This window comes from Spirosoma knui, from assembly GCF_054780635.1.
The window spans coordinates 1,153,430-1,197,966 of sequence record NZ_BAAGVY010000001.1; the positions used below are offsets into that span (position 1 = coordinate 1,153,430).

Genomic DNA, 44,537 nt, shown 5'->3' on the forward strand with positions numbered 1-44,537 from the left:
TCGATTCCGGGATGACAGTACGTTGTTCTTTACCTCGGTCGTGGCAACGGTATATGCCGGGTCGAACATCTTTTTGCTGGGCTTATTTTCGACGGCCTATAGCGTCGGCATTTTCGCGGCCGGGACCCGAATTGCTGGTATTGTGCAGGCGTTTGTTTCGCTGGCCATTAACCAGGCTTTTTTTCCAATTGTCGCCAATGCGTTCGGTCAGAGTCGGGAGCAGGGCCTGAAGATCGTGCGGACCATCTTTTTTCCGGTCGTTTTTGGCATGACCATCGTCTCAGTCGGTCTGTGGATTATCGCCCCCTACTTCATTGCGCTTTTCTACGGAGATAAGTTTCAGGAAGCGGTTCTGGTGCTACGCATTGTATCGCTTTTGCCCATCACGCTGGGGCTCAATAATCTGCTGGGTGTGCACACCATGCTAAGCCTGCGCATGGACAAAGCGTTTTTCCGGATTTCGGCGGTGGCTTCGGTGCTAAGTCTGCTGCTCAATATGCTGCTGATTCACAAGCTCGGCCATGTGGGCGTTGCCTGCTCCTGGATTATTACCGAAGTCTACGTCATCATCGCCTTTTACGTATACCTGCGTTCGAAAGGCATAGACGTAATAAAACGAGACAGTTTACGGGAGGCCGTAGCCTTCAGCAAGGAGTGGTTCTCGATGCTGATCAATCGATAGAATACACAGGGACTACGTAACGAAACCGCATCACGGACGTAACACCTGACAACTAATACGAGACTAAGACCATGAAAATTCTGATTGCAACCTTTCTGGTACCTACATCGCCCTCCGGGGTCGTCACTGCCTACAAAGCGCTGGCGAATGACCTGGTGAGCGAGGGGCAGGATGTGCATGTCGTCGACTCCTCCGATACGCCTGCACTCTGGCGGAAAGTACTGGGTGTGCTGAAACGGATCATGCGTCCACTAGGCGGAGCCGCTTCGGTCGCTTACGACGAGTTCGCTTACTTCACGGGCTTATATCTGGCTATACGGAAGCGCCAATCCATTGGGTTTGATTTGATTCACGCGCAGGACGTTCGGTCTGGGGTGGCTGCTTACCTGGCTCTGGGTCGGAACGTACCCGTGGTGCTGACCTGCCATTACAATGGCGATCCGGTTACCGAGTTAGTCACCCATTTTAACCTGAAACCGTGGTTTACGCGGCAACTGACGGCCTGGTATACGTATCTGTTTGCGCACATCAAGCATTACGTGTTTCCATCGAATTATTCCTACGTAAAGTCGAAGCACCTGCTGCCGGACTCTATCCATAAGCTGGTTCTGTACAATACGATCAACCAGAAAATGCTAAGCGGCCTGAAAAGTCGCCAGGCTTCTGATCGACTGCTGATCACCAACGTAGGGTACATTGATGAGCGGAAAAATCAAAAGCTGTTGATTCAGATTGGTCACGAACTGCGCAAACGGGGCATTGTCAACTTTGCCATCTGGCTGATTGGGGACGGACCTAAACGGGCCGAATACGAGCGGCTGGTTGAGGAGTATGAGTTAACAGAACAAGTCAAATTCTATGGTCGTCAGGCGGCTCCCTGGCAGTTAGTTGCGCAGTCGGATCTGTACGTCCATACGGCGCTGAACGACAACTGCCCGTATTCAATCGTCGAGGCTATGGCGGTTAAAACGCCCGTGCTGGCCCTGCCGGTGGGCGGAATCCCCGAAATGCTGCCCGAGCGGTATGGTCCGCTGCAGGGAACGGATGTAAGTGATATTACCAGTGAGGTTATTGGCTATTTCGATCCGGAAAAACGCACGAGCCTGGTGAGGGCACAATCCGTCCATGCCGATCGGCTATTTAATCACCGCAAAGCACTTGATCAGCTGATGTCTTTTTATCAACACGCCTTACAATGTACTACCGAACCGGCGGCAGCCTACCAGAGCCAGCCAACCGGCGAGGTACTCAACCCGTTATGATAGCCTGGATCTACCGCATACTCCTGTTTGTTCTGCTGTTTGGCATCAGCCCGATCGCCTTTGGGGGAAACCAGACCCACGCTCTGCTCGACAAAGTCGTCAATCTGGCGGCCCTGGTCGGCATGCCCGCGCTGGTGCTGTGTTACTTCCGGTTCCCCGGCTTATACAAAGTGGTGAGCTGGCTGCTGCTGCTGGGCGTCATTCTGCTGGTGCTGGAGTCGAAATACGAATACAATCAATACGTCTATTCGTATTTCGTGATCAAGCGCTTCGTGTATTGCGGACTGGCCATGAGCGCGTTTTTCGTAGCCGCCCGCGCCGAGCCGTTCAAACTGAAGTACATCGTATACCTCATTTTCGCGTTCTACTTCATCAATCAGATTGTTCTAGGCAATATTTTCAGCTACAACCTGACGTCGGAGAGTCGCACAACCAGCGCGTTCGAAGCCCTGTACCTGGTTATTCCGTTTCTGTATTACCTAGTTAATTACCTCAAAGCGCACAAGATCGTCGACCTGTTGATTGGGTTGGCCACCTTTGGGTTCATCGTGCTTCTGCTGCACCGGTCGGTCATTACGGCGGCTGTTGGAGCGGCTGGTATTGTGGTCGGTCTGTCGATGGTCGGTAAGCTTTCGTCGACGAGCCTGCCGATTGGCCGCACCCTCCTTACGTTGACGGTACTCGCTCTAATCATTGCGCCGACGTTTAGTCTGTTGCCCCAACGGAAAATGGAGGCTTTTCTGGAAAATATTGGCGGTATTGTGTCGCCGAAAGAAGACGAAACGGGCAGTTGGCGCTATGAGCAATCCCAGTTTTACCTCAGCCTGATTCCCGACCGGCCCGTACTGGGCTGGCGCTACGCGGGCTACGATCGGGGCGAAATCATGGAGAACGAAGATTTTCCGGAGAAAGGCACCATCATCCATTCGCAATACATCGACATGCTCTATAACTACGGAGCCGTTGGTCTGGGCATCAATCTCCTGATCATTCTGGGTACGCTCATCACGATCTATCGCCGAAACCAGACCTTAACAACTGAACAAGTGGTGCTGTTCGGCTTCATCACCAGCGGCCTTGTGTTCGCCATTTCCTACCAACTGCCTCCGTTTTTCTGGGGCTTCGTTGGGCTGGGTATGTATTACGGGCTTAATCCACAGGCCAATCAGGTGGAGCCGGTCGAGACTGAGGACGCCGACGAACTTATCTATTCACTAGAGCCCGATGGGCTGTATAAACACCAAGCTGAGGTATGATTACTATTGTTATTCCGGTTCACAATCGGTTAGCGTTTACCCGTCAGTGTCTGGCGTGTCTGTCAGCGCAGACGTACCGTAATTTTCAGATTATTATAGTCGACGACGGCTCTACCGACGGTACTGACGCCATGATTCGGGCCGAGTTTCCCGAGGTTATTGTCCTGAAAGGCGACGGGAATTTGTGGTGGACAGAAGCCACCAACTGGGGTGTTCGGTACGCGCTCGAACGGCAGGACTATCAGCAGGAGAACTTCGTGCTGACCTTAAATGACGACACGCGGGTTGAGCCCGATTATCTGCAAACTATGCTGGATGCCTATCAGCAGCACCAGCCTTGTCTGGTTGGATCGGTGAGCGTGAACAGCGACGAACCCACCAAGCTGGAGTATGCCGGTACCTCGCACGAACTCTATACCGCCAGCGGGAAGCACTTAGCCGCAGCCTACAACTTCAGCTATCCGGAACTTCTTCGGCAAGCGGATTACGTCGAGTCTGATTCGCTGCCCGGCCGCGGAACGCTGATTCCATTACGTGTATTTGAGGAGGTGGGTCTGTTCGATTCCAAGAATTATATCCACTACATGGCTGACATTGAGTTTTCGGTGCGAGCCTATAAAGCTGGGTATCGTCTGATCGTCAATGCGCGGAGTCTGGTGTACGAATACATCACCGCCACCGGAATTCAGGTAGAGCGGAAAATCACGCTAAAAGAGTTTATTAGGGGCTTTACGTCGGTAAAATCGCCGACGAACCTGCGGGTTCGCTACAACTTCGCCATTGCGCACTCGAAAACGAAAATCGTTTATTTCTTCTTTGATGTCGCTCGCATTTGCGCTGGCTTTATGCTGCGTAAGGCCCGGCTGATGAAACCCCTTTAGGCTATGAAAAAAGTCTTGCTGTCGGCTTACGCCTGCATACCCAACCACGGTTCTGAGCAACGTACCGGATGGACGTTCGCGACTACGCTGAGCCAGAACGGGCTTGACGTGCATTGCCTGACCCTCATCGACGGCAAAGAAGCCATTGAGTCGATGCTGGAAACCGGATACTTCCCGAACCTGACTGTTCATTACGTAACCGTGCCCAACTGGGTCGACCGCTTCTGCCTCAAAGGGCTGATCGGTATGTATTTTCACTACCTCTACTGGCAGTGGAAAGCGTATCAGGCAGCCCGTCAGCTCGACCAGACCCATCGCTTCGATCTGGTTCACCATGTTACGTACGGCAGTATTCAGCTCGGCAGTTTCATGTACAAGCTGGGCAAACCCTTCATCTTCGGACCCGTTGGGGGCGGGCAGAAGGCACCAAAAGTGCTGAAACGCTATTTCGGAACGCACTGGACGCGGGAGTGGATGCGCGACTGGGTGAGTATTCTGTTACAATACACAAATCCGGGATTCTATAAGGCCGTCAGCACGGCCGATCGAGTGGTCGTAACGAATAACGATACGTATAAGCTGGCGCGTCGTCTTCGCCCTACGCTGCCCATTGACCGGATTTGGGATGCTGGGCTGGGAGCCTCTTTTCTGCCGCCACACCCCATTGATCACCCCGCTGGCGAGACGCTAAAACTCTTATGGGTAGGGCGTTTGCTGCCGCGTAAGGCATTGGAACTAACCATTCAGGCGCTGGGTAAGGTTGATCGTCGCATTCCGGTAACGTTGACGGTTGTCGGCGGACAAGGCGAAATGGCCGAACACGTGCCGCACTACATCGAACGCTACCAGGTTGCTGATCGCGTGAATTGGGTAGGTCACGTCACCTTCCAGGAAATCAAAGCTTTCTACGAACAGTCCGACGTCTTTTTCTTTACCAGCCTCCGCGATTCCTGCCCGCACCAGTTACTCGAAGCCATGGCGTATTCGCTGCCGGTCGTGACGCTGGACTTGCACGGACAGGCGGAACTGGTATCCGAACAAACCGGCATCAAAGTGCCCGTAGCGGAAGAAGAGCGGGTTGTCGCCGATCTGGCTAAAGCGATCGAGTGGATGTACGCGCATCCCGAGGAACGGCAAACCATGGGGAAAGCGGGCTACACCTTCGCTAAAACTCTGGTGTGGGACACAAAAATCAAAACATTCGTCGATGAGCTATACCCGGCGGTAGTACCTGAACTGCACAACGAAGTCACCGTTACCGAGTCCGTCAACACCTAACCTAGACACAATGTATATTGGTGTATTAGCTTCAATTGCCACCGACGATCTGCTGCCGGGCCTGACCCAGCAACTGGACGGACGCTGCCCTAAAGGCCGGGGCGGAGCACCCCTGATCAGTAACCTGATCAAGGAATACGTTGCCCGTGGGCATCGGGTGCTGGCCATCACTATGGATGACGAGTTAGCCGATGACGAGCCGCCATTTGTGCACCAGGAGGAGCTATTGACGTACGTTGTAGTGCCCTGTCGCAAACACACCTTTCGGTTTAATGGCAAACGGCCCGGTCGCACCGCTGATTTTTACCAGTTCGAGCGGAAGCGGATTCTGGCCCTTCTGCAACATTATAAGCCCGATGTAGTACACGCCCACTGGACCTACGAGTTTGCCGTAGCCGCTCTGGCCTATAGTCCGAACGCCCTGATCACAGTGCACGATAACGCACTGACGATCCTGAAATATGTGCGGACCCTGAACCGGCTGTTCCTGACGATTATGGCGCATTACGTATTCAGGAAAGGGCGTCGGTTTACGGCCGTTTCGCCCTACATGGCGGAGTCAATCGGCGACTGGGCTTCCCAGCGGGCGTTGGTCGTACCCAATCCAGTGGAGATACCCGAGCAGTCGAGTGTGCGGTCGTTATCGGCCCGGCCCATCATTACGACCGTCGTTAATGGCTGGGACGACCGCAAGAACTGCATCAATGCGCTGCTGGCGTTCAAGCGGATTCAGCAAGTACATCCCGAGGCCGTTCTGTGGGGCATCGGAACCGCTTTTGTCCCCGACGGAGAAGCGGTCGCGTTTTGCGAGAAGCACCAGATCGAAAACGTTATTTTTTACGGCACCATGCCGCACGCGGACGTACTGCAAAAAATTGCCCAGAGTACCGTATTGCTCCACACGTCGCTGGAAGAGTCGTTCGGTATGGTTCTGGTTGAGGCCATGAGTTACGGCGTGCCCGTGGTGGCGGGCAAATACAGTGGTGCCGTGCCCTGGGTGGTGCAGGATGCTGGTTTGCTAGTGGACGTAACAAAGGTGGATGACATCGTGGAGGCTACCCACCGGCTGCTGGCCAGTCCGGAGCTTTACGAACAGCTCTCTGAAAAGTCGATTCAATTCGTTGCTGAACGGTTCCCGATCCAGGTCGTAGCTGATCAGTACCTTGAACTTTACCAGGCGCAGAACGCAGCCTGATTGATGATAACCGGTATCGCTGGGCAACCTAATTCAGAAGCCAGCGCGGTACGGCCAACCACCATCGACTGCCTTTGGGGGAGGTGCCCAACCGCATCTGAACCGACCCGAAGGGGGTAATGCCTGCGAAGGCACCGGCGAAATACAACTACTCAAACAACCTGATATCAACGTTAACGAATGAACACGAAAGAAACCGTAGCCGCTGTAGTCGTTACGTATAACCGGCTTGCCGATTTAAAACTGTGCCTCGACAGTCTACAGCGACAGACGCACAAGCTGGATGGCATTGTCGTTGTCAACAATGGCAGCACCGACGGAACGGACGCGTGGCTGGCTCAACAGCCCAATTTAACGGTGGTAACGCAGGCGAATCTGGGTGGGGCGGGAGGCTTCGCAACGGGTATCGACACGGCCGCGCAAGCTGGTTATGACTGGTTATGGTGCATGGACGACGACTGTCTGGCTACGCCCACTGCTCTTGAGGAATTAATGAACTCGCCGAATATAGGCCCCTGCATCAAAAACTCGGTATCCGTCAGCAACAAGGACAGCGACGAACTGGCGTTTTACGTCGATCGGCCGAACCGTCAGTACCGGAAGGTGGCCGACATGACTTCGGTCGATCTGGTGTATGGCGTAGCTTCCTTCTTCAACGGTACGCTCATCAGCTCGGAAGTGGTCAAACACATTGGCATACCTGACAAGAAGCTGTTTATCTGGGGCGATGAGGTTGAATATATGACGCGGGCTCAGAAAATGCATTATCCCGTCGTGACAGTACCCCGGTCGGTGTTTTATCATCCGCCTTCCTTCGATCGAAATGGTATTCCGTGGCCGGGAGCGTGGAAACAATACTACGCTGTACGCAACCAGCGCCGGGTTTTTCAAAACATACATGGGAGCAAATACGGGGTATTCGTATTTCTGCGCTGGTCCGTACGCGCTACGTTGGAACAGATCATTGCCCGGCGAAAAAATCGGTTCTACAACTTTCTGATATACAGCGAGGCTTCGCTCGATAGTCTGTTCAACAACTTCCGGAAACGGCCGGAGAGCATTTACACGGTGCGGCTGTATAAGCTGCTGAATAAGTAAGCACGGCAGTCCCGTGCTGGGAATAAGTTCGTCTGTTCCTGACAAGTACCGAGGCCGAAAGACGGGTAAGGTAACTCCACCTTCATTATTACGCTACAGGTATGGAAGCCGTTATCGAAACACCACAAACCCAGAAATCGAACCGGCGCCATGATCTGGATTGGCTTCGGGTGATCGCGTTCGGGTTACTGATTCTGTTTCACGCGGGCCTTTTCTTTAGCCATTGGGACTGGTTCATCAAGAACAACGTAGTCAGTTACTCGATCAATTACCCGCTGATGTTCCTGATACAGTGGCGTATGCCGCTGCTGTTCATGATCTCCGGAGCGGGCGTGTACTGGTCGCTGGGCAAACGCTCGGCCGAAACCTTCGTGGGTGACCGAACCAGTCGGCTTCTGCTTCCGCTGGTGTTTGGCGTCTTGGTCCTGGTGCCCCCGCAGATCTACGTCGAGCGGCTGACGGAGGGCAATACGTATTCGTACGCTCAGTTCTACCAACAGATGCTGACGTTTGACCTCTATCCGGAAGGAAATTTTGGCTGGCATCACCTGTGGTACCTGGGCTACATTTTTGCCTATTCGCTGATCGGCTTACCAATCTGGCTCCAGCTCCGAAAGCCGTCGGGCAGACGGTTAACCGCTCAGTGGGCGCATTTTTTCAATAATCCGTTCTGGCTGATCGGCATACCGGTCGGCTGGTTTCTGCTGGGAGAGATGTTGAACCTGCCGGAAAACGAGCGGGGGTTTGTAAACGACTGGAAGACCCACTTTCGGTATTTTAGCTTCTTCGTGTTTGGTTATATTCTGTGCAGCCAGCCCCTGTATTGGGGCACACTGAGCCGATACCGGCGGTTGTTGCTGGGGGGTGCGGCTGTGTCGCTGGCGGTGTTGCTGGTCTTCTATTGGGCGAACTGGCATGAACTGACAGGTGCCGAAGTGGTTGTTTACGCGGCTATTCGGGTTACGAACTACTGGTGCTGGCTATTGACTTTCTTCGGATACGCCTACCAGTATTTGAATTTCACTAACCGGTTCCTGCGCTATGCCAATCAGGCGGTTTATCCATTCTACATCCTTCACCAGACCATTTTGCTGGTTGTCGGCTACTACCTGGCTCCGCTTGCCTGGCCGTGGCAGGTGAAATTTATGGTCATGGTTACCCTGACGTTCGGCGGCTGCTGGGCGATTTACCATTTTCTGATTCGCCCATTTCGATTCGTTCGCCCGTTTTTCGGCGTGAAGTAAAGCTGTTCTGTCCCGAGTAAAGGTGATTAACCGGTTGCCCATTACCATACAAGGCCACCAACTCTGCAATGCCCCTTTTGGGGCCAGCGTGTAATGAACTCTTTCAATCTCCATGTATAACTCGCTTATCAACTATGAAACGCTTCAAACATTGGTTGTACGTATTACTGTTGCCGCTTGGTCTGTCGGCCGGATTTGTCGCCTGTAAGAAGGATACGGTCCAGGATGATCCGCAGCCGCAGGCAGTGACCATTACCAGTATTGACCCGGCTACTGCTCCGGTGGGCAGTACCATTGCCGTCAACGGGACAAACTTCAGTGCAACCCCCGGTAGTAACGCCGTCACGATTGGGGGCGTAACGGCTACCGTTGTTTCGGCTTCATCTACACGCTTAGTCGTCGTTGTCCCTGACGGAGCCGCCAATGGCCCGGTAGGTGTCGTGGTTGGTGAGCAGACCGTGCAGAGTACGGGTGTGTTTACGGTAACGCCTAAATCCGACAAACCCGTTGTCGAGGTACAAGGCACTACGTTTGCCAATCTGAACTGGACAAAGGGTAATATTTATCTGCTCAGGGGTATGGTATACATCCCGGCCGATTACACACTGACGATTGAACCGGGAACCGTAATTAAAGGAGCAGGGCCGGAACTGGACCCGACCGGAAAAGGCTATGCTGGTACGTTGATTGTTGAACGGCGCGGAAAAATTATGGCGATGGGCACTGCTGCTCAACCCATTGTGTTTACCTCGGCAAAACCCGCTGGTCAGCGGAATTACGGCGATTGGGGCGGAGTAGTTCTGATTGGTAAGTCGCCGATCAACCAAAATGCAGCCACGCCGAACCCCGGTGGTGTGCGCGGTACCATCGAACGCTACGGTGAGCCGTTAGACAACTCTGGTACGTTGCAATACGTACGTATCGAATACGCCGGGGCCGCACAGCCCAGCGGATCAGCTGCCCGGTTGAGTGGATTGTCGATGTATGGCGTCGGTAGTGGTACCACGATTAATCACGTTCAGGTATCCCACAGCGGCAGCGACGCATTTGCCTGGTTTGGCGGTACGGCAAATGTGAAAAACGCAGTATCCTATTACAGCTTCGACGATGATTGGAGTGCCGATTGGGGGTACGTAGGCAACATGCAGTTTGGGCTTGCCGTTCGGAATCCGGAAGTAGCCGATCAGTCGGGGTCAAACGGACTCGAGTTAGAAAGTTTTGACCCAACCGCTACCGTTGACGTAACGCCGGTTACATTGGTGAACGGACTGACGCGGGCCTTCCCGGTGTTCGCCAACCTCAGTAGCTTTGCCTTTAGCGATACGCCCGTTACCACGAACAGCGTGAACGGCACCGGCGCGTACCGGGCGGGGCTGTCACTGCGTCGAAATGCGTCTGCTTCGATCTATAATTCGCTGTATTATGGGTATCCCGAAGGGATCAGGCTGGAAGCCGCCAGTACGGCCGATGGCCTGACAAACGGTCTGATCGATTTGAAAGGGGTGGTACTAGCCAACGTCTTAACCCCGGTGGTAGGCGCAGGAGCCATAACGAACGAAGAAGCAAACGCGTATTTTTCGGCGGCTGGCCGGGCAAACCAGATCGTTCCAACTTCCGCGCTGGCGACATTGCTAGTTCCCAGTTTCACTAGTACCACGGCGCCCAGTTTTGTGCTACAGGCCGGATCTCCCCTGCTAATAGGAGCCGTAGTCGACACCAAGTTGAACAACTCATTTTTTGTAGCGGCACCCTACCGGGGAGCGTTCGGCACCGAAGACTGGACGAAGGGCTGGACAAATTTCAACCCACAGACAACCGATTATGACCGGTAGTTTCTTCTTTATCAACTACCATACGTAGTACTAAACAGAAAGGAGCAAACTGGCTAGTTTGCTCCTTTCTGTTTAGTACCGACTGAGTGAGCGAAGTTAATTAGAAGTTATACACCTAGTTTCTGTCGAACTAGATTGAGCCAGATGGACCGGCCTTCGCAAGTCCAGTGGGTGTCGCTCTTCAGATACGGCGACGGCGAAGCTTGCTTAAAGGCTCCATACGTATCAATCGTTGGAATTTGCAGATCCGGATGCTGCTGAACGCGCTCGATCAAATGGTTATAGGGCTCCCGATTGGGTTCGACAATGCTCGCTTTGTTGGGGATGATCGACAGATAAACTTCATCGAAACCGAGCTGGCGGTAACGGGCCGCTACTGAATTGACACTGTCAATCAGGATGCCGACCTCGTCGTTCGGGAGCCGCGAATAAGACGACAGAGCGCTGGACGTATCCGTGTCCGAGTTAATAAAAATGTGCTGCTGATCACGCGATAGGCTGACACCTGTACTCCACCGGTTGAACCAGTTCAACGTGAGCTGAGCCTTCAATTCCTTAAACCAAAACGCCCAATCCTGACTGAACAGGGCCGATTGCAGCCGCTCTTCCATATCGGTTCGGTGCAGGTCGTTGTATAGCCGACGGTACCAAGGCTGGCGGGGAAGTGGGTGCCCGGCCGTGTCGGCCACGACGGTCAGTTCACGAACCGGACGCGCAAAAATGCCGCGAAAATGGCGTTCGACCGTTTCCAAAATCAATACGTTCCGTTTGGTGGTGTCGAGTTGGGCGCGTTGCGTGAAGTCCCATTTTACCCGCTGGAAATGACTCACCCGAAAGTCGTTCTTGCTGATTCGCTGCTCTTCCGAGAAACTGTCGCCAATAATATATAGATGAGTAGATGCGGTATCACTGGCCCGGTTCGACGTTGGGCAGACAGGCTGGGGCAACTTGAACTGGGGCAGTGCAGAAATTCGGTACAAATCACCGTACCGATAGTCATCGACGATGACTTTAATCTCGTAAAGCCAGTGAGCGACGGTCGATGACAGACCACCTCCCCACAAAACGAGTGCGAATAGGAGGACGCTATAGCGAAGAATACGCATACGTAATAGAAAACTAATGGACTGCGGTTAGTCAACTTACCGCAATCGGATACTAAATACTTGCACAGCCTGTTTAGCACCACTCAGAATGTATAATTCGTTCGTGCGCTCGTCGAACTGTAGGGCAAGGGGAAAGTCACTCGGAATGGGCCGATCGCCAACGATACGTCCATTGAGGTCATATAACGTAGTGAACCCACCAGATTTTACGCTGATCAGTTCTACTCCCGCGCCGAGTCGGTGATAACGAACGTTGTTACGACCCGATTGCAGGGCGCGTACATCAAATCGGCGCTGCCCCTGCTGATCCAGAACGGCAACTTCGGTGTCGGTGGTACGTAGTAACAGCCAGTTGGTTTGTTCTTCATCCGGAAACAGGCGGAACGATCCGCTACGTACCGGCCGGTACAACTGCGTACGTTTGGCAATCAGACCGTTCAGATTTAAGGTCAATAATTGGCCTTCTTCACTGATGGTGTGAATGGTTTGAAGGCCCACCGGCAGCAGAGCCGGGCCAACAAAACGAATCTCGGGTTCTTCGATACTGTTTCGTTCAATTTGGGCCGGAAAATGAGGAAGCTGAGTGCCATTTTCGCGCCAATAATTCAGTCGGCCATCGGCCTGAATGGCCAGCACCTCCATACCCGTTGGTTTGTTGATGACCTGAAACGGCAACTGCAATGGCCCTTTGTGGGGTGGGCTAAGCAGCCGGACAAAGGTTCGCCGTTGGCGGTCAAGGGCGTAAATATGACCTTCTTCGTGCGCGGCCAGCGCCACCAGATTCCGTTGCTGACTGCCTCGCGGCCGAGCCAGATACGTAACGTCAAGACCCTGGGGGAGCTGGATACTTTGCAGACGCACCACGTTTCGCCCGTCTGGGGTAAGACCAGGGTCTGCTATGTACAACCTCCGATCGGTCATGAATAAGTACTGGAGCCGCCCGTTGTTCAGAAAGTCAACCGCCAGGGCGTTGCTGCGGATTGGCCCGGCAATCGTATCCTGCACAATTTTTTCGCCTTCGGGAGTCACGAGTACGAACTGCCCGGCATTGGTTTGCGCGTAGAACTGCGGAGTGGCATCACTCAGGCTACCCGCCACTACGGGCGCTGAAATCAGGGCGTTGTTAAACTCTATCTTTTTTTGCAGCAGCAGCTTGTTAAGCACGGCTTTGCTGGCCCGGCGGGTGGTACGTCCCAGAATTACCGTCGACTGAATGTTCTCATTGCCGTAGCTGGCCTGATACGCCATGTTCTCCAGATTAGCCAGGGCAGCCTGTGGGCCGGCCTGACCCAGTAAGTTCTGCCAGGCGACAGGCCAGGTTTTCGGTACAGTGGTCTGGGTGCGATTCAGGCGGGCAAAAGCGGTGAAGTTGGCCGGACGCAGGGTTGACTTTACCAGTTCCGCCTGCCGTTCGTTTGAAGTCCAGACGGCTCCGCGTTGCAACTGTTGAAGATAGTCCTGCATGGCATCTTCGCTGTTTGCCACGATCAACGATGAACCATGCTGGGTGATCCAGCTTTGCGAAAAACCAGCGAACAGACTGCTCAATAACGAGGCCGGTAACTCGGGCACATTCAACAACAAAATCTTATGGCCGAGAAATTCTTTTAGCGGAGCAGGCGTTGCCGCCCCAATCCGATACGCCACTTTCTGATAAGCACTCGTCAAGGCTTTGCCATCTTTGGCCGTCAGAATGAGCACCTGCCGAAGCGCGTTCGTGGGGGATTCCATCCGGCACAACATAATGTCGTTTCCTAGTGCCTTATACAAGTCACCCGTAGCGGGTTGAATCTGATCGAAGCGGCCACGCAGAAAATCGCTGGATGCAGAGCTGAGCAGCCGACTCAACGACCGGCCAAAGCGAGGTGCATCACTAACGGCAATGTGGTAAAGCGTAGCCGTCGTTTGCGGAATCAATTCGGCATGTTGGATACGCTGTGGTGCCTGCCCCGCGAACAAAGCGGCTACGTCCCGGCGGGCACCGATTTTGTCAACGGCGTAACCAATCAGGTGGGAGCGAGAAGCCGAGGGGCGGAACTGCAAATTCAGTTCCTCCGGTAAGAATAGACGTACCAGCGAGCCTACATTGCTAAACAACGACTGAAGAACCTGCGGACGAACCGACAAACCGGCCAGGTGATCGGCGTCTACGCGAAAATCGGGTTCGTCCTGCGCAAGCTTTAGCGACTGGTGCATGCGCTTTGCTACGTTCTCGGTCAGAATGCCCGAAGCGCTGCCAATCAGAAAATCGTCCGTCAGAATAAATGATCCGATGGGCTCGTTGCCCCGGGCAACCAGATCGAGAATTTTTTCGCCGGAAAAGGTATGATTGAGCACCCGATACTGACGAGGGTCCGGATTGGTGAGCTGGTCAATGAAGGGCTGATCCTGGTCCGAAATCGGAATATAGAAGATGAAATCGAGCCGCGACTTCGAAACGGGGTGGAGCGAGTAGCGTATATTCCGTCGCTTCACAAAGCGGAGTACGCTAGCCGAGTCGGCAGTTGCGTACAGAAAGCGATCGAGCCGTTGCCGGGCTTCATCGAAGATGGGCATCTGCCGCAACGAAATCTCGGTTCGTAGGGCTTGCGCCGAAACCGTATCCTGCAAGCGGTCGCTGGCCAGCACGAGCAGCGCGCCGGGCGGCACTAATGACCCAACCGAAGGGGCTGTCGCAAAAAGATGCCGGTAGCCCAGCCAGCCGCCAATCAGTAGCGCTACTAAGCCAATACCTATTCCAATGCGTTTCTTAGCCAAGGCAAAAGGGTCTGTAGTTTTAGCCGGATCGACGGTGCTGTTCATCGGTAACGTTCGTGGTTTATGTCCATACAAACTACGAATCGCACCGGCGATCCGGCCCAAATTACAAACTAACTCTTATTTTCCCCACATCGCATTCGCCGTTTCGGGGAATGGCAGGGTCAGTTCGGGTACGTTGGCGGCAACGCGGTTCGCCCATTCAACCCCCTGCATAAGCGAGTGATCCTGGTTGCTGACCTCGTATTTCCAGGCGCCAAAGCGGCCCCGTGAATAGATGCCGAACGGCTCTAGTTTTGGCAGAACGGCCTTCAGGATCGCGTCGCGTTCGACGGAAGGCGTCGGATAGCCGTAGTCAAACGCCATGTGCCAGGTCGAAACGATTTCGTCGTCGTCCTGAATCAATTTGTCTTCTTTCAGGGCGCGGATGGTATCCTCGATCAGCGTTTCGCGGTTCACCGGTTTGGCCGACGATTCGCTGGTTTCGGTCATCAATGACCAGTTCTGGTTAATGTCCGGAACGTTGTTGGGGCTGTAGTTTGAGAAGACGGTTACGCGATAGTAAGGGCTGTTCGATTCCGGGAAATACATCCAGCACATGGTTTTCAGGCTCTCTTTGGGTTGCCCTTTCAGCCCAACACCCACTACGTTGGTCGACGAGTGTTTCAGCCCCTGCGCTGTTTCAATAGTCTGCGAGTCCAGCCCTTCCACCTTGCGGGTGAAAATATCAAGCGGCACGGTGCTCATCAGGTATTCGTAATTGATCTCTTCGCCACTGGCCAGGACGATCTTTTTCTCGGGTCCGATAACTTTTTCTACCGTCGCGTTGAGCTTTACGTATTCGCGGCCGACCAGGTTACCCACGGCTTCCCAGATGCCACCAGTACCGTTGTGCTTTGGAAACTTGAACGTACTGTTCGGGCCCCACGAGAAATCGTCCTGATTGAAAATAATATTTTTGGTGACCCGCTGAAGGTCTGTTATGGCAACCCGTTCGCCAACCCAGACCGCGTTCATTTCTTCCGGTGGAAACGCCCATACTTTAAAGTTGTACGGGAACATAAACGTTTCCGCCAGTCCCGGACCGAACGTAGCCAGAATCCACTCGCGGAAGTTAGCAGGCTTCTGATTCGTCGGAAATTTATAGTTGTGGATAATACCCTCCAGGCATTTCCACATCGTTTCGGGCTTGAGGTATTTGATGTTGTTCTGGAACGGATAGGGCACAAACCGATCTTCGATCCAAACCCAGGATTCGCGCTGGTGACTGAGCCAGCCATCTTCACCCAGTGCCTTGAGCATCAGGTCGTCAAAGTACTTATAGTGCGAAAATTGTACGTGTCCGCCTACATCCCAGGTAAACCCTTTATCATCAACGAAGCTTTTGGACAAGCCGCCGATGCGATCTTCTTTTTCGAGAACGATGAAATCTGTAATGCCTAATTCTTTCAGGCGGTAAGCCGCTCCAAGGCCCGTCGGCCCAGAGCCGATGATAACGTATTTATAATTCATGATTGTGAGCCCTAACCCCATTGGGGCTTTTTAACGAAGAGTCATACCACTGTTGGGGACAGCAGGTTTATGTTAAGCCGCTACCGGCTCGGGCGCTTTTAACGCTTTTACCTTATCGCTGAGATCAAAGCGGAACTGCGCCAGTTCCTTAAAGCTTTGAATGCACACCTTCAGCAGCTTCCATTTAAGAATCGACACCGTACCGGTCAGCCGTTCTTTGTGCGTGATTGGAATGTCGAACAGGTTGCAGCCTGCTTTTTTGGCCATAACGGCCAGAAAAATATTCGGCGCAAAGGGAGTTGGCGTTGGAAGCTGAGCCAGCAGCTTGCGCAGGAACGTACCCCGAATGAGCCGGAATGGAATGTTGCTATCCATGATGTACGTACCATAGATGAATGCAATACTGAGTCGCAGAATGCGCGTGATCACCAGCCGGGCCGGGGCATCATACCGTTCTTCGCGGTAGCCGAGGATAAACGGCGATTCGCGTCGTTTGGCCCAGAGCTTCTCGAAATCCTCAGTAACGAACTGGTCGTCGCTGTCGGTCTGAAAAACGTATTCGGAATCTAACGCAACGGCCTGACGATAGCCATTGACAACGGCGTTTCCGTGTCCACCATTCGGCTGGTGTACCACGATTAGTTTGGGATAACGCGATTTGATCTGATCGAGAATAGCACCGGTATTGTCGCGTGAGCCGTCATTGACGACAATCAAACGCGTATTTTCGGTAGGAAACTGACGGGTTAGTAAATCGGTCCACTGCTTGACAACAACTTCAATAACTTCTTCTTCGTTGTAAGCCGGCATTACGATTGACAGCAGGAGGCTCATGCAGTGTACTTTAGGTGGTTGGCGATACGTCGGTTGATGACCAATAGTAAGCAAAAAGCTGAACAATTCCTTACATCCGACGTAGATTGTTCTTGCCTAATAAACACGACAAATATACGTAATTGTTATGGGTAGCCGCTGTATCGGAATAGGACTTTATTAACCGGGAACGCATACGGATGCCCCAGCCGCTTTATTTAATTGCAAATAAGCACTATCGAATGATGCCGATAAAGAATGACTAATTAGGGAATGGGGCGAATAGCTGTTCTGTTTTCCAATACGTCACTCCTAAATATGACAACGGTTCAAACCATACGTAGCAAGTATCAGATCAATACGAGTAGCGATCTTTAAGACTGTTAATCGGTTTTTCGATCAGGAACCAGGAGACAGTGGCAATGGCGACCGTCAGGGCTAGATAAAAGGCGAATTGGAATACGTAAGAACTGTGCAGAAACGGCAGAACGTCCGTGATCCGTCGCCAGGCACGTACCGTGAAATGCGTGGGCTGGGTATGATAGACGTTGAACACGAAGTTGTGGAATAGATACAGCCCGTAGCTAATGCGGCCCATGTACTGGCTGACCGGATTTTCGAGCAGCCATTTCATCGGGCCGGTGTAGCCCAGCACCGCCCGTCCAATCAGGAAGAAGCCAATCAGCGACGCGGCCAGCCGCTCCCAAACGTCGGACATGATGTTATGATGACCCGGTAAACCGGTAACGTCTGGGATAGCCGGTAGTTGCTTGTTCATCCAGGCGACAAACGCCAAGGCAAAAATGCTGAGCCAAAGCCAGATCGCTGGCCTGAACACCTGCTCGAACCGGTTCCGTTGGTACAGCCACCAAAAGGCCATAATTGCCCCTAAGCCAAACGAGTCGAGACAGGCGGGCATGGTTACGTAGCCAATAAACCAGGGCATCCGGGCGCGGTAAAGGACGTATCGCAACGTAATAGCACTGATAATAAGCAATGCAGCCGTGAGCGGAACCCAGCGCCGGGGTACAAAGAACAGAACCAGTGGGAAAAATAAATACACCTGTTCCTCGACCGCCAGTGACCAGAGGTGATCGACGGTTCCCATCCACGAGGTGTAGTAAGCCATATACAGGTTGGTGGCGTACAAGGCCAGCCAGGCAAACGTTCGCCGGACGGGCGGTTCGTTGATGGCGTACAGGACAAACAGCGTCAGGTAATAAATGGGAAAAATGCGGATGGTACGACGTATGTAAAACGTTTTCAGGTACGTACCTAAGCCGCCGTTTGGCTGGTTGCTCAGCTTGTCTTTGCTCGAAAGCAGGATCCGGGTAATCAGAAAGCCGCTCAACACAAAGAAAATAGTAACGCCTAGTGCGCCGAGGGGTAATTCCACGCGCCCCGCCATCCAATGGTCGAACAGGACCAGCCCAACGGCAATGAACCGGATCCCATCTAACTGTTTGAGGTGGTTCAGCGTTGGTCGGACAGATGTTGTTACGGGCGCGTTCGGTTGCATATTGAATCTCGTGAATAAAGCAGTTCGTTGGTCTGAACACATCGAGCCGGGTAATTTTGAAAGCCACCCGACTCGATGTGCATTACCAGTTCTTTTTAGTTGTGTCTACAGGTTGCCCTTCCGATACAATCGTTTGATTCGTTGGGTGTAAGTTTACCTGCGTAGTGCCGTTGAGGGTTAGTACAAACAATTGATAGGTACCTGCTTCCAGATCCGCTTTGGGAATCGTCGCGTCGAATCCGGTCGTGAACGAGCGTGACGGCATCAGGCGGGCCTGAACGGGTGAAGTTTGATGTTGCCAGACCGGAAACAGATACGTTCGTTTGGCCGATCTGGCCATTATGTAGTTGCCTCCGGTACGTAGTGGCTGAGCTGGAGTAACGGCATCTGTTACGTTAAAACTGGCTGTGGTCGCCGTTATCGTAACGGGCACTGGCTGCTGCTGACTAGCTCTGAACAGTACGGATGCTGTAGTATCGTAAAAAGCGGGTTCGGGTTGAGTATAACGTTCGGTAACGGGATCAAGTTGGGCCACCGGACGATTGGTCGTATACGTCCAATTGTATTGACTGGTAAGCAGCCAGTCGCGCCACCAGCTCGTTTCGTTCAGAAACGAATAGTACGACAACCAGGCTAGAAGCAGTCCGCCGACGTAGCCGCCAACGCCCGTCCAGCCTCGGTACCGAGGCTGAAACTGTACAATCGCATACGTATACAACAATGCCAGTAATGTTAACGAATAGATTTTGTACCGGCTCGTGATCAAGAGATCGGCCCCGAAGCCGGTTCGGGCCAATGCTACTATAGCTGCCGTTCCCAATATGAAGGTGGCACTACACCAGAAGAACAGGACAACCGGCGCCAGAGCAGGAGCATTTGGTGAACTGAATGCGTGGCGCGTGAACCGCTGACGAAACTGGCGGCTCAGCAGGAGCCAATTCGACAGCACCTCCCAACCCATACTGACCAACGTAACAACGACCAGTAGCCCACCGAGCAGCACGCTATTTTGAAGCGCTCGCCCAATAGGAAAGGCTTCAGCCGATGCCCCCACCACCGCAAACCAGCCTTTTAGCAAAGCGAACACACCGGGCCGAACGTAGGCTATGCCGCCGGGTTTTTCAAACCGAAAAAAGTAGAGCCCGATGATGAAAATAGCGCTCAGCGTCCAGATCATTACCGGCTGGCGGAGTTGGCGAAACGGCATTCGTTTAACGGGGGCGGGTTGCAGCAGCAACAGCACAAAACCAAGTGGCCACACCAGTAACCCATTGCCACTAGTGAGCGTAGCTAGTACGGCTGACGCAATGGCTAAACCCAGCCGGTTGGTGTAACTCAGGAGGTAAAACGCGCCCAACACCCATAACACGACCGAAAAGTTTTGCAGAGCCGCCATGCCCCAGAACATATTTTCCCACTGCGACAGGTTGAGTAAACACAAGGCAACGGGAACAGCGTAATACATCGACCGGTCGGCCCGTCGCAATATGGCGATGAACAGAAACAGCAACCCAACCAGACTAAGGTTGCCGATCAGCATCAGGTGGGTACAATTCAGTTTGCCAAACAGCCAATAATCAAGCGCGGTAATAACCCGGTCATACACGATCCGGTGCTCATTATGCTGGCGGAAGAGTTGATGAACCTTACCGAGCAGGGTAGTCTCCTGATCTGAATAGTACAGGAAAGCCCGCAGCGCATGATCGTCCCATTTAGGCACGTTGACCGCATATTGCTGCCAGATTAGCCCGAACGCGATGACAGGAATGGCCACCAGAATCCACGCTCCCGCCGTCTGCCACCCCGTAGCGCGTGAGCGTTGACCCAGGGCAGTAGGACGAGTATAAACGGAATGGGTACGAGGCATCATCGGGTACGAATGGGCTTAATAACGGTATTTGGTGCCTTCAAAGTCGAAGATGACGACCCGCGAACCGGTTTTCCCCTTTACCAGAACAATACGGTCGGTCTGCGTCGTATCCAGGCGTTGGTAATATGTAGCGTCCTTCGGCAGATACAGGTTCGTGTACTGCGCATCCATAATAGAGTGGGTGCTGTACGTTTTTTCGATCTCGTCGCGGGGGGTTGTGCGCGCCGATGGATACAGGATCGTGTCGCCAGGCGCGTACGACTTAATGATCCGTTCGGCCGCCGTCATGTACGGATTCGCAATCCGGTAACGGCCATAATACGTGTATTTAGGCGATTGGTCTTCGTAGATTCGGTGCAGCAGATCGCCGACAAAATACGTCTGAATGGCCAGCACAACGCCTAAGGTCAGGCGGAGGTAAGCCGGTTGTCGGAAAACCTGCTGCACGGCGATACCCGCCAGAATGATGGCGTACGGAAACGAAAAGCTGGTATACCGCTGGGTAATGCCATAGGTGTGGCCGTTCCGGAAAGCCATGACTAGAATAAATAAGGTTGGCAGAATACTCAGCAGGCCGATAAACACTAGAAAATGGCGTTTGGAACCAACTGTGGTCCGGCTGGCCGCCTGGTAAAACAGATACACAAATAAGGGGAACGCAGCCGCTACAATCAGTCGGGCCGACATAACGGTGTACAACGGAAAAGCAGCTACCAACAATAGCGGCACGGCCACTTTAACCCATAGTGGGGTCGCTTTGATCCGTTCCGACCAGTGAACCAGGCCAACGGCCAGCGTGCCGAATCCGAGGGCGAGTACTAAATTCCGAAACGCCAGCGTCTCGTTCGATAACCCATTGGTCAGTAGGAATAAGTCGCTGGTAATGGGAATCATTTTTTTGACAACGTTCGCGACTGTAGCGGGCAGAATGATGCCAAACCCATTATCGTAGGGATTCGTGTACGCCAAGCCCCGGTAAAGCTGGGCCTGGTAGGCCATCGTCATAAAGATGTATTTTCCCCCGCCGAAAACGAACCAGGGCATAACCAGGATCAGGGCCGATACAAACCAGGTTATCGCCAGGCCTAAGTATGTCTGCCAGTTTCTGACGTACAGGAGTAGGTACAGACCGTGACAAACATAAACCAGCGCCCCGAGGTAGTGGCCCAAGATGGTCAGCGCAAAGCACAGGCCGTAGCCTATATAAAAACCGATTGGGTGCTTTCCTTCGGCCCGCTTATCCAGGATTCTGAGAAAAAGATACGTAGCGAGTAACGAAACGAATATGGTTGTGCAGTAGCTGCGGGCCATGTGGCTGTAGGAAATGAAAAACGGCTCCACAGCCGCCAGTAAGGCGCATACTAAGGCGAGTGGCTTCGATCGCAGGTAGCGGCTAACCAGTAAATAGATGATACCGACGATGAACGTACTGAACAAAACAGACGGAAATCGGATCGAAAAATCGCTAATGCCAAACACCTCGATCCAGCCCGACAGCATGGCCGTGTACGCAGGGCTGTTGCTGATGTCGCTGCGGATGATGGCTTCGTTGTAGTCGCTGAGCGTTTTGGGTTTCCAGAATTCTTTGGGGGTAAAATACACTTTGCCGGGTGTAAAGTAAACATCCCGCTGATTGGAGCCTTCCAGCACGACGCCCTGTGTGCACACCAACGTCAGCTTTTCGTCGAGGTAAATACCATGAACGCCCGACTTATACAGCCGCAGCCCAAAGGCAAATAGCAGAATGACAAAAATGGTGATGCGTGAACGACTAATGGCCGTAAAAAAACCAGAACGATGGTCGTTCATTGGGCGGTCAGTAACGAGTGAATTCGGCATACAGGCGCAAAGTAAGCCAGTGCCTGCTGGTTTTACAATTTCAGGATGGTGAATTCTACCCGCCGGTTCAGTTTGCGTTTCTCTTCGGTCTCGTTACTGGCAATGGGTTTACTAGGTCCCCAGGCTTTCGTTTGGATGCGGTTTTCGGCGATTCCTTTGCTCGTCAGGTATTCCTTTACAACCCGGACCCGGTCAGCGGCCAATTTCATATTCGGCTCCCAGTCGCCCTGATTATCAGTATGTCCTTCAACCAGAAGCTCCATTGCCGCGTATTTTTCCATCATCGCTACCACCCGATCCAGCTCAACGTTAGCGCCGGGCATCAGCTCGAACTGACTTTGCTGAAACAGCACTTCACGCATCACTATTTTCTGCCCCGGCTCAATTTTGACCAGGTACAGGTTGCGTTTGATATCGCGGAACCGTTTGTCTTTACTCAAGTCGAGCGTTTCGGTAGCTGGGAAATAGCCTTCTTTTCGGGCCGTCAGGTTATATGTTTTCTGAGTCGGTAAAATGATCTTGTATTCGCCGGTCTCGGGACTGTATTCGGCTTTGGCTACGTCTTTTTGTTCGCCTGACACGCCCGAAACTACCTCCGAGGCAACTGGTTTTTTCGTCTGTGCATCCAGCACTTGTCCCGAAATAATGGCCACCGGATCGGGCTTGATCGCTGGGTAAAGCTTCAGGCGGAAGATATCATCCTCACCCATTGACCCATCCCGTGAACTGAGGTAAGCGTAATCGCCCGAAGCCGGAATGGTAAAATAACCGTCCCACTCTGGCGTGTTGATGGCTGAGCCCAGATTTTCGGGTTCGCTCCAGTTTCCCCACGAGTCATCGAGTCGGCGGCTGACAAAGATGTCGCCGTTTCCATAGCCCGGATGACCCATCGACGTAAAATACAGCGTGCGGCCATCCGCAGCCAGAAACGGTGAGCTTTCGGCATCAGCGGTATTGATCACCCGACCCAGTGAAACGGGTTCCGACCAGGTCCGGTCCGACTGTTGCAGAGAAACGTATAAGTCACGATTTCCCCGGCTGTCTCTTCGCTGAACCGCCAGAATAATGGCCTGCCCGTCAGGCGACACACAAAACTCCAGTTGGTTTTGCTCGTGCAGATTGTAGTTGTTGGCGATCTTGCACTCCGCGGGCTGCGACCAGCCTGCCTTAGTCCGGATCGACTTTGAGATGCCAAACGTTAAATCGCCGTTTGGATGATACACGTTGATCAGGTAGGCGGTTCGGCCATCGGGAGCCATGCCACTGATAGCGTTGTCGCCCGTAGTGTTGATTGGCGCGCCGATGTTCACCGCTTCGCTCCAACTGGGGGGAGTGCCCGATGCACCCGATTGAAGGGTCGAGAACCAAACATCCTGATGATCAGGAGAGCCCAGGTTGGCTTTGTTGTAGTTGCGGGTAAAATAGAGAGTGCGGCCATCGGGGGAGATCACCGGGGCCACTTCCTGGCCAACCGAGTTAACGGTTTTGCCCAGGTTTTCTTTCTGAATGTCTTTGGGAATATCTTTCGATACGTTGATAGCAACCGAAACAGGTTTGGTATCCTCAGAAATGCCAATCGCATCAATCTGGTTCATGCCTTTGAGGGCCGCTCCGTTGATGAACACTTTCACCTGCTGACAGACATAGCCCGAATCTTTCGGGAAAATATGCAGTAGTGGATCGGGCCGTGACTGCGTACCAGTTGCCTGGTAGACTGGGTGTTCGTTTCCTTTTTCATCGATTACTACCACCTTAATTACGGCTCCGGGATTAACGTTTTCGGCAACTACGATCTGGCGGGCACGTACTGGTTTTTCAAAACCAACCTGAATCCATTCGTCCGCTGTTCCGTCCGGATAAAAGGGCGCCCAGGCGCAGGGCGTTTCGCCTAATTGCGGAACTTTACTCGGCCGACCCAGCGCCTGCGAAGCTTTATATTGTTCGCCGGTTACCTCTCCTTTTTTCTCCGACGATACTCCTATAACCTGGCTCGCCCACTGAACGGTTTGGGCAGAGCCTCCAGTGGCAACAATCAATAAGCTGATGCAGAGTAATAAACGTAGTAGGCGCATAAACTTCACTCGACAAACAACTCTAATTTAAGCAGCATGCAGAACTATTGCAACGAATAATGATGAATGGTAAGTGGTGTCAACAGTCCGGCTAGTTGGTCAGCACCCGATATTCCCAGGGTTTCAACGTAACAGCCATATCAGCTTTCAACTCCACCGACCGATGACTGAATACGTCTGTATAGATGCCCACGAACCCATCGCCCGTCAACTGAAAGTTCTGCGCCTGATTGCTCAGGTTCAGCAACACCACAACCCGGTCGGAATCACGTTGCCGCTGAAAGGCGTAGATCTTGTCATCGTGGTCGGTAACAATTTTCTCCACTTTGCCACCAGCCAGCCCGTTCCAGAGCGCACGATTGCGGTGTTTCAGCGTCAATAAAGCTTTGAAAAAATTACTCTTTTCATACGTACCCCAGGCAATCGTGTCTTTCTCAAAAAAAGCCAGGCGCTTGTTCAGATTGGACTCCATGCCATTATAAACGAGCGGCATGCCCTCCAGCGTACTGCTCAGGACAATAAAGGCGTCAGCGGCCGGACCGAAGGATTCAGTCAACGTACCATTCCAGGAATTTTCGTCGTGATTCTGGGTGAACAGCATCTGGTAATACCAGGCGGGAAAACGCTTCTGATTCGCGTCCCGCAGGGAGTCGATTTTGTCGGCGGTGCGCGCACCCTTCGCAACGGCTCTCATCATTGTATGCATGCCCCATCCGTAATTCATATTGAAGCAGCTTTTAAACTGATCAGGTTCGTCTTCCCACTCCGATAGCATGAATACGGTTTTAATTTTATCCAGCTCGGGACGAAGCTGCGCCCAAAAGTCATTGGGAACAAAGCCCGCTACGTCGCACCGAAACCCGTCGATGTCGCATTCTTTTAGCCAGTATTGCATGGCCTCGATCATGCCTTTGCGCATGTCTGGGTTGTCGTAGTTCAGGTCCACGACGTCGGTCCAGTCCGTAGGATTTCCGGTTTTGGGGTCGATTGGCGCGGTCATCTTACTGTTCACTTGCGTGTACCAGTCTGGATGTTCCGTTACCCACACGTGATCCCAACCCGTATGGTTTGGCACCCAGTCGAGAAGTACCCGCAGGCCAAGGGCGTGGGCGCGCCTGACCAAGGCCTTGAAATCGGCCAGCGTTCCATATTCCGGATTAACGGCTTTATAATCGGCAACGGCGTAAGGGCTGCCGAGTGTCCCTTTTTTGTTTTTCTGACTGATGGGATAAATCGGCATCATCCAGATGATGTCAACCCCCATTTCTTTCAAACGGGGAAGTTGGGCTTCAACGGCTTTGAAATTTCCTTCGGCCGAAAACTGGCGGGTGTTTACTTCGTAGATAGTGGCGTTCTTAGCCCATTCGGGCGAGGGTGGGGCGGTCGAAGCCGTCGTGTCGGATAGAGGTGTTGTGGGTGGAGATTGATTCGATTTATTGTCGCGACAGGCCGTTGTTAGTACAAGCGCACTGAGCACAACGACCAGCATGGATTTCTTCATAGGTAAGTTCTTGTTAATGAACCTGGATTAAGCGTTACGGTTTGGGTTAGGCAATCATTGGCGAACGGCTATTTTTCAACTGCCGGATGGCTTCCAATGGATCGTCGGCTTTGAACACCGAATTGCCTGCTACTAATATATCGGCTCCGGCCGCGAGTAAGGCCTGTGCATTACTCTGACCAACTCCTCCATCAATTTCGATCAGGGCCGATGCCTGATTGGCCATTAGGAGCTGTTTTAATTTAGCTACTTTCTGAAGCGTATGCGGAATGAACGACTGCCCGCCGAAGCCTGGATTGACCGACATGATAAGCACTACGTCAATCTGCTCCAGGACGTCTTCCAGGCCTGATACCGGCGTATGCGGGTTGAGCGCAACACCGGCCCGGCACCCCAGCTCGCGAATGCGGGTGAGCGTACGGTGCAGATGCGTACAGGCTTCGTAATGTACATGAATGACGGACGCTCCTCCTTCGGCGAAGGCGTCGATGTACCGATCGGGTTCAGTGATCATCAGATGCACATCTAGGGGCTTCTGACAATGCTGACGCACGGCTTCCAGCAACGGAAAGCCAAAGGATATATTCGGGACAAACACGCCGTCCATTACGTCGAAGTGCAGGTAATCGGCTTCGCTCCGGTTAATTAGGTCAAGATCACGTTGCAGGTTTGCAAAGTCGGCGGCTAATAAAGAAGGAGCGATCAGGGGCTGGCTCATAGATAACAGCGGCAGTTTAACGAATGAATCTTAGCAGGTAAGGGCTGTAAACGGCGCTTATTTATCCTGTAAAAGTACATTTTTTTAGAGAACGAAGAAACAAAACCAAGAATGGCTGCTTAGTACACCGAATGGGCTTGACCCGCACCGGCGAATTGGTCATTTTGCCTTCCGCTCGTTTTCTTTGCAGTAGTTTGCCGCTTTATAATTATGACACCACAGGAACGTATCGTTGAGTTAACCGACCAACTGAATTATTATAACTATCAATATTATCAGAACAGTGTCTCGGAAGTCGATGACTTTACGTTCGACCGGCTGCTGACCGAACTTACTGAATTGGAAAAGCAATATCCGGAATCTCGGCGGTCCGATTCACCGACATTACGGGTGGGAGGCACGGTTAGCAAAGAATTTGCGACGGTATACCACCGATTTCCGATGCTATCGCTAGGCAATACGTACTCGGAAGAAGATCTGGTGGAGTTCGACAATCGCGTTCGCAAGGGACTGAACGGGCAGGCATACGAGTATATCTGCGAGCTTAAATTCGATGGCGTAGCGCTGAGTATGACGTATGAAAACGGCCTGCTGGTGCAGGGGGCTACGCGGGGCGACGGCGTTCGGGGAGACGATATAACGCATAACATCCGCACCATTCGAACGGTACCGCTGCGCGTCAATGCGGCTGAGGTTCCGGCCCTGTTCGAAGTGCGCGGGGAAGGGTTTTTGCCGTTGGCCGAGTTTGAGCGAATCAACAAGGAGCGCGAAGATATCGGCGAGCCGTTACTGGCTAATCCCCGGAATGCTGCGTCGGGTACGTTCAAGCAACAGGATTCGGCCATGGTCGCAAAAAGGCGGCTCGATTGCTACCTGTATTCGTTTCTGTCAGAACCTGAAGTGTTTCAAACCCACGAAGAAAGTCTTGTCGCTCTGAAAAAATGGGGCTTCAACGTATCGCCTACCTGGCGGAAATGCGTCGACATCCGGGACGTAATGCTGTACATCAACGAATGGGAAACCAAACGTTTTGACTTGCCCCTGGGTACCGACGGCATTGTGATTAAAGTGAATCGGTACGACCAGCAGCGCGAACTGGGCTACACAGCGAAGAGTCCCCGCTGGGCCATTGCGTTCAAATACAAAGCGTTAGCGGCCAGTACAACCCTGAATGGCATCAGCTACCAGGTCGGCCGGACAGGAGCCGTAACGCCGGTTGCCTTACTGACCCCCGTGCTACTGGCCGGAACGATTGTCAAGCGAGCCTCGCTGCACAATGCCAATGAAATTGAGCGCCTGGGCGTCATGCTGCACGATACGGTATACGTCGAAAAAGGGGGCGAGATTATTCCGAAGATTACGGGCGTTGATCTGAGCAAACGGACGGGGCAAACCGAGCCAATCATCTACCCAACTACCTGTCCGGCCTGTGGCACTCCGTTAATCCGGAAAGAAGACGAGCGCGGTGCGGCCCAGGCGCATTTCTATTGCCCGAACGAAAAAGGATGCCCACCGCAGCGGCAGGCCCGGTTCGAGCACTTCATTCAGCGCCGGGCGATGAACATCGAGAGCCTGGGCGAAGGCAAGATTGAGCTGCTTATCGAACGTGGGCTGGCGCAGACCCCGGCTGATCTGTATGATCTGACCAACGAAAAACTGCTGGGTCTGCAAAAAACCTACCCGGCCAGCCCAATCATCAACGAAGACGGTTCGGAGGAGCCAGGCAAAGCGCGCACGGTGAAGTTCGGCCAGAAAACCGTTGACAATATCCTGACGGCTATCGATCGTTCGAAAGCGCAGCCATTTTCCAACGTGCTGTTTGCCCTCGGTATTCGGTACGTAGGAAACACCACCGCTGAGCGGATAACTGACTATTTCGGATCGATGGATGCGCTGATGAACGCGTCGCTGGAGACCCTGGCCAACGTACCGGATGTAGGCCCACGCATTGCGCAGAGCCTGGCCGACTGGTTTGCTGATGCGGAGAATCGGGAGCTGGTCGAGCGACTCCAGGCGGCTGGGCTGCAGATGGTAGGCCAGCGTAAGGTAGTTGAGGCCGAGAGTGATTCCTTACTGGGCAAAACGTTTCTGTATACCGGTACCTTTCAACACTTTAGCCGCGAAGAACTGGAAGAACGTATCGCGGCTAACGGCGGTAAAGTTCTCAGCGGCATTTCGAAAAAACTCAACTACCTGATTGTCGGCGAGAACGCAGGGCCGTCGAAAGTAGAGAAAGCACAAAAGCTCAACGTAACGATGATCGGAGAAGATGAGTTTATGGCGATGCTGGACGTGTAAGTTCATTCGGGTCGGATTGTCTGTAAAATGCCCAGTACTTCGCTGTGCAAAGCGGAATCATACGATACGCTTAGCGATTGCCGTAAGACACCGGTACCAGCCTCTTTTAAATACAAGACGCCCTGCGTTTGTGGTTTCTTCGAGAAATAGAAGACAGCCTGTAGCTGATTATCGCGAAAGATAGCAACAGATTGATCCAGCACCAGAGAACCCACCGTTACCGTCGACGGATACGGAACTGACGGATATGGTGTTGGTAAAGCCGGACCGTAGCTACTACAACTTAATGAGCCACAAAAGGCATAGGCAAACTGGGCTTGTTTGTCGATACGGTTCTTACTGAAAATAGGTCCTTCAAAGCCAACCATGCCGTTTCCTTCATAACCGGGTGGAAATTGTATCGCGTAGTAGCCATTGAGCGGTTCGACTTTCCAGTGGGGCTGGTTCGCCACAACAAGCGTAAAACTGGCCGGATCTGGTAAATCTGTGTTTTTTTGGCAGCCGGTCAGACTCAGCAACACCAGTAAGAATAGCAACTTTTGCATATCTGTCTATTTCTTTTCAAGACCCGCCAGTATTGATGAAAGTTGTATCAGAGAACCAAAATTTGAGAAAGTTTTCGAAATTAAATTCACGTAACTTTGTAAGCATAAATTCTTGTTTCCGCTGATGGACACCAATTTTCATGGCGTGGGGGTTGCAATTGTAACGCCGTTCAACGCTGATCATACGATTGACTTCGATGGCTTCGGCCGCATTATCCGGCACGTTTCCGAAGGGGGCGTCCGATACATTGTCCTACAGGGCACCACGGGTGAATCACCGACGGTGACTAAGCAGGAAAAGAACCAATTGTTGCAGTATCTGAAAGAAAACAACCCGAAAAACCTGCCTATCGTCTTCGGCGTGGGGGGGAACGTTACCGCCGACGTAGTGTCAGGCATGAAAGATATTGATTTTGAAGGCGTAGACGCGATTCTGTCGGTTTGCCCATATTACAACAAGCCAGGAAAGCGGGGCGTAATCGAGCACTTCACCCGCGTTGCCGACGCGAGCCCGGTGCCGGTTATCCTGTACAATATCCCCTTCCGGACGGGAATCAACATGAGTGCCGAAACGATCTGCGAACTGGCTCAGCACCCGAATATTATCGGCGTTAAAGAGGCTTCATGCGTAATTGAACAGTGCATGGAGATCGCGCGCGACAAGCCCGATGATTTCCTGCTGATTTCGGGCGATGACGTACAGGCCGTGCCCATCATCAGCATTGGTGGAGTAGGGGTGATGTCAGTGATTGCCAATGCCTTCCCGGCTAAGTTCTCGGCTATGATCGACGCGGCCCTGCAAGGCGATTTTGCATTTGCCCACAAGGAACTAGGTCATTTCTTACGTATCGATCCGTTGCTGTATGAGGAAGGAAATCCGGTTGGCGTAAAGAACATTCTGGACATCATGGGCCTGATCTCCAGCGAAGTTCGGCTGCCACTGATGAAAGCCTCCGACGACTTAAGCGAACGCCAGCGGACTGTGCTCCAGCGCGATGGGTTGCTCGAACTCGTTGTTTAAGCAAACTCCTTAGCAACCAGAAAAGCCGCTCAGTTAGGGCGGCTTTTCTGGTTAGGACCGAGTTTAGCCATTCCGGCCCCCACCAAACAGCCTGGAGACGAGCCAGAGGACGACCCCGATGCCTACGACCACGAGGATGACCCCCGTCCAGACGCCCGTTTTGAAGATATCACCAATTACTTCGCAACTGGTCAGAAACAAAGTCATGAATACGGCCACAAAGGCCATTGGGAAGAAACGCGATAAGGTATTCATAAACGTTGGTTGGTTTAATGTGTAGTAAACGGGTATAGTGGCCTTGCCACAAATGTTTAGTTAACCTAAGCCTTATCGCTTTGTTTTAAATACTGAGTATCAGATATTCCACCAGTACGTCCACTTCAACACCAACGCACGATTTTTCACGGAAAACAGACCCGGTACGTCCTGGCCGATCTGGGCTGAATTGGGCAAATAGTTGTCGGTATAAACCAGGAAGAAATCGGAGGCTGGCTTGTAACGCCATTGAATCCGGGCGTTCACGTTCATGTTATTCTGTTGCTCGTTATACTGCACGAACGTAGTGAGGTAGAGCGTATTCGTCATCGTCAGGTCAAAACGCGGACCAACGAGCCAGAACGTAGTACGTCCCCAGGGCTGTGGTAGGCGGATGTCGTTGTAGTTGGCACTGGCCGCTAAGCTGACATACGGCTGAAACCGGTAGCCAATATCGGCGGTGAGGTTCAGACGGGTACCATTGGTATAATAGCCGCCGTACCGCGACGTAAAGGCATACGTAAACAAACTCTGTGGTTTCGACGTAAACTGCGTTCCCCAGGCTTTCCAGCGGTGCTCGGTGCCGGTTTCCAGCGTCTGGCGGCCGGTGTTGGTAGGGTCGAAGGGTTGCAGCAGGCGAACATAATCAGTGGCGACCCAGGCCGTAAAGGCACTCCGGCTGCGAAACGTAAGCGTATACGATGCGTAGGTTTCATTGTCGCTTTGCCGCCCCGCCGGATCGAAGAAATAGGTAGACTGCACCAGCGGCCCATGGCTCAGTATGCCGCTGCCCGTGGGAAAGAACGTGTAACCCAGGTTGCCCATCACTCGTGCATAACCCCGGCGAGGTACGTAACCCGCTTCGGCCGTGTAGTTCTTGCCAACCGATTCTGCCTGAGCGCCTATCAGCCACTGGCGACTCGTGTACTGCAGGTTCGCAGCATATACGGCGTCGCTGCCCGATTGGGCGACTGTGGACTGCGGGTCACCTGGCTGTCCGTTGCTTACTGGCGTAGGACTAAACGATTTGATATACAGTGCTTTGCCACTCCAAAGATTATTGGCAGAAGCCAGATTGTACTCTAGGCCGAGGTTTCGGTTATAACGGGAATATAAAGATTTGTCGGCCACTGCTTCGTACTGAACGGACTCTTTATTGACGAACAGTACGCCGATATTCGAACGGGCAAACACCCGCCGTTGTAAGGCAAAAACGGCAAAGTTCTGTGCGGGCAGACCGGTTTCATCGACTCGTCCGGTTTGCATATCCATGACTCCAAGTCGCCAATCTTTATTGAGCTTCCCACTCAGTCGGGCCCCGAACCGAATCGGAACACCCCCTAACCCAATCCGGCGGCTGAAGAAGGGGCGTATGGTGGAATAGCCGAAGTTGGTGAACTGATCGCCGTTCTCCAGAAAAAACTGGCGACGTTCGGGGAAAAATAACTCAAACCGGTCAAGGTTCGTTACCTGCTGGTCAACATCGACTTGTGAAAAATCCGGGTTAACGGTGAGGTCGAGATTAAGTGATGACGTAACGGCCACTTTGGCATCCAGACCGACATCCAGCCGTCCTTTGTTCGGAATGCTATGCTGATAGTCGCGGGTCAGGCCCGTCAGCGCATACGGAATAATTGAAATATTAGGCCCCGGCGATGGTGGAGCCTGATCCCAGACCAGCACCCCTGTATACGCCAGTGACGCCGTCGCAAATTGCCGCGGTACGGGCGTCCAGGATGATTTCTCGGTGGTTTTTAGATCCTGCCGACTAAAATTTATGCCCCATTGGGTAATGCCCTGCTTGTAGCGTATCGTTTTAAACGGTATCGCGAGTTCAAGTACGTACCGGTCGTGGTAGTTTCGGACCATCGAGGTCCATTTATTATCCCAGCTTAAGTTCGCTTTACTGCCTTCATACAACAAACCATCCCACTGGGCCCCGGCGGCATTGGTTCCGAACGTGAAGCCATTGGTCTGATCGTCGAAGGTATCCATGAAGAAGATAAAATTGTCGTTCTTGCCAAAAGCCCAATCCCGACGAAGCGACTCAACGATATAAGGCCCGGATACGTCGCCATGATAGCAGACGGCGCTCAGATACACGTTTTGGTCGTCGTAGGTCATGCGCACATCCGTCCGAACTTTTGCCCGGCTGGTGTCCATAGGCAGTACCATCCAGAAGTTGGAAGCTACCTCGGCTGCCTGCCAGGCCGGTTCATCGACATTGCCATCAATCACCACCGGAGACGTAGCGCGGTTAATGTGCAGTTGATAGCCCTCGTTAACCTTCTGCTTTTGTGCCAGCAACGGAAAACTGCCGATCAGAAACAGCGCAATGCATAAACTAGATAGATGTCTCACCAAACAAGGTAGTTATGAGTACTTATCCTTAATGAAAAACGAACAGCCGATTTGCTTCGGCTATATACACAAAGACGCAACAGTCCGAAGAGTGTTGCGTCTTTGTGTAGCTCGATGGTTCATTAAATTTTTTAATAATCGGCAAAATTACTCAATTGCCGACCATGAACACGGCATTGCCAAATAATAATTTACCGCCGTACCAGAATCCCCGGAACAACGGATCGTCGGCCAGGTAAACAACGCTGCCTTTGCCAAGACTTTGAACACCCATCAATAGGGTATTTTTCAGTTTCTCTTTGGCATTCTTACCGGAGAAACCAGCTACGTAATTGTCCGTTTTTAAATAGCCGACGTTCCAGCCGTTTTTGAGGAAATCGAAGTTGTAGGCGTTCTGCACCAGGGCGTAATAACCCCCAGCCAGCCCGAAGCCCAGCGGGTGGGTTGCGTCCATCGTCACGCGGTAGATGCTGCCCGGTATATCGTCGGAAATAGCCGTTCGTTCACGGTCACCGTATAATTTCAGTGAGTCGGCTGGATTGGTTTTTTTCGACTTATCGTCCGACTTGTCGTCTTTTTCTTTCAACTCAAATCCTTCTTTACCCGCCAGGAACGATGCGGCTCGTTCCAGAGCGATGAGTTTACCGCCCGACCGAATCCATTCCCGAAGGGTTGTCAGGACTCTGTCGTTCAGGAATCGGCTGTAATTGTAGTTTGTTGGCAGGATCAGAACGTCCAGTTTGTTCCATTCAACACTGGCCAGCGTACTGCCGTCCAGCAACGTAACAGGGTAATTTAACTCCTGGTCGAAATAATGCCACACTTCACCAGCCGCGGGCGGCAGTGTTCCATCGCCTACGACCAGCCCAACGCGGGGAGCTTTTAAGCCCGTCACGAAATCCGAACCAAAGTCTGACCCTTTGGCCACAAAACCCGTTTGCACCGCAACAAACTCCGCCCCCGATTGCGTGGCAGCCTGCGTAACAAGCGCGTCCAAGCGGTCGCCGAAGCGTTCATTGCCGCCACGGGTTACGATCAACGTACCCGATGGAAAGGTTTTGTTCTCAATCTCAAACGGCTTTTCGGCTACCCGAACTCTGATTTTCTGCTTTAATAAAGCCGCAAGTGTCTGCACTGCAGGCAACGACTGCCACTTGATCAGATACGCGTACGGGCGTTGGGTGGATGCTGAAGCGCTTTGAGTCTGAGCCGAACCAGTGCTGGTACCTGACGCTGAATTTTTGGGCTCAAGGCGAGTGGTCAGGCCGTACGTTTGCAGACCAAAAGCGTAGGGCAGCGACCAGGCCGTAATATCATACGTAACAGAATCTTCCAGCGAAGATTTGGGCTCGAACAGAATCTTTAACAGCGTTGATTTTGGCTGATACGCACTGATGACCACATCTTCGGCCGCAACAGCTACGCTTTTTTCATTTTTCTGGTTCATGTAATTGAAGCCGGATAAGGTCTGAACTTTACCCGCATAGCCGTAGCTGATTTTATTACATTCCAACAATTGCGTTAGTGCCTTTAGCCGTCCGGCATCACCACCCGACTTGATCACGTAACTTTTGTAGGCCCCAACCGGTGTATTACGTGCTTTATCGAAGAAGTTACCAAACTCTTTCACGATCTCCGCTGGCCGATCCGCTACGGATTCTAACGTAGCAATACTTGCGGCTACGTGGTGATCGATCCGTTGCCGAAGCGTGAGCGTATCGCCGTCGTCTTTTTCGATGGTTAATCCTGCCCGACTGTTGCCACCCTGCTCATAGGTCATGCCAATGGCACCGTTATACGTCGGATATGTATCGCCGTAGCTGGGATAGAACAGATCAAAGCGTTCGCGGGTATAGTATAGCCAGCCGTTTCTGTCGAAATAGCGGCTGCAATACTGACCAATGGTTTGCTGAAACTGCCGCTGATAGGGCGTAATGTCTTCGTGATACGGTTTAGCCGAAGGCGCAAAATAGTACGGGCTGTTGTAGCCCATCTCGTGGAAATCGCCGTGCAGGTGGGGCATCCACTGCTGATACAAGGCCATCCGCTGCTGGGTGATTTCTTGCGTTTGCCAGGCCCAGTCGCGGTTTGGGTCGAACAGGTAGTGCGTATACCGCCCACCTGGCCAGGGTTCGTTATGCTCGCGAGCCGAAGGCGTTGGGTCACCAGCGCGGCCCATCATCTGGTTATACCAGTTCACGTAGCGGTCGTGACCATCCGGGTTCAGACCGGGATCAAGGATAACAACGGATGTGTTCAGGATTTTCTGCGAAACGGCGTCAGAGGGCGTCAGCAGTCGATACAGTACGTCCATGAACGCTTCTGAGCTAACCGCTTCGTTACCGTGGACGTTGTAGCTGAGCCAGGCGATGGGGGGCTGAGCTGCGCTGGTTGGCTGACCATCAGCCAATCCAATTCGCTTGAGATTATTGGTGCGAATTTCGTCGAGCCGACCAATGTTTGCCTCAGAGGCTACCGCTACCACCATCAACTGGCGACCTTCGTGGGTAGTGCCATAGGGAAGAAGTTTTACTCGATTCGGAACTTGACGGGCTACCTGCTCTGCGTAAGCAAGTACGCGGTGGTGCGGAGTATACCGCTCTCCGACCTGATACCCTAAAAACTGAGCGGGCGATACTACGGTGGTTGATACAGAACCGGTTGACTGCGCCGAAACGGATAATGACGCGACAAACAGACCTGCTAACAGGACGATATGTTTCATGTATGGGGTTAAAAATGAAAACGCGAATACTCTCAAAAATAGCAGTAAAACACTCACGAACCCTTTTATTGGAAAAATTTTGACGTCAGGTATTGCATTATAAAAACATCGCCTTACCTTTGCACCACGATTCGCCAACGCAGCGGCACACAAGCTAAAACGTTGGGTCTTGGTAACAAGACGGCCGATTCGTCTAGCGGTTAGGACATCGCCCTTTCACGGCGGTAACACGGGTTCGATTCCCGTATCGGTCACTAACAAAGTTGCCCCAATTGGTCGAAAAGCTGATTGGGGCTTTTTATTTATCAGTGAGTATAAACTCCCAGCCGGTTGGTATGCCCGCGATATGGACAGAGGCCGACGCTATAATGTATGCTAGAGCGCAATCTTCTGGTATGGGCGAATGACAGCGATGTCTGTTGCTGGTACGTTGGTGCCTGATTAGTGAAAAAGTGCGGTTTGAATGTCCGCTTTAAGAGTGTACATGATTTTCTTATGGTTACAAATGCCTGAGGCTTTCGCTGTTTAATCAAAACACGATTGTAAAGTAGGCTTTCCGGTCTCTTACGCGGACACATTCGTAAAATGGGTGCTGCTAATTGAATAAACGAATCGGGAAAGATGACTACCTGTTGCATATATTTGTATAATACCTTTGCCCAATGAAACTGATTCATCTCCTGCTATCTCTTTACGTGGTAATGCTCTCTGCACTACCTTGTGAAGCCTTATGTTGGGATGGAGAAAACGTATCGCAGACATCTGTTCCAAACACTGATGACTGTTCTGATACCGAGTGGTGTTCCCCTTTTTGTCTCTGTGCTACCTGTCCTGGCTTTGCAGTACCCGCACCACTTGAGTTTAGTAAGGCGCAAACCGCTGTCTGTTCGCTTTCAAATGAGCAACCGACCTTTTACCAACCCGCTCTCCGGCTTATCATTGTGAGCCGAATCTGGCAACCTCCTCGGAAAGGATAACCCCTCTATCTATTGCTTGGGCGCGTCGTCTGGTCTTTGACTGACGATCCAGGCTTTTGGTATATCCTTCGTTCAACTGCCAACTTTTCATGAACCATTTTTTTGCGCCACTGCTATGCGCGTGGCTCTCCCTTACTATTGCCTTGGGACAAACGTCCTTTCGGGCTGTTATTGTCGATGCCAAAACAGGGCAATCTCTCCCAGGCGCAAGTGTCGCCTTAGTGGGTACAACGATAGGTGCTGTCGCTGACTCGGCAGGTAACGTAAACCTGACTACTGTACCGGATGGTCCCCAAGTTCTGCTATTTTCGTACCTAGGCTACCAGACTCATCGTGACACACTTGTATTTCCTATGGCTAGTACTGAGTTAGTAAAAATAGCTCTGGAAGCCGAAGGTGAAGAACTTGAGGAGGTTTTTGTTACGTCAACTCGAAGTACCCGCACGATAGATGATGAACCGACACGCGTGGAGGTCATTGCCGCTGAAGAGTTAGAAGAAAAAACGAATATGAATGCGGCTAACATAACGATGGTCTTACGGGAAACGCCCGGCATTCAAGTACAGCAAACTTCGGCCACATCGGCCAATCAGACCTTTCGCATTCAGGGCCTGGATGGGCGTTATACTCAATTGCTACAAAATGGCTTGCCGCTTTATAGTGGTTTTGCTTCCGGCTTGAGCCTGTTACAAATTCCTCCGTTGGACCTCAAACAGGTCGAAATCATAAAGGGTAGTCAATCCACCCTTTATGGTGGTGGAGCTATTGCCGGTATTGTCAACCTGGTGACCAAAGAACCGGGTCGTGAGCGGGAAAACGTTTTACTCATAAATGGTACGTCCGCTGCGGGACTTGATTTAAACGGTTTTTTCAGTGGCAAGGGTAAGAAATTAGGATATACGTTGTACGTATCGCGTAATACACAGCGGGGCTATGATCCAAATCGAGATAATTTCACTGATATTCCACAATCAAGGCGTATCACCGTCAACCCTCGTCTGTTCTGGTATGTATCCGAGCGAACGACGGCCGATGTGGGTTTGAATGCCAGTGTGGAAAATCGGACAGGGGGAGACCTTGCAGTGATCCGTGGTGGAGCATCTGGATATACCGAACGCAACCAATCAGACCGGTACACGACGCAGGTCAACGTGCGACATCGGATCGATGAGCACGCAGCCCTATATTTAAAGAATAGCTTTAGCATCTTTGATCGCACGCTGACCACACCAACCTATCGCTTTGGGGGGCGGCAGCGGGCCTCCTTTTCCGAGTTAGGGATAAACAGTTACGGTAATAAGCTGGAATGGGTAGGAGGGCTAAACCTATGGACGGATACCTTCCGTGAACAGGATGCTCAACGAAATCAGCCCGTTCGTAATTATACGCTCAATACCGTTGGAGCCTTTGTGCAAAATGTGTACAAACCAGGCGAACGCTGGACCATAGAAACCGGTATGCGGTTAGATCACCAACCCACCTATGGTACGTTCCTGTTACCTCGCTTCTCCGTATTATTCAAAGCTGGTGATAAGTTATCTTCTCGCTTGGGGGGCGGGTTAGGATACAAAGCACCAACGGTGTTTACCGAGGACGCTGAGCAACGCCAATACCAGGGTGTTTTGCCTGTTGACCCCCGTATTGCCAAGGCTGAAACCTCGCAAGGCATAAATTGGGACATCAACTACCGGACTCGTGTATCTGAAGATTGGCAGCTTTCAATCAATCATTTGTTCTTCTATACCCGAATCCAGCAACCCCTTGTATTGGAAGCCACCGAACCCGCCTTCTATCGTTACCGGAATGCAGATGGTCATACCGATAGTAAAGGCTTTGAAACCAACGTAACAATTCGTTACAGAGACATTCGGCTGTATAATTTCTATACGTTCACTGATACCGAACGGCACTATGAGGGCATCAATCGACCCATTGCGCTTACGCCTAAACACCGGGCTGGGACAGTGCTGATGTACGAGATTGAAGGCAAGTTGAGGGTGGGTTATGAAGCTTACTTTACTGGAAGACAGGAACTGGAAGCCGGAACCCTGACTCGATCATATTGGACAATGGGCTTTATGGCCGAACGACGTTGGGAACGGTTTAGCCTGTTCATCAACTTTGAGAACTTCATGGATGTGCGGCTATCACGCTTTCAACCGCTGGTCACCGGCCCTCGAAACGAACCACAATTTGTCCGAGAGATTTGGGCACCCACCGAAGGGAGAATCATTAACGGGGGACTTAAGTTATTTCTGTAATACATGAGTAGTATTCAGTCGTCTTGATATTACTCTACAAAATCTGTGGAAAAAAATAAACACAATTTAGTATTGTAAATGTGTAAATCACAGATTATCAACAGGTGGCACAGTTTTGGCTAAATAGGCAGTGTAAAATCACAACATACACTAAACAACAAGAAACATGGCTTCCTTAGCAGATCGCATTTCGCATTTTTTCAGTGGTAACGACGCAGACACTGGCGAAGGCCTGAAAAGCTTATTCGTTACTGAACTCAAAGATATTTATTACGCCGAACGGCAAGCGGTTGACGTACTAGGAGTGCAGGCAGATGCCGCTACCACCGATGAGGTGCGTAGTGCCTTTTTACAGCACCAGGAAGAAAGCCGCAACCAGATTGCGCGCCTGGAGCAAGTGTTTCAATCGGTTGGTATTGATGCCGAAGAAGGAACCTGCGACGCAATTGATGGCCTGGCCGACGATGGTGAACGCGTAGTGGCAAACACGGAGTCTAACTCGTTAACCCGTGATGCCGGTTTAATTATGGCCGCTCAGAAAGTGGAACACCACGAAATCGCATCGTACGGTTCAGTGGTAACGCTGGCTCGAGTATTGGGTTACAGCGAAGCCGCAAGCCTGCTGGAGCAGACGTTGCAGGAAGAAAAGAATACCGACCGGAAGTTGACGCAATTGGCCGAATCGTTCATCAACCAACGGGCAGCTTCTGAAGGTGATGACGCAAACTCGTCGTACAGCAATTCGAATAACAACAACTATGGCAATAGCGCAGTTAACCCGGATGGAACGCGATATAGCGACTCGGGCAGCGTAGGACAGACCTATCAGTCGGGCCAATCGTATTCGGGTAGCCAGACATCATCTGGCAGCTATGGCTCCGATGCTTCGAGCAGCGACCGGGAGACTACCCCACGTTATCGCTCCGACAACGATGCTACCTTGGGTGGTACATTAGGCATCTAAACGTGAATCTCTCAGGCAACAATAAAGGGCATCTTCTAATCGGAGATGCCCTTTATTACTTTAAAGACTAGAGTCGAGATCAAGACTGAACAGTATAATCGTCGGCTTCTGGACTAGTCTCGGTACCGTCATTGTTGCCGAGTGTATCGCCGTTCCCGTAGTTTCTGGGATCAAGGTCGGGTTCCATATTCGGGCTGCCTGATAAAGCGCCGGTTCCGTCGCTGCCCGTTGCAGCTTCCTGCTCGTCGGTTGGCGTCATAGGCATGCCATTGGCGTCGCCCGATAAATCAGTTGGGTTGTACGCCTGATTCATGATGAGCGCCTGATCGGGTACCTGAGCCGGGCCTCCGGTTTCGGGAGTGAACGTCTGCGACTGTTCATTCAGCATCGCATCCTGATTTGTGTTTTCCATACAATTGAGTGTCTAAAGTTATCCTCTGGTAAAAGCTTCCCACAGCCGACTGTACAGTTTCTGGGCGTACGTTGTTACGTCGAGGTGCGAAGCGTGGATGGTAAAGGGCGCAAATTGAGTGGCCGCTGAGGGGAGCGGCTCAACCCGAATGGTACGTCCGGTGGTCCAGCGACCCGCCAGCCGACGTACGGAGCCCGTTAAACGCAGACCGGCATCAATCAAGTCGATTTGGCAAGTTTCCGGAAACCGGGCACCGGCCAACTGTTGCGAAAATTGTTGCAACTGACTGGCGTCGAACCAGGATAAGGTTGGTATTAGCAGCCGATTGGCCGCTCCCTCATTGCGGCACAGAAAACAGAGCGACAATAGCGACCGCCCAGCCGATGGACGTAATGAAATCTGTAAATCAAGGACTTCGAGAGGAGCGGTTTTCGATGCGGTAGCGAGTTCTATATTCATACGGGTGTTGATGTCTCTATGATAACTATAAACAGGAAGTGGCTGATGATGTTCGAGCATTTATACGTAAATCATCTTACGTGTCATGCCGCCATCGACAATAAAATTCTGACCTGTGATGAAGTTGTTTTCTGGCGCTATCAGGAACAGAATCATACGGGCAATGTCATCGGCCTGACCAACTCGGCCCGCTGGATGCTGCTCATGATCTTCAGGACGAAGCTCGTCAGCCTTTGCTTTGGCTTTCTTCTTCAAAACCGATACGTCAATCCAGCCAGGACTAATGGCATTGACGCGGATGTCGGGTCCTAGACTGACCGCCAGCGAATGGGTTAAGGCCAGTATGCCTCCTTTCGAAGCTGAATAAGGAAACGTATCAGGCTCCGACTGAAACGCTCGGGTGGAGCACATGTTGATGATACTCCCTTTTTGAGCCGCCAGAAAAGGGGCTGTATGCTTCGCGCACAAAAAAGCGCCCGTCAGGTTCGTGCCAATGACTCGGTTCCACTCGTCCAGGGTGAGTCGGTCAAGTGGCTTCTCGATCATAATCGCTGCATTGTTGATAAGCGCATCAATTTGTCCAAAGTGGCTAATAGTCTGCTCAGCCGCTTTGCGGACGTTTACTTCGCTCGATACATCGCAGGATACAAACAGAATCTGGGCCGACGACGCTTTAAAAGCTTCTCTCAATTCGGCGAGCGCATCGGTGTCGGCCTCCCAGATGGCTACCCGATAGCCATGTGTAAGTAAATACTGCGTTGTAACGCGACCAATGCCCTGGCCACCACCGGTGATGATTGCGGTCTTCATAAAAGCTGGATATAGCGTATTAAGTACTCATAAGTTGTGTTCGGTATAGGTTAAAACCATAAGCGTTTAATAAACAATGAATTAATCAGAGATAATGTAGCCGTTTCAATGAAACGCTGCTTTGCTGGGAGTGGAAGGAAGAGTAAGATAGAACACAACGGCCAGAAGCTCGGTTTAGCAGGGAGTATCCTTATCGAACGGGACGGAGCTATGAGTCCCGGATTAGTACATGTTGCAGATTGCCTTTTCGCCCGTTTACAGGCTGCGGTTGCCCGAAGGGCACCGGTTTCCGATGCTCAAATACGAACTGATTCATGAGCAGTTGCTCTACGAAGGAACCTGTACGGACGCCAATTTCTTCGCGCCTGTTTCTGTTGACGACCGCTGGGTACTAGGCGTACACACGCCTGATTACGTTCAGGCGCTGAAAACGCTGACGGTCGATCCCAGAATGGTACGCCGGATTGGCTTTCCGCTCACCACAGAGTTAATTGAACGGGAATGGATCATCACGCAGGGTACCATCGACTGCACACAGAAAGCCCGGCGCGACGGCGTAGCGATGAATGTTGCTGGTGGCACTCACCACGCTTATCCCGATCGGGGCGAAGGCTTCTGCATCTTAAATGACGTAGGTGTGGCTGCTCACTACCTGCTCGAAACCGGTATAGCGAAAAAAATTCTGGTAATCGATCTGGATGTCCATCAGGGCAATGGCACGGCCGTTATGTTCCAACATGAATCGCGGGTCTTTACGTTTAGTATGCACGGTAAAGACAATTATCCACTTAAAAAAGAGCAGTCCGATCTGGATATTGAACTGCCGACGGGAACTGCTGATGAAGCCTACCTGAATCAGCTAAACGACGTATTGCCAGCGCTGATTCGTCGTTGTCAGCCCGACTTTATGTTCTACGTAGCAGGAGTCGATATAATTGCTTCCGATCGGTTGGGTAAATTAGGCGTAAGCCGCGATGGATGTAAGCAACGGGACGTATTTGTCTTTGAACAGGCCATCCGTCAGGGGGTACCCATTGCCGTATCTATGGGTGGAGGCTACTCTCCCCGGCTTACCGATATTGTGGAGGCTCATTGTAATACATTCCGTACAGCGGCTGACTTATTCTTCTAACGGGCTGGGTGATACGTAACAAAATACCCAAACATATAAGCGGTTGGCTTCACGATTGGGGTAGGAGTTGATAGTAAGCCTGAGCGGCCTGCTGGTTAACGCTCTGAGTAGCAATCATCGTTAATTTCTCATCGGCTGCTTTTTCTTCTTTCAAGGTTTGCTCGAACAAGTCAGCAGCCTGATTCTGTCCTGCTTGTTGGGCTAGTGTCCGAGCTGTACCATACAAAGCAATTTCGTAATGTTCCATTTTCTGGGCTGCGCCAATGATGGTCGCATCATATAACTGACCATCTTCGAGTTAACTCAACAGGTCCTGGGCTTCTTCAATTAGGCCCTGCATGGCCATATAGGTTTCTCCGTCTGGATCGATTCCGAGTTGCTTGGCGATTTGCTCCAGCCGTTCTACCTGCTGTTCGGTTGCACGTAGGTGCGTTTGAAAGGCCTGACGTAACTGATCATTTCGACCGCACTATTGCCAGTTAAAAGGATACCTTGAGGCCACGCGATTAGAAGAATAAGCAGAATAGCAAAGTTTTAGGATAATGAAACATCTTCTGCTTAACTTGTCGCAACATAAACAGGGTACTAATCGAGTCCCTCTTACGTCGATAGTCTAGCAACCCAAAGCCATTGGGTAAGCTGGCTGGTAATAAATCAGTTAATGAAACAAAATATTGTTAAGACAAGGCTCATAAATGGCCAACCCGTTCTGGGCGTTCTTTCGAACAGTACTGACCCCACCGTTGCCGAGCTTTGTGGTTTCTCGGGTCTTGATTTTTATATGATCGATGGGGAACACAGCCCCGTCACCACCGCTCAGGTACAGGAGATTGTTAGAGCCTGCGAAGGAAGTGGCATTACTCCACTGGCTCGGGTACGTAGTAACGATCCGAAGTTGATTCTGCAGTTTCTAGATGTGGGCGTAATGGGAATCATGATGCCGGGAGTTAAAACTGCTGATGAGGCACAAGCGTTAGTGCAGGCGGTTAAATACCCGCCCCTTGGTAAGCGTGGTTTCGGACCCGTACGGGCAGCAGACTATTTACTAGGTACTATGAATCAAGGCGAGTACGTGCAGTTTGCTAATGAACAGACGCTCGTTCTACCACAGATCGAAGATCAGGAAGCCATCGATAATCTGGATGAGCTATTAGCTGTAGAGGGTGTTGATGGGTTTGTGATTGGGCCGCGCGATTTAGCGATGTCAATGGGGTATTACGACGGTCCGGGTCATGATGAGGTAAAACGTACAATCGCTGGGGTAGTTGATCGGATCAGGAAAGCCGGACTAATTGTCGGTACGACAGCTGCCACGGGTGAACAGGCGAAAGCATTGGTTGACCGGGGCGTACTGTTTTGTTTAAATTCGTTTGCTGGCTTATTGAAGTCGGCGGCCAACGATTTTATGAAGGGAAGGCAATAGCGCTTGTTCTGACAAAAGGAAGTTTCTATTTTCAAGACAAAACGATACGTCTGTGTCGATTCTGTATTTAGTGAAAGTTGCGGTGATATAGACAAGCTATTCTATTAAAATAAAGACAGTGTTCCGTTCACGAACTATTAAAAACGTCTTGACATGATACGTCTCCACTCGTTCACTGACCCTTGCTAGTGTATGTCCATAAGTTTGTGAAACAGATTGCAGAAACAGTTATTTCTTTATTCTGGAAGATGCTTCAAGCGAACCGTTTTCATGCACGTTAAACATTAGACAACTGTCAACTAGTTGTCCTGTCAGGCCTTACAACAATTGACTCCATACCGACTTGACCGTATTAGCAGGTTTAAGAACCTGTTTAAAAATGGTCTAGCAAGGGTCTGAAAAGACAGAATCAGCCTATCTTATGGGTTAATCCGACCAAAGATGTACCCCACAGACCTG

Annotated in this window: 33 protein-coding genes, 1 tRNA gene and 1 pseudogene (1 of these 35 cut by a window edge); 17 read left to right on the forward strand and 18 right to left on the reverse strand. The window is 51.9% G+C overall.

Features of this window, described 5'->3' with window-relative positions:
- From ACYVIY_RS04565 to ACYVIY_RS04605, 9 genes are all read left to right on the forward strand, one after another.
- A protein-coding gene (locus tag ACYVIY_RS04565) for a flippase (RefSeq protein WP_460975099.1) crosses the window boundary here: on the forward strand, positions 1 to 682 show its 3' portion. The gene continues 677 nt to the left of window position 1, outside the view; only the last 682 of its 1,359 coding nucleotides appear in the window; its start codon lies beyond the left edge, outside the window; it ends in the stop codon at positions 680 to 682.
- A 71-nt stretch (positions 683 to 753) separates the two neighbouring features.
- Complete coding sequence (locus ACYVIY_RS04570; RefSeq protein WP_460975100.1) at positions 754 to 1,944, forward strand: glycosyltransferase family 4 protein; 1,191 nt, start codon at positions 754 to 756, stop codon at positions 1,942 to 1,944.
- Positions 1,878 to 3,200, forward strand: coding sequence for an O-antigen ligase family protein (locus ACYVIY_RS04575; protein WP_460975101.1), 1,323 nt, complete (start codon positions 1,878 to 1,880; stop codon positions 3,198 to 3,200). Before ACYVIY_RS04570 ends, ACYVIY_RS04575 begins: the two co-directional genes overlap by 67 nt.
- Positions 3,197 to 4,081, forward strand: a complete 885-nt coding sequence (locus ACYVIY_RS04580; RefSeq protein ID WP_460975102.1) for a glycosyltransferase family 2 protein — start codon at positions 3,197 to 3,199, stop codon at positions 4,079 to 4,081. Before ACYVIY_RS04575 ends, ACYVIY_RS04580 begins: the two co-directional genes overlap by 4 nt.
- Before the next feature lie 3 nt (positions 4,082 to 4,084).
- Positions 4,085 to 5,359 (forward strand): glycosyltransferase family 4 protein, encoded by a 1,275-nt coding sequence (locus ACYVIY_RS04585; protein WP_460975103.1) that lies wholly within the window; start codon positions 4,085 to 4,087, stop codon positions 5,357 to 5,359.
- A gap of 10 nt (positions 5,360 to 5,369) precedes the next feature.
- Complete coding sequence (locus tag ACYVIY_RS04590; RefSeq protein WP_460975104.1) at positions 5,370 to 6,554, forward strand: glycosyltransferase family 4 protein; 1,185 nt, start codon at positions 5,370 to 5,372, stop codon at positions 6,552 to 6,554.
- A 180-nt stretch (positions 6,555 to 6,734) separates the two neighbouring features.
- The gene (locus ACYVIY_RS04595) at positions 6,735 to 7,652 is read left to right on the forward strand and encodes a glycosyltransferase family 2 protein (protein WP_460975105.1); all 918 of its coding nucleotides are present in this window, start codon (positions 6,735 to 6,737) and stop codon (positions 7,650 to 7,652) included.
- A gap of 101 nt (positions 7,653 to 7,753) precedes the next feature.
- Positions 7,754 to 8,896, forward strand: coding sequence for an acyltransferase family protein (locus ACYVIY_RS04600; RefSeq protein ID WP_460975106.1), 1,143 nt, complete (start codon positions 7,754 to 7,756; stop codon positions 8,894 to 8,896).
- Between the two features lie 134 nt (positions 8,897 to 9,030).
- Positions 9,031 to 10,728 (forward strand): IPT/TIG domain-containing protein, encoded by a 1,698-nt coding sequence (locus ACYVIY_RS04605; protein ID WP_460975107.1) that lies wholly within the window; start codon positions 9,031 to 9,033, stop codon positions 10,726 to 10,728.
- Positions 10,729 to 10,835: 107 nt separating this feature from the next.
- On the opposite strand, the gene ACYVIY_RS04610 is transcribed toward ACYVIY_RS04605, so the two are convergent.
- The 10 genes from ACYVIY_RS04610 to rpe form a co-directional block, all read right to left on the reverse strand.
- Entirely contained in the window at positions 10,836 to 11,834 is a 999-nt protein-coding gene (locus ACYVIY_RS04610; protein WP_460975108.1) for a hypothetical protein, read from the reverse strand.
- A 36-nt stretch (positions 11,835 to 11,870) separates the two neighbouring features.
- Positions 11,871 to 14,636: a hypothetical protein gene (locus ACYVIY_RS04615; RefSeq protein ID WP_460975109.1), complete on the reverse strand. Its 2,766-nt coding sequence runs from the start codon at positions 14,634 to 14,636 to the stop codon at positions 11,871 to 11,873.
- A 75-nt stretch (positions 14,637 to 14,711) separates the two neighbouring features.
- Positions 14,712 to 16,103, reverse strand: coding sequence for a protoporphyrinogen/coproporphyrinogen oxidase (locus tag ACYVIY_RS04620; protein WP_460975110.1), 1,392 nt, complete (start codon positions 16,101 to 16,103; stop codon positions 14,712 to 14,714).
- 72 nt (positions 16,104 to 16,175) lie between these two features.
- On the reverse strand, positions 16,176 to 16,937 hold the full coding sequence (locus ACYVIY_RS04625) for a glycosyltransferase family 2 protein (protein ID WP_460975111.1): 762 nt from the start codon (positions 16,935 to 16,937) through the stop codon (positions 16,176 to 16,178).
- A gap of 334 nt (positions 16,938 to 17,271) precedes the next feature.
- Complete coding sequence (locus ACYVIY_RS04630) at positions 17,272 to 18,435, reverse strand: acyltransferase family protein (RefSeq protein WP_460975112.1); 1,164 nt, start codon at positions 18,433 to 18,435, stop codon at positions 17,272 to 17,274.
- An 82-nt stretch (positions 18,436 to 18,517) separates the two neighbouring features.
- Positions 18,518 to 20,305 (reverse strand): hypothetical protein, encoded by a 1,788-nt coding sequence (locus tag ACYVIY_RS04635; protein WP_460975113.1) that lies wholly within the window; start codon positions 20,303 to 20,305, stop codon positions 18,518 to 18,520.
- Positions 20,306 to 20,320: 15 nt separating this feature from the next.
- Positions 20,321 to 22,114 carry a glycosyltransferase family 39 protein gene (locus ACYVIY_RS04640; RefSeq protein ID WP_460975114.1) on the reverse strand — a complete coding sequence of 598 codons (1,794 nt, stop codon included), beginning with the start codon at positions 22,112 to 22,114 and terminating at the stop codon, positions 20,321 to 20,323.
- A gap of 62 nt (positions 22,115 to 22,176) precedes the next feature.
- Entirely contained in the window at positions 22,177 to 24,216 is a 2,040-nt protein-coding gene (locus tag ACYVIY_RS04645) for an OmpA family protein (protein ID WP_460975115.1), read from the reverse strand.
- Positions 24,217 to 24,307: 91 nt separating this feature from the next.
- On the reverse strand, positions 24,308 to 25,717 hold the full coding sequence (locus tag ACYVIY_RS04650) for an alpha-amylase family glycosyl hydrolase (RefSeq protein WP_460975116.1): 1,410 nt from the start codon (positions 25,715 to 25,717) through the stop codon (positions 24,308 to 24,310).
- A 46-nt stretch (positions 25,718 to 25,763) separates the two neighbouring features.
- The gene (gene rpe / locus ACYVIY_RS04655) at positions 25,764 to 26,435 is read right to left on the reverse strand and encodes a ribulose-phosphate 3-epimerase (RefSeq protein ID WP_460975117.1); all 672 of its coding nucleotides are present in this window, start codon (positions 26,433 to 26,435) and stop codon (positions 25,764 to 25,766) included.
- A 210-nt stretch (positions 26,436 to 26,645) separates the two neighbouring features.
- Between rpe and ligA the strand changes: the two genes are divergently transcribed.
- On the forward strand, positions 26,646 to 28,733 hold the full coding sequence (gene ligA, locus ACYVIY_RS04660) for an NAD-dependent DNA ligase LigA (RefSeq protein WP_460975118.1): 2,088 nt from the start codon (positions 26,646 to 26,648) through the stop codon (positions 28,731 to 28,733).
- Positions 28,734 to 28,735: 2 nt separating this feature from the next.
- Here the strand turns inward: ligA and ACYVIY_RS04665 are convergent, their stop codons facing one another.
- A complete protein-coding gene (locus tag ACYVIY_RS04665; RefSeq protein WP_460975119.1) occupies positions 28,736 to 29,278 on the reverse strand; it encodes a hypothetical protein in 543 nt (180 codons plus the stop codon).
- Positions 29,279 to 29,402: 124 nt separating this feature from the next.
- Between ACYVIY_RS04665 and dapA the strand changes: the two genes are divergently transcribed.
- On the forward strand, positions 29,403 to 30,299 hold the full coding sequence (gene dapA, locus ACYVIY_RS04670; protein WP_460975120.1) for a 4-hydroxy-tetrahydrodipicolinate synthase: 897 nt from the start codon (positions 29,403 to 29,405) through the stop codon (positions 30,297 to 30,299).
- A 63-nt stretch (positions 30,300 to 30,362) separates the two neighbouring features.
- On the opposite strand, the gene ACYVIY_RS04675 is transcribed toward dapA, so the two are convergent.
- From ACYVIY_RS04675 to ACYVIY_RS04685, 3 genes are all read right to left on the reverse strand, one after another.
- On the reverse strand, positions 30,363 to 30,554 hold the full coding sequence (locus ACYVIY_RS04675) for a hypothetical protein (RefSeq protein ID WP_460975121.1): 192 nt from the start codon (positions 30,552 to 30,554) through the stop codon (positions 30,363 to 30,365).
- A 99-nt stretch (positions 30,555 to 30,653) separates the two neighbouring features.
- Positions 30,654 to 32,915: a carbohydrate binding family 9 domain-containing protein gene (locus tag ACYVIY_RS04680; protein WP_460975122.1), complete on the reverse strand. Its 2,262-nt coding sequence runs from the start codon at positions 32,913 to 32,915 to the stop codon at positions 30,654 to 30,656.
- A 151-nt stretch (positions 32,916 to 33,066) separates the two neighbouring features.
- Positions 33,067 to 35,640, reverse strand: coding sequence for a M14 family metallopeptidase (locus ACYVIY_RS04685; protein WP_460975123.1), 2,574 nt, complete (start codon positions 35,638 to 35,640; stop codon positions 33,067 to 33,069).
- Between the two features lie 182 nt (positions 35,641 to 35,822).
- On the opposite strand from ACYVIY_RS04685, the gene ACYVIY_RS04690 reads away from it, so the two are divergent.
- The 4 genes from ACYVIY_RS04690 to ACYVIY_RS04705 all read left to right on the forward strand — a co-directional run bounded on the left by ACYVIY_RS04690 (position 35,823) and on the right by ACYVIY_RS04705 (position 39,842).
- A tRNA-Glu gene (locus ACYVIY_RS04690) sits at positions 35,823 to 35,894 on the forward strand.
- Positions 35,895 to 36,302: 408 nt separating this feature from the next.
- A complete protein-coding gene (locus ACYVIY_RS04695) occupies positions 36,303 to 36,617 on the forward strand; it encodes a DUF6660 family protein (RefSeq protein WP_460975124.1) in 315 nt (104 codons plus the stop codon).
- A gap of 89 nt (positions 36,618 to 36,706) precedes the next feature.
- The gene (locus ACYVIY_RS04700) at positions 36,707 to 38,878 is read left to right on the forward strand and encodes a TonB-dependent receptor (protein ID WP_460975125.1); all 2,172 of its coding nucleotides are present in this window, start codon (positions 36,707 to 36,709) and stop codon (positions 38,876 to 38,878) included.
- 166 nt (positions 38,879 to 39,044) lie between these two features.
- Positions 39,045 to 39,842 (forward strand): YciE/YciF ferroxidase family protein, encoded by a 798-nt coding sequence (locus ACYVIY_RS04705; RefSeq protein WP_460975126.1) that lies wholly within the window; start codon positions 39,045 to 39,047, stop codon positions 39,840 to 39,842.
- A gap of 79 nt (positions 39,843 to 39,921) precedes the next feature.
- Here ACYVIY_RS04705 and ACYVIY_RS04710 read toward each other — a convergent pair whose 3' ends face one another.
- Genes ACYVIY_RS04710 through ACYVIY_RS04720 form a run of 3 tightly spaced genes read right to left on the reverse strand, consistent with a single transcriptional unit; the run spans position 39,922 to position 41,523 of the window.
- A complete protein-coding gene (locus tag ACYVIY_RS04710; RefSeq protein WP_460975127.1) occupies positions 39,922 to 40,254 on the reverse strand; it encodes a hypothetical protein in 333 nt (110 codons plus the stop codon).
- Between the two features lie 18 nt (positions 40,255 to 40,272).
- Positions 40,273 to 40,713: a hypothetical protein gene (locus tag ACYVIY_RS04715; protein WP_460975128.1), complete on the reverse strand. Its 441-nt coding sequence runs from the start codon at positions 40,711 to 40,713 to the stop codon at positions 40,273 to 40,275.
- Between the two features lie 60 nt (positions 40,714 to 40,773).
- Complete coding sequence (locus tag ACYVIY_RS04720) at positions 40,774 to 41,523, reverse strand: SDR family oxidoreductase (RefSeq protein ID WP_460975129.1); 750 nt, start codon at positions 41,521 to 41,523, stop codon at positions 40,774 to 40,776.
- A gap of 229 nt (positions 41,524 to 41,752) precedes the next feature.
- Between ACYVIY_RS04720 and ACYVIY_RS04725 the strand changes: the two genes are divergently transcribed.
- On the forward strand, positions 41,753 to 42,655 hold the full coding sequence (locus ACYVIY_RS04725) for a histone deacetylase family protein (RefSeq protein ID WP_460975130.1): 903 nt from the start codon (positions 41,753 to 41,755) through the stop codon (positions 42,653 to 42,655).
- A gap of 49 nt (positions 42,656 to 42,704) precedes the next feature.
- Here ACYVIY_RS04725 and ACYVIY_RS04730 read toward each other — a convergent pair.
- A pseudogene (locus ACYVIY_RS04730) lies at positions 42,705 to 43,106 on the reverse strand (YciE/YciF ferroxidase family protein); the annotation flags it as partial.
- 210 nt (positions 43,107 to 43,316) lie between these two features.
- Here ACYVIY_RS04730 and ACYVIY_RS04735 point away from each other — a divergent pair.
- Positions 43,317 to 44,078, forward strand: a complete 762-nt coding sequence (locus ACYVIY_RS04735) for an HpcH/HpaI aldolase family protein (RefSeq protein WP_460975131.1) — start codon at positions 43,317 to 43,319, stop codon at positions 44,076 to 44,078.
- Positions 44,079 to 44,537: the final 459 nt, after the last annotated feature.

Excerpts from the sequence above, each read along its gene's own strand:
- ACYVIY_RS04570 (WP_460975100.1), top strand. The coding sequence starts at position 754 with ATGAAAATTCTGATTGCAACCTTTCTGGTACCTACATCGCCCTCCGGG.
- ACYVIY_RS04575 (WP_460975101.1), top strand. The coding sequence starts at position 1,878 with ATGTACTACCGAACCGGCGGCAGCCTACCAGAGCCAGCCAACCGGCGA.
- ACYVIY_RS04580 (WP_460975102.1), top strand. The coding sequence starts at position 3,197 with ATGATTACTATTGTTATTCCGGTTCACAATCGGTTAGCGTTTACCCGT.
- ACYVIY_RS04585 (WP_460975103.1), top strand. The coding sequence starts at position 4,085 with ATGAAAAAAGTCTTGCTGTCGGCTTACGCCTGCATACCCAACCACGGT.
- ACYVIY_RS04590 (WP_460975104.1), top strand. The coding sequence starts at position 5,370 with ATGTATATTGGTGTATTAGCTTCAATTGCCACCGACGATCTGCTGCCG.
- ACYVIY_RS04595 (WP_460975105.1), top strand. The coding sequence starts at position 6,735 with ATGAACACGAAAGAAACCGTAGCCGCTGTAGTCGTTACGTATAACCGG.
- ACYVIY_RS04600 (WP_460975106.1), top strand. The coding sequence starts at position 7,754 with ATGGAAGCCGTTATCGAAACACCACAAACCCAGAAATCGAACCGGCGC.
- ACYVIY_RS04605 (WP_460975107.1), top strand. The coding sequence starts at position 9,031 with ATGAAACGCTTCAAACATTGGTTGTACGTATTACTGTTGCCGCTTGGT.
- ACYVIY_RS04610 (WP_460975108.1), bottom strand. The coding sequence starts at position 11,834 with ATGCGTATTCTTCGCTATAGCGTCCTCCTATTCGCACTCGTTTTGTGG.
- ACYVIY_RS04615 (WP_460975109.1), bottom strand. The coding sequence starts at position 14,636 with ATGAACAGCACCGTCGATCCGGCTAAAACTACAGACCCTTTTGCCTTG.
- ACYVIY_RS04620 (WP_460975110.1), bottom strand. The coding sequence starts at position 16,103 with ATGAATTATAAATACGTTATCATCGGCTCTGGGCCGACGGGCCTTGGA.
- ACYVIY_RS04625 (WP_460975111.1), bottom strand. The coding sequence starts at position 16,937 with ATGAGCCTCCTGCTGTCAATCGTAATGCCGGCTTACAACGAAGAAGAA.
- ACYVIY_RS04630 (WP_460975112.1), bottom strand. The coding sequence starts at position 18,435 with ATGCAACCGAACGCGCCCGTAACAACATCTGTCCGACCAACGCTGAAC.
- ACYVIY_RS04635 (WP_460975113.1), bottom strand. The coding sequence starts at position 20,305 with ATGATGCCTCGTACCCATTCCGTTTATACTCGTCCTACTGCCCTGGGT.
- ACYVIY_RS04640 (WP_460975114.1), bottom strand. The coding sequence starts at position 22,114 with ATGAACGACCATCGTTCTGGTTTTTTTACGGCCATTAGTCGTTCACGC.
- ACYVIY_RS04645 (WP_460975115.1), bottom strand. The coding sequence starts at position 24,216 with ATGCGCCTACTACGTTTATTACTCTGCATCAGCTTATTGATTGTTGCC.
- ACYVIY_RS04650 (WP_460975116.1), bottom strand. The coding sequence starts at position 25,717 with ATGAAGAAATCCATGCTGGTCGTTGTGCTCAGTGCGCTTGTACTAACA.
- rpe (WP_460975117.1), bottom strand. The coding sequence starts at position 26,435 with ATGAGCCAGCCCCTGATCGCTCCTTCTTTATTAGCCGCCGACTTTGCA.
- ligA (WP_460975118.1), top strand. The coding sequence starts at position 26,646 with ATGACACCACAGGAACGTATCGTTGAGTTAACCGACCAACTGAATTAT.
- ACYVIY_RS04665 (WP_460975119.1), bottom strand. The coding sequence starts at position 29,278 with ATGCAAAAGTTGCTATTCTTACTGGTGTTGCTGAGTCTGACCGGCTGC.
- dapA (WP_460975120.1), top strand. The coding sequence starts at position 29,403 with ATGGACACCAATTTTCATGGCGTGGGGGTTGCAATTGTAACGCCGTTC.
- ACYVIY_RS04675 (WP_460975121.1), bottom strand. The coding sequence starts at position 30,554 with ATGAATACCTTATCGCGTTTCTTCCCAATGGCCTTTGTGGCCGTATTC.
- ACYVIY_RS04685 (WP_460975123.1), bottom strand. The coding sequence starts at position 35,640 with ATGAAACATATCGTCCTGTTAGCAGGTCTGTTTGTCGCGTCATTATCC.
- ACYVIY_RS04695 (WP_460975124.1), top strand. The coding sequence starts at position 36,303 with ATGAAACTGATTCATCTCCTGCTATCTCTTTACGTGGTAATGCTCTCT.
- ACYVIY_RS04700 (WP_460975125.1), top strand. The coding sequence starts at position 36,707 with ATGAACCATTTTTTTGCGCCACTGCTATGCGCGTGGCTCTCCCTTACT.
- ACYVIY_RS04705 (WP_460975126.1), top strand. The coding sequence starts at position 39,045 with ATGGCTTCCTTAGCAGATCGCATTTCGCATTTTTTCAGTGGTAACGAC.
- ACYVIY_RS04710 (WP_460975127.1), bottom strand. The coding sequence starts at position 40,254 with ATGGAAAACACAAATCAGGATGCGATGCTGAATGAACAGTCGCAGACG.
- ACYVIY_RS04715 (WP_460975128.1), bottom strand. The coding sequence starts at position 40,713 with ATGAATATAGAACTCGCTACCGCATCGAAAACCGCTCCTCTCGAAGTC.
- ACYVIY_RS04720 (WP_460975129.1), bottom strand. The coding sequence starts at position 41,523 with ATGAAGACCGCAATCATCACCGGTGGTGGCCAGGGCATTGGTCGCGTT.
- ACYVIY_RS04725 (WP_460975130.1), top strand. The coding sequence starts at position 41,753 with ATGTTGCAGATTGCCTTTTCGCCCGTTTACAGGCTGCGGTTGCCCGAA.
- ACYVIY_RS04735 (WP_460975131.1), top strand. The coding sequence starts at position 43,317 with ATGAAACAAAATATTGTTAAGACAAGGCTCATAAATGGCCAACCCGTT.